The 57,671-nt window shown below is 69.6% G+C and carries 41 protein-coding genes and 2 pseudogenes (1 of these 43 running past the window's edge); 23 read left to right on the forward strand and 20 right to left on the reverse strand.

Annotated features, from left to right (window positions below; translation table 11 throughout):
* Positions 1-288: 288 nt before the first annotated feature.
* From ACFVU3_RS31630 to cas3, 8 genes are all read right to left on the reverse strand, one after another.
* The gene (locus ACFVU3_RS31630; RefSeq protein ID WP_390071635.1) at positions 289-1,230 is read right to left on the reverse strand and encodes an HNH endonuclease signature motif containing protein; all 942 of its coding nucleotides are present in this window, start codon (positions 1,228-1,230) and stop codon (positions 289-291) included.
* A gap of 92 nt (positions 1,231-1,322) precedes the next feature.
* Positions 1,323-2,918 (reverse strand): AAA family ATPase, encoded by a 1,596-nt coding sequence (locus tag ACFVU3_RS31635; protein WP_390071636.1) that lies wholly within the window; start codon positions 2,916-2,918, stop codon positions 1,323-1,325.
* Positions 2,919-3,376: 458 nt separating this feature from the next.
* On the reverse strand, positions 3,377-4,141 hold the full coding sequence (gene cas6e / locus ACFVU3_RS31640) for a type I-E CRISPR-associated protein Cas6/Cse3/CasE (protein ID WP_390071638.1): 765 nt from the start codon (positions 4,139-4,141) through the stop codon (positions 3,377-3,379).
* Positions 4,142-4,146: 5 nt separating this feature from the next.
* Positions 4,147-4,971 (reverse strand): type I-E CRISPR-associated protein Cas5/CasD, encoded by an 825-nt coding sequence (gene cas5e / locus ACFVU3_RS31645; protein ID WP_390071640.1) that lies wholly within the window; start codon positions 4,969-4,971, stop codon positions 4,147-4,149.
* Entirely contained in the window at positions 4,968-6,104 is a 1,137-nt protein-coding gene (gene cas7e / locus ACFVU3_RS31650; protein ID WP_390071642.1) for a type I-E CRISPR-associated protein Cas7/Cse4/CasC, read from the reverse strand. The genes cas5e and cas7e overlap by 4 nt, the downstream gene beginning before the upstream one ends.
* Before the next feature lie 69 nt (positions 6,105-6,173).
* Positions 6,174-6,749, reverse strand: coding sequence for a type I-E CRISPR-associated protein Cse2/CasB (gene casB / locus ACFVU3_RS31655; protein ID WP_390071644.1), 576 nt, complete (start codon positions 6,747-6,749; stop codon positions 6,174-6,176).
* Complete coding sequence (gene casA, locus ACFVU3_RS31660) at positions 6,746-8,434, reverse strand: type I-E CRISPR-associated protein Cse1/CasA (protein ID WP_390071645.1); 1,689 nt, start codon at positions 8,432-8,434, stop codon at positions 6,746-6,748. Before casA ends, casB begins: the two co-directional genes overlap by 4 nt.
* Positions 8,435-8,721: 287 nt before the next feature.
* Positions 8,722-11,532, reverse strand: a complete 2,811-nt coding sequence (gene cas3 / locus ACFVU3_RS31665; protein ID WP_390071749.1) for a CRISPR-associated helicase Cas3' — start codon at positions 11,530-11,532, stop codon at positions 8,722-8,724.
* Positions 11,533-12,460: 928 nt separating this feature from the next.
* Between cas3 and ACFVU3_RS31670 the strand changes: the two are divergent.
* From ACFVU3_RS31670 to ACFVU3_RS31685, 4 genes and pseudogenes are all read left to right on the forward strand, one after another.
* Positions 12,461-12,598, forward strand: a pseudogene (locus tag ACFVU3_RS31670) (histone-like nucleoid-structuring protein Lsr2); the annotation flags it as partial.
* 269 nt (positions 12,599-12,867) lie between these two features.
* On the forward strand, positions 12,868-13,392 hold the full coding sequence (locus tag ACFVU3_RS31675) for a hypothetical protein (RefSeq protein ID WP_390071647.1): 525 nt from the start codon (positions 12,868-12,870) through the stop codon (positions 13,390-13,392).
* A gap of 143 nt (positions 13,393-13,535) precedes the next feature.
* Positions 13,536-14,849, forward strand: a complete 1,314-nt coding sequence (locus ACFVU3_RS31680) for a NucA/NucB deoxyribonuclease domain-containing protein (RefSeq protein WP_390071648.1) — start codon at positions 13,536-13,538, stop codon at positions 14,847-14,849.
* Complete coding sequence (locus ACFVU3_RS31685) at positions 14,849-15,373, forward strand: hypothetical protein (RefSeq protein WP_390071650.1); 525 nt, start codon at positions 14,849-14,851, stop codon at positions 15,371-15,373. The genes ACFVU3_RS31680 and ACFVU3_RS31685 overlap by 1 nt, the downstream gene beginning before the upstream one ends.
* Before the next feature lie 346 nt (positions 15,374-15,719).
* Here ACFVU3_RS31685 and ACFVU3_RS31690 read toward each other — a convergent pair whose 3' ends face one another.
* The 4 genes from ACFVU3_RS31690 to ACFVU3_RS31705 form a co-directional block, all read right to left on the reverse strand.
* On the reverse strand, positions 15,720-17,321 hold the full coding sequence (locus ACFVU3_RS31690) for a DUF6119 family protein (RefSeq protein ID WP_390071651.1): 1,602 nt from the start codon (positions 17,319-17,321) through the stop codon (positions 15,720-15,722).
* A 729-nt stretch (positions 17,322-18,050) separates the two neighbouring features.
* Positions 18,051-18,506: a hypothetical protein gene (locus ACFVU3_RS31695; protein WP_390071653.1), complete on the reverse strand. Its 456-nt coding sequence runs from the start codon at positions 18,504-18,506 to the stop codon at positions 18,051-18,053.
* Positions 18,507-18,889: 383 nt separating this feature from the next.
* Positions 18,890-19,207 (reverse strand): hypothetical protein, encoded by a 318-nt coding sequence (locus ACFVU3_RS31700; RefSeq protein WP_390071655.1) that lies wholly within the window; start codon positions 19,205-19,207, stop codon positions 18,890-18,892.
* Positions 19,208-19,306: 99 nt separating this feature from the next.
* Entirely contained in the window at positions 19,307-23,281 is a 3,975-nt protein-coding gene (locus ACFVU3_RS31705) for a hypothetical protein (RefSeq protein ID WP_390071657.1), read from the reverse strand.
* Positions 23,282-24,393: 1,112 nt separating this feature from the next.
* On the opposite strand from ACFVU3_RS31705, the gene ACFVU3_RS31710 reads away from it, so the two are divergent.
* From ACFVU3_RS31710 to ACFVU3_RS31745, 8 genes are all read left to right on the forward strand, one after another.
* Positions 24,394-25,206: a hypothetical protein gene (locus ACFVU3_RS31710; protein WP_390071658.1), complete on the forward strand. Its 813-nt coding sequence runs from the start codon at positions 24,394-24,396 to the stop codon at positions 25,204-25,206.
* Between the two features lie 106 nt (positions 25,207-25,312).
* Entirely contained in the window at positions 25,313-25,540 is a 228-nt protein-coding gene (locus ACFVU3_RS31715) for a hypothetical protein (RefSeq protein ID WP_390071660.1), read from the forward strand.
* Between the two features lie 74 nt (positions 25,541-25,614).
* A complete protein-coding gene (locus tag ACFVU3_RS31720; protein ID WP_390071662.1) occupies positions 25,615-26,598 on the forward strand; it encodes a conjugal transfer protein in 984 nt (327 codons plus the stop codon).
* Entirely contained in the window at positions 26,598-26,942 is a 345-nt protein-coding gene (locus tag ACFVU3_RS31725) for a hypothetical protein (RefSeq protein ID WP_390071664.1), read from the forward strand. The genes ACFVU3_RS31720 and ACFVU3_RS31725 overlap by 1 nt, the downstream gene beginning before the upstream one ends.
* Entirely contained in the window at positions 26,939-27,595 is a 657-nt protein-coding gene (locus ACFVU3_RS31730) for a hypothetical protein (RefSeq protein WP_390071666.1), read from the forward strand. Before ACFVU3_RS31725 ends, ACFVU3_RS31730 begins: the two co-directional genes overlap by 4 nt.
* Positions 27,596-27,612: 17 nt before the next feature.
* Entirely contained in the window at positions 27,613-30,165 is a 2,553-nt protein-coding gene (locus tag ACFVU3_RS31735; protein ID WP_390071668.1) for an ATP-binding protein, read from the forward strand.
* The gene (locus ACFVU3_RS31740; protein WP_390071670.1) at positions 30,165-32,837 is read left to right on the forward strand and encodes a hypothetical protein; all 2,673 of its coding nucleotides are present in this window, start codon (positions 30,165-30,167) and stop codon (positions 32,835-32,837) included. Before ACFVU3_RS31735 ends, ACFVU3_RS31740 begins: the two co-directional genes overlap by 1 nt.
* Positions 32,834-34,015, forward strand: coding sequence for a C40 family peptidase (locus ACFVU3_RS31745; RefSeq protein ID WP_390071672.1), 1,182 nt, complete (start codon positions 32,834-32,836; stop codon positions 34,013-34,015). The genes ACFVU3_RS31740 and ACFVU3_RS31745 overlap by 4 nt, the downstream gene beginning before the upstream one ends.
* Positions 34,016-34,538: 523 nt before the next feature.
* Here ACFVU3_RS31745 and ACFVU3_RS31750 read toward each other — a convergent pair.
* Together ACFVU3_RS31750 and ACFVU3_RS31755 are read right to left on the reverse strand one after the other, a co-directional pair.
* Complete coding sequence (locus tag ACFVU3_RS31750; protein ID WP_390071673.1) at positions 34,539-34,745, reverse strand: hypothetical protein; 207 nt, start codon at positions 34,743-34,745, stop codon at positions 34,539-34,541.
* Between the two features lie 65 nt (positions 34,746-34,810).
* Positions 34,811-35,959, reverse strand: a complete 1,149-nt coding sequence (locus ACFVU3_RS31755) for a hypothetical protein (protein WP_390071675.1) — start codon at positions 35,957-35,959, stop codon at positions 34,811-34,813.
* Between the two features lie 517 nt (positions 35,960-36,476).
* Here ACFVU3_RS31755 and ACFVU3_RS31760 point away from each other — a divergent pair.
* Complete coding sequence (locus ACFVU3_RS31760) at positions 36,477-36,617, forward strand: hypothetical protein (RefSeq protein ID WP_390071676.1); 141 nt, start codon at positions 36,477-36,479, stop codon at positions 36,615-36,617.
* 715 nt (positions 36,618-37,332) lie between these two features.
* Here the strand turns inward: ACFVU3_RS31760 and ACFVU3_RS31765 are convergent.
* The 3 genes and pseudogenes from ACFVU3_RS31765 to mobF form a co-directional block, all read right to left on the reverse strand.
* The gene (locus tag ACFVU3_RS31765) at positions 37,333-37,770 is read right to left on the reverse strand and encodes a hypothetical protein (RefSeq protein WP_390071678.1); all 438 of its coding nucleotides are present in this window, start codon (positions 37,768-37,770) and stop codon (positions 37,333-37,335) included.
* On the reverse strand, positions 37,767-43,862 hold the full coding sequence (locus ACFVU3_RS31770; RefSeq protein WP_390071680.1) for a DNRLRE domain-containing protein: 6,096 nt from the start codon (positions 43,860-43,862) through the stop codon (positions 37,767-37,769). Before ACFVU3_RS31770 ends, ACFVU3_RS31765 begins: the two co-directional genes overlap by 4 nt.
* 405 nt (positions 43,863-44,267) lie before the next feature.
* Positions 44,268-45,081 (reverse strand): annotated as a pseudogene (gene mobF, locus ACFVU3_RS31775) (MobF family relaxase); the annotation flags it as partial.
* Positions 45,082-46,463: 1,382 nt separating this feature from the next.
* Here mobF and ACFVU3_RS31780 point away from each other — a divergent pair.
* Entirely contained in the window at positions 46,464-47,198 is a 735-nt protein-coding gene (locus tag ACFVU3_RS31780; RefSeq protein ID WP_390071682.1) for a hypothetical protein, read from the forward strand.
* A gap of 186 nt (positions 47,199-47,384) precedes the next feature.
* A complete protein-coding gene (locus ACFVU3_RS31785; protein WP_390071750.1) occupies positions 47,385-47,690 on the forward strand; it encodes an FG-GAP repeat domain-containing protein in 306 nt (101 codons plus the stop codon).
* On the opposite strand, the gene ACFVU3_RS31790 is transcribed toward ACFVU3_RS31785, so the two are convergent.
* Together ACFVU3_RS31790 and ACFVU3_RS31795 are read right to left on the reverse strand one after the other, a co-directional pair.
* The gene (locus ACFVU3_RS31790; RefSeq protein ID WP_390071684.1) at positions 47,644-47,976 is read right to left on the reverse strand and encodes a zeta toxin family protein; all 333 of its coding nucleotides are present in this window, start codon (positions 47,974-47,976) and stop codon (positions 47,644-47,646) included. The two genes, ACFVU3_RS31785 and ACFVU3_RS31790, sit on opposite strands and share 47 nt — an antisense overlap.
* 103 nt (positions 47,977-48,079) lie before the next feature.
* On the reverse strand, positions 48,080-48,484 hold the full coding sequence (locus tag ACFVU3_RS31795; RefSeq protein WP_390071686.1) for a DUF4357 domain-containing protein: 405 nt from the start codon (positions 48,482-48,484) through the stop codon (positions 48,080-48,082).
* Between the two features lie 440 nt (positions 48,485-48,924).
* Between ACFVU3_RS31795 and ACFVU3_RS31800 the strand changes: the two genes are divergently transcribed.
* A protein-coding gene (locus tag ACFVU3_RS31800; protein ID WP_390071752.1) for an IS5 family transposase occupies positions 48,925-49,727 on the forward strand; the annotation gives its coding sequence in 2 pieces (ribosomal slippage) (positions 48,925-49,236 and positions 49,239-49,727; 801 coding nt in all).
* A gap of 14 nt (positions 49,728-49,741) precedes the next feature.
* Here the strand turns inward: ACFVU3_RS31800 and ACFVU3_RS31805 are convergent.
* A complete protein-coding gene (locus ACFVU3_RS31805; RefSeq protein ID WP_390071687.1) occupies positions 49,742-50,188 on the reverse strand; it encodes an SRPBCC family protein in 447 nt (148 codons plus the stop codon).
* A 300-nt stretch (positions 50,189-50,488) separates the two neighbouring features.
* Here ACFVU3_RS31805 and ACFVU3_RS31810 point away from each other — a divergent pair, with 300 nt between their 5' ends.
* The 7 genes from ACFVU3_RS31810 to ACFVU3_RS31840 all read left to right on the forward strand — a co-directional run.
* The gene (locus tag ACFVU3_RS31810) at positions 50,489-50,962 is read left to right on the forward strand and encodes a hypothetical protein (RefSeq protein ID WP_390071689.1); all 474 of its coding nucleotides are present in this window, start codon (positions 50,489-50,491) and stop codon (positions 50,960-50,962) included.
* A 56-nt stretch (positions 50,963-51,018) separates the two neighbouring features.
* A protein-coding gene (locus ACFVU3_RS31815; RefSeq protein ID WP_390071690.1) for an IS5 family transposase occupies positions 51,019-51,950 on the forward strand; the annotation gives its coding sequence in 2 pieces (ribosomal slippage) (positions 51,019-51,367 and positions 51,367-51,950; 933 coding nt in all).
* A 265-nt stretch (positions 51,951-52,215) separates the two neighbouring features.
* Positions 52,216-52,704 (forward strand): hypothetical protein, encoded by a 489-nt coding sequence (locus tag ACFVU3_RS31820; protein WP_390071692.1) that lies wholly within the window; start codon positions 52,216-52,218, stop codon positions 52,702-52,704.
* Positions 52,704-54,974, forward strand: coding sequence for a hypothetical protein (locus ACFVU3_RS31825; RefSeq protein WP_390071693.1), 2,271 nt, complete (start codon positions 52,704-52,706; stop codon positions 54,972-54,974). Before ACFVU3_RS31820 ends, ACFVU3_RS31825 begins: the two co-directional genes overlap by 1 nt.
* Positions 54,974-55,924, forward strand: coding sequence for a replication-relaxation family protein (locus ACFVU3_RS31830; protein WP_390071694.1), 951 nt, complete (start codon positions 54,974-54,976; stop codon positions 55,922-55,924). Before ACFVU3_RS31825 ends, ACFVU3_RS31830 begins: the two co-directional genes overlap by 1 nt.
* 299 nt (positions 55,925-56,223) lie before the next feature.
* The gene (locus tag ACFVU3_RS31835) at positions 56,224-56,844 is read left to right on the forward strand and encodes a hypothetical protein (RefSeq protein WP_390071696.1); all 621 of its coding nucleotides are present in this window, start codon (positions 56,224-56,226) and stop codon (positions 56,842-56,844) included.
* Positions 56,845-56,879: 35 nt separating this feature from the next.
* A protein-coding gene (locus ACFVU3_RS31840; protein WP_390071697.1) for an ATP/GTP-binding protein crosses the window boundary here: on the forward strand, positions 56,880-57,671 show its 5' portion. 72 nt of this gene lie beyond the right edge of the window; the window shows 792 of its 864 coding nt (coding positions 1-792); it begins with the start codon at positions 56,880-56,882; the stop codon falls past the right edge of the window.

Here is a 57,671-nt window from a genome sequence, read left to right on the forward strand (position 1 = left end):
GCGCGAGAACCGTCCGGTCGACCATGATCGTCACACCTGGATCATGCCAGCCACCAGCAACGACGCATCAGCCGCTATCACGCACCAGCTCGTAAGTTGGAGATCAGCCGAATCTATCCCAGACCATCTGCGTAGGTGGCGCTGAAGGCGCCACGTGTGCGTTCTGCCATGGGTACCCCAACTGGTCGGCCGTCCGGAAACACCGCGGGCGGCCGGCTGATCGTCAGAAGGCTCGGCACAGGGTTCGTGGCGGCTCCCCGTCGTTCCAGGTGCTGCCGGGGTGACCTACTACTTGGCCGGGACGATCCGGACGTCGGTGACGCCTTCCTCTGCCCGTTTGAGGTCGGCGTAATCCCCGACCGCCGCCGCGCTGTAGCGGACCGCAGACGTATGGCGGCAGTTGTTCCGCACCCATGTGATCTTGTAGTTCCGCAAGCCGAGGTGCCTCCCCCTGGCCGTCGGCGTCCCCGTTCCGTTGAACGATCCGCGGCAGAAGTCGGCGTCTTCGGCCCAGGCGTCATACGCAACCCCTGCCCAGCCGTTCAGGTCGTCGGCCTGGTGGCTCCCGGCCAGCTCTTTCAGGTAGGCCATGAGTCCGGTCGCGCCACTCTTCTCCAACTGCGTGTCGAAGATCCGGCGCATGCCGCTGAGGGTCTGCTGGGCCCTGCTGCCGTAACGCGTCGCCATTTCCATGAACTCGAACTGGTTGCGGACCCGGTCGGCGAGCACGGAGTCCCAGTGGGGCGGCGGGTCCACGAAGTACCTGAGGGCTCCCTTCGTTCCGGGTATGACCTCCGCCGCCAGCCAGACGTCCGTGGAGACGTTCTCGAAGTGGGGATGCAGCAGCACTCTTCGTGCATCGTCCGAGGTAACGTCGCTCTTCTTGTAATTGCAGAACTCGCAGATCCCGACGAGGTTGTCAGGGGCGACGCACAGTGCGGGGAACGCCTTCTTGGGCAGGACGTGGTCGAGCTCGGACACCTCGCTGTGCCGGCACATGGGGCAGAGGTCCTCGTCACGGCCTTCCATGACTTCCTCATAGATCACCCGGCCTGGGCCGGCCCGCATGCCGCTCTCGTAGACGATGTCCGAGACCTTACGGTTCGGAACCCCCGCAATCTGGAAGTCTTGGGCCCTGAGGGTGTGCAGGCTGCTGGTGAGAGCAGCCGTCCGATAGGTCTCGGCAACCTCTTCCACCGCCGGGGCGGCGTCACGGAGCTTACTGCCCAACCCTTGGTTGTTCACCGTATCGCGCGAGACTCCCGTGCAGATGTCCCAGCTGGCTCTGGCACTCACCTGCGTCACGGGTTGGGATGGCCACATCAGCGACCCTCCGCCCACTTGTCCGCGAACAGGACGTGGACCAAGCCCTTGGCCTCGTCTCCCAGCTGACCACCGAAGGAATCGACGACTTCCTCGTATGTGTCGAGCCGCTCGACTGCCTTCTCGATCTCGGCGTAGAAGCCGGACTTCTTCACTTCGAGGCCGAAGATCTCGTGGGTGAGCACTCCGACGTTCTCTCCGTACGTCTCCAACCTGGGTCGCCGGGCGCGCCCTCGGGAGCGGCGGATCTTATAGGCGCAGGACCGGGGGACCTCCTGGAGTACGACGGGCGAGTGCGTCGCGGCGATGGCGACACCGTTGCGATCGGTCAGAAGCTCGGACAGGGCGCGGACGAACGAGGACAGGAGCGGGGGGTGAAGATGCGCCTCGGGTTCATCAAGGAGTACCAGTGTCCTCTCCGCGACCAGGTCCACGAGCCGGGTGAGGGTGAGCAGCACCAGCGCATGGCCGGAGCTGAGGCTCATGAAGATGTCACGCCACGGTCGGTCCGCACCGTTCGCCAGCTCGTTACCGATGCCCTTGAGGAGTCCGATCGGACTGTCCGCGAGGGGAGTGTTTCCGTGTTCGTCGCCGATGACCGCGGCACTGAAGTGGCGATCGCTTGCCAGCGCGTGCAGGGTGTCGGCCCACCGAACATAGTGCCCGGAGGTGGCAATCGATCTGAGACTGTCGATGAACTCGCCTGCCAGCTCCTCACGCTCTTTCAACCGGGACGCGCGTGTTTCGCCCGGCTTATCACCGTCTTCGTGCGCGGTGAGGCCGACGTGCTGGAACTTGACCTCGGGATCGGGGTCCACGCCGACGAAGGGGTCGAATGCGCTGAAGGTGACGAGCAGGACGTTGGCGAAGCCGACATCGTTGTTGTAGGTGATGCTTCCTGCCGTGGGCATCGGCGTGCGGTTCGGGTGTACCGCTGCTGTGGCCAGTGAGCGCAGGAGCGTGGTCTTCCCGACCCCGTTGGGGCCGATGAGCACATGGATATTGCTGGAGGGTACGGACGCGGGACGGACCTCGAACTCCAGCGGGGGGTGGGCGACCTCGCTGGCCGCTTGAGGAAAGTGGTAGCTGAACCGGTACTCGGTGCGCCGTGGGCCCCCGGCGGCAATGCGCATCCATTGCTGCAGAATCGTGCTGACGGAGACGTTGCGCAGGAGCGAGGTGCGGAACACGGTGCTCGACCTCGCCAAGGCCGCCAGTTCCCTCTCCGCGCGTGCGGGGCTCTCCATGGTGGTGACATCGCCCAGGCCCCGGAGGATCTCCTGCCCCGCCCGCCCGAAGTCATTGAGCGTCTCGTAGTAGAGGGCGTCCTGGCCGACGGAGATCCAGGGGCCTTCATCCGTCGGCAGACCGTCGGGGAAATCACCCCGCGGTACGGGGCTCGGCCCAGGCTTCTGGCCGGCCAGCGCAATCTTGACGCGGCCGACGTCGACAGGACTGGTGTTCTCGGCGGGACGGAACCACAGGTCGTAGCTGGTCCTGAAGCCGAAGTCGTCCCAGCTGTCCGGTACGAGGAGGGCGGCGCGGGGGCCGAGGTCGGAAGGAGCCCATCGGTCGGGCTGGACAATGAAACGCACTGGGGCCTCCGGGATCACGGCGCTGCTCGGCCCCGAAAGCCTAGGTCGCCCCTCCCGCGACGAGCACGGGGGCTCCACCGGGACGCCCGAGACGACGCCCGAACTGTATGACACGTACACGCCACTGCTGACACTTCGCGAATCGCCCAACTCAATAGACTTACCGATGGAGTTGCCACATCTCCCAATAAATCTAACGCACCCCAGTTCAGCAGCATGATCCATTCGAGTCTAAATGTGAATGGGCAGCTCAGAGGCACCTTCAATTCCCCTCCATCAATCTGCAGCACACCAGGTCAACGCACCTGAGATGTTGCAACTAGAGGGGTAACTGACACTCTTTGTTGACCAGGACTACGGCGTTGTCGTCGCGGTCGATGTGGCAGCGCTCGGCGTAGAGGCTGGAGACCCGGTCGTCGAGTCGATGCAGGTCCTGAGGCCCTGCTTTCCACCAGGGGTCACCCATGGGACCGGGGCTCGGGCAGTGGTGCCAGGGTGAGCAGACCGCAGCCGTAGCTCTTTGCCGGTCCGATGCCTTCCAGGAGAGCGGCGCGCAGTGCGGTGGGGTCGGTGACTCGAAGGCGGCCTTCGAAGGTAGCTGTGGACAGTGTGACCTGCCGGTCGCTGCGATTCTTGCGGAAGCGGAGCTGGCTGCGCGCCGTAAGGCGGACGTCTGCCGATGCCGGCTCCTCGTCGTGTGCGTCGCTGGCTCCGCGAACGGCTGGGATCTCGAAGCCGAGGTGAGGCGTTTTGGCCAGTAGCCAGGCGAGCTGGTGGGCGGCGGTTCGGTGGGCCAGGCGGTAACCGCGGGCGCGGCGGTCCTCGCCGGTGGTCCGGTTGGCTCGGTCGGCCTGGGAGGTGGTGAGTTTTTCCGGGTGGCGGGTGTTCTGGACGGGGTTGGCGGTGAGGCGGAAGGCGAACTCCCGCCCTCGCGCGATGCGGTCGAGCAGGGGGTTGTAGTCCCGGATGCGTGCGTGTTCGCCGTCGCCCTGAGGCCAGCCGGCCTGTTCCACGAGGTGGGACCAGTCGGGCTTGGAGTGGGTGAGGACGAGGAGGTGGGGCTGGTGGCGGTCGGTTGTCTCCAGCCGCCACAGAACGCGTTCGGTGACGGGCTGCTCGGTGATGCCGGCGAGGACGGTGGCGTGCATGGCCTGGGGGTTGCCGAGCAGCCGGATGGCGTCGCGGCGTCGAGGGTTGATGCGGATCTTGGACAGGTGCGGCATAGGGGTTACCACCCGAGCAGGGCGAAGGGGTCGTGCCCGGTCGCCTTGCGGCCGGTGGGCTTCGAACCGGTGGACGGGGCAGGGTCGGGCAGGCCGGTGGGCACGGTCAGCCAGGTGTGGCGGACGGTACGCGTCGTTCGGGCGGGGGTTCCGCTGCGCCGGAACGCGAAGGTGAGGGGGACGTCGCTGGCGGTGTGGTCGCCGGCGGGGTCCTCGATGGTCGCGGCGAGGTTCACCGTTGCGGCCCTGTGGCGGGCGCGCACGTGGTCTGCGGCCTGCCACGGGGTGTTCCGCAGGACCTGCTCGAGGTCAGTCGCGCCGTCGCCGGTGATGGTATCGAGCAGGAGCGGACCGGCGGGGACGCAGGAGCGGCGTCCGAGCGCGAGGGGGAACGCCGGGTTGCGGACGGCGTGGGCCAATGCCCCGACGAGGGACTGCGGGCCTTGCAGGGCAGCGACGAACACGGCGTCCTGGAGGTAGTACCGGTGGGTGATGTGCGTTGGTTTGGCGGGTGAGGTTCTCTTCTGCAGTCCTTTGGCGTTGACCTGGGCTGACAGCAGCGGCTCGCCGCCGGGTTCGCTGAGGGTGTGGTAGTCACGCAGCAGACTGCCGGGCTGATCGGCGCGGACGGCCAGGCGCAGGCCGGCGAGGTCGGTGATCTCCTCGCCGCGCCGCCGGCCTGCGGCGGCCGCCAGCAGTCCGACGACACCGGACTTCGTCGGCTCCGCCCGGGTCTCGCGGCGGTTGTTCTCCGAGGCGCCGCCCCAGGACTGCAAAGGGGCGGCAAGCCGCAGCAGAAGAATGGCCGGGTCCTGTTCGAGGTGGTTCATCGGATTTCCCCGTGCTCCAGCCAGCCGGCCACCGCGGTCCGGGTCTGCTCCAGCAGTTGAGGGAAGGGCTGCGAGGCACCGAAGGCGTCGTTGAGCTTGTCAGTGGCCTGCGTGTAGGTCGCCAGAGTGAGCGCCGGGGCTGTGCCCCAGGTGGAGGTGACGCTCTGCAGTTCCTCGGCCAGGCGCTGCGCGGACTCCTCGGCGAGGCCGTGAGTGGAGGCCACCGGCTTCTCGTAGGCGGAGACCAGGTTCACGGGCTGGTCGGTGCGGATGGTGACGAGGACGAGGTGGGGCAGTGTGCGGTGGGCGAAGGTGTTCTGGTGCCCGGTCGGCATGGAGCGGACGAAGGAGTCGACGAACTTGCCAGCCGTCTCGGCGGTGGACGGGGCGTCGTTGCCGAGGTTCTCGTGAAGCTGGTGTACGCCGAGGGTGGCGTAACGATAGAGGGTCGCGGAGTTGAACTCGACCGTGCCGATCATGCCGGCGCCGGAGTCGGAGGTGTTCTCGTCGTCCACAGCTGTGTAGTAGTCGAACTCCGTCTGCACCTTGTGCGTGGACAGGGCGTGCGCGACCTGGACAGAGGCGTCCACGTTCAGAGCGGCGAGGTCGGCCACCATGCGTCCGAACAAAGCGACCTCGGCGGGGTGCCCCTTGGTGAGCTCTTCCTGGACGGGCAGCTTCTTGATCTCGGCGTCGAGGTCGTCGTCGGACAGACCCGCCAGCTCCTCGGCACGGCCGCCGAGCAGGCTGACGATCCCGTCGAGCTGGGTCTTGCCGAAGAACAGCAGATAGGCGGACTCCTCCCCCTTCTTCTGCGACGCCTTGATGCCCAGCGGCTTGACCAGGGCGGCGGCCAGCCGGCCGGCCTTCTCCTCATCCAGCCCGTCGACCGGGCGCAGCCGGTCGGTAAGGAGCTCGCGGATCTTCTTCGTTCGTGTCGCCTGGTCGCTCTTCGCCACACCGGTGGCGTAGTGGGTGCGGGTGGCCCGCTTCCACGCCTGCGAAGAGACTCGGGCCCGCTTCGCGCCACCGAACGTCGCCTGCTTGGGCGTACCGGAATCGTCCCGGTTCAGGTTCGACGGCGGGACGGACTGCAGGACGTGGACATCGACGTAGAGGGGAGGGATCGTCACCAGGAACTCCTTGGATCTTCTTCGGCAAAAGGGAACGGCGGCGGCGTGCGCAGCGCGAAGGGCAGCGCCTCAGGAAGCGGCAGGGGAACCGCCGGGGCTGCTGGTCCAGGCGTAGTACTGGGCGCCCCAGCTGCGCCGCACCCGCTCCTGACCCTCGGGGAAGTGCCAGTCGCGGAGGTCGCGGTACAGGCGGGTGTAATCGAACGGCTGCCGGATGCCCCGGAGCTGGGTGACCAGTCCGCGCAGGTGATGCACGAGCTCGATGGCGTCGGTCGACGTCGCGGCGGCGTCCACCCGCCGGTTGACCGCCTCCTCGCTGAACTTCTCCGACTGCCGCAGCTCGCGCAGAGCCACCCCCACGCCGACCCCGGCCACGTGCATGGGCTGCTGCTGGTGCTGCTGGTGCACGGCGAACAGGGTCAGTGCGGCATGCTCGGCGGTGAGCCGGTAGTCCCGGCGCCCCTCCTCAGCCACGTACTCGGGCAGCACACACCGGTGGTGCGGCCACAGCTCCGGCACACTGCCGGCTTCCTGGCCCAGGCCACGGCGCAGAGCCGCCAGGTCCGCTCCCGCCCCAGGGGCCGTGGTGGAGAACTCCTCCCAGAACCACCGCCCGCGCCGGTAGGGGTTGCTGCTGTCAGTCATACGGGCGCCTCTTCCTCGAGGGACGTGCTGGAGGTCTGGTTCCGTTCGGCCTGCCGTTCCTGTTCGGCCTCGGCGGCACGGGGCAGGATCTTGTACAACGCGCCAGTGAGCGCCCGATCGGCGGTGGCCGACCGAAAGACGTCCTTCTTCTCCCCCTTCTCCGCCTTCTTCGTCCGACCGGCGAAAGCCGTCAGCGGCGCGGCGGCGAGGAGCTCCCCGGCGATGCGCCGGGTCTCCCGCCACACGACTTCCTCCCAGGCCGACATCCCCGCCTCCAGGACGTCGATGTCGTCCGGCTGCCGGCTCATTCCGGTGAGCAGCCTGCGCATCCAGGGATCGAGGGCGTGCAGAAGGACTTCGCCGGGCCGGTGGCCCTTGTCCCGGGGCAGAGGTTCACCGCCGGCGGCTCTCCGCAAGTCCGCAAGCATCCGGTCCAGCGCGAACGCGGCCCGGTCGGCCTGCGTGACAGCCTCCAGCAGCAGCTGGGACAGGTCCTGGTGGTCGGCGGCCAGTGCCGCGGCCGGCAGCGGAACCTCGTCGACCATCACGTGCTCCACGACAGCCGACTGGTTGCCGTACTCCACCCCGTACGTCGCCACCCGCAGCGGGTAGTCCGCCGGCAGACACCTCGCCGCGTACAGTTCCCCGATCTGCCGCAGCAGCAGACTCGTGGACACCCCGTCCGCATCCTCGGGCAGGGCGAGCGTCAGCAGCGCATTCAGCCCCTGCCACGCGCTGCGGCCGGGCCGATGCCGGCGGGGATAGCGCGGAGCCTGCCCGGCCTTGGGCTTGGCGACGTGACGCCACGCGGTGTGCGGCTCGATCGACGGCGTCTGCGTGAGCCGGTCACCGGCAGCCAGCACAGCACGGGTCACCCGCAGCCCATCCGGGGTGTCAGTCGCGATCAGACGGATCCGCCGGGACTGCCAAGTCCACAGATCGAGCAGATCACGGGCAGGACGAGCCTCCCAGGACGCGGTGACCCGCTCCCCCGCCCACTGCGGCACGCCCAGGGCGGCCTGGCCGTCGTAGTCGATCGGCAGGTTCAGCACAATCGTCTCGTACAGCGATCGGCCCAGCGGCACCACGACCCCGAGCTGTCCGAGGGGTCCCGTCGGATTGCCGGTCGTCTTGCCCGATTTCATCTTGTCGTCGCCGACGGCACCGGACTTGATGGCGGCGGTGTCCCAGCACTGGGCATGCAGCAGCCACAAGGCGGCCTCGGCCGGGCGCAGCTCCAGCGTCTCGCCCTCGGTCAGACAGCTGAAGACGGGCACATTGTTCCCGGACGCCATCGCGGGGATGAGCAGCGCGACGGACTTCGTCTCCCCCTTGGGCGTCTCCAGCCCCGCCACCTGTCCGAACGGAGCCTGGTCAGACAGCAGGTCGAAGCGGTCCCGATGCTCGTCCAGATACACGACGAGCTTCTCGCGCTGCTCAAGGGAGAAGCCGTCCTGCTCGAACCAGTCCTTCCACGCCCCCAGGGACCGCGGAGTACCAAGGGCATGCACCACGACGGGAAGGAGAATCTGGCGCAGCACTGCGGGCATCATCGCTGGCGACGGCAGAGCCAGACCCGTGATCAGGTGGGCGTTCAGCAAGGCATCCTGCAAGGCCAGTTCGGCAGGCTCCCCCGATCGTGGCAAGGTCCCCAGCCAAGAGGAGCTGACCAGGTCGAATGTCATCCGATGCCTCCATTTCGCGAAGAGACCAGGCTGAGGCAGCACCCAGTTCTCACCGCTGGTCGCACTTGGACCCTAGCGAGAACCAACTGTTTATGGATAAGAAACCGAGAGATTGCTGGGAGGTGCAGCAGGAGGCATTCCAGCCAGTTCCGTAAGGTGGCGCCGAGCGCCGCACCACCGCATGTCCCCGCCCACGCGGGGGTGGCCCCTGTTTGTGGATCGCGACGCGGTCGTCCCCGCCACCGCGGGGCCCAGGGCCCCGGCACACGCTGCCGGGGCCCTGGCCGTCAGCCGGACGAGCCCGCCCGCACGACAAGACCCAACTGGGGCTCGTAGGAGACCGCCCACTCCCCCAGCCGCGCCGTACCGTCCTCCTCCAGGACCAGCGCCAAGGAATGCTCCAGCCAGGGATGACCGCGCCACCCGTCCAACGGATGCAACTCGCTTTCGGCCGCCTTCGTCAGTTTCGCGGGCAGCCGGGTCGTCCCGCCAAGTACCTCGTCGAGCACATGCTCCGACGCTTCCCCATGCACCCCCAGCCCCGCTCCGTCCAGCGCGGTGTACCCACTGCCGCGGCGCCGCACGATCACGACCTCGACCGACCGCTTCCCGTCCCGCACCACGGCCTCAAGATCCTTCTCGTCCCCCACCCCAGCCGCTTGCCCGTAGTGAAGCCCCGACAGCGTCGGCCGCGACCACTCCCCCCGAGCCGCCAGCAGAAACGCCTCCGCCTTGGCAGCCCTATCCCGCTCCGACGCCTCCCACTTCACCCGGGCCTTCTCCTCCGCCTCACCCCACGACGAAGGACACACCGCCCGCTCCCCATACACCTCCCCCACCAAGCCGGGCACCTGTGAGGGAATCGACCACGTACCCCCCTCGGCCAGCGTCCGCTCGATGACCGCGGCCGTACGCAACAACCGGAACCGGCCGTACACCGCCTCCGAACCCCCGTGCAGCACAGGAACGCCCTCACCCGGCGCCACACCAGTCACCACAACCCTCGGCCTGGCCAACGTGGCCGGACGCACAGTGCCCTCATGCCGGTGAAGACGACCAACGCGCTGCAGCAGCAAGTCGATCGGCGCCAGGTCGGTCAGCAGGACGTCCACGTCGATGTCGAACGACTGCTCCGCGAGCTGCGTAGCCACCACGATCATCCGCCCAGGACGAGCCACCCCGGCCGCCGGCCCCAGCCGCTCCAGGCACACCGCCGTACGATCCGCCCGATGCGCCGCACAAAGCCGCCCATGCAGCAGATGCACCTCCCCCGGAAACCTCGCATCAAGCGCCCGGAACACCCCCTGCGCACGGTCGACAGTGTTCAGCACCACCAACGCCACACCGCCGCCCGCGACCTCACGAGCCGTACGCTCGGCCACCGCCTCACCACCATCAGAGGCATCCGGCAACCACTCCAAAGCGACCGGATACGACTCCCGCCACGACGCCGTACTCCGACACACAACCTCCGCCCGCCCGTCCTGGACATAGGCACCGGTGATGGAGGGATAACCACCCGGCTCAGGAACCTCCACAACCACCGGACCCCCCGTCCGGCCCTGCCCCGAGACGTACGCCCCCACCAGCGCACGCCGCTGTGCCGGCGCCAGCGTCGCGGACAGCAGCACCACAGGCACCCCCGCCTGGCCCAGCCAGCGCAACGCCTCGACCAGGAACTGCTGCATGTACACATCCGCCGCATGAACCTCGTCGATGATCACGACCTTCCCCGCCAGGCCGGCAAACCGCAGCATCACATGCCGGGTACGAGTCGCCGCGAACAACAGCTGGTCGACCGTCCCCACCGCGAACGAACACAGCAGACCACGCTTACGGCCGAGGAACCATTCAATGGGCCCATGACGCTCAGCCTGCCCGGAAGCGATCCCATAGAGCTCGTCGTCCTCGTCGATCCCATCGAACGACGAACCGCCCGAACAACACCCCCCCGCCACATCCGGCGCCGAAGCTTCCCGCCACTCGGGATTGAACATCCGCTTCCCGTGCAGCAGCGCAACCTGGCTCTCCAGACCGCCACCGAACTCCTTGAGCCACCGACGCACCTGGCCATACATCGGATCGGAAGTCGCCTGGGTAGGCATACCGACAAAAACACCATCACAACCGAACCGCGCCGCCAGCACCTCAGCCGCCACCAACGCGGCTTTCGTCTTCCCCTCCCCCATCGGCCCCTCAACGATATGCAGCGCCGGAACCGGCACCTCGCGGGCAAAAGCCACCAGCTGATCCTGCGAAGCCCGCCCCTTCTCCCCGAACCGGACCTCCACCAGGTCACCACCAGGAACGGGCAGAACACCCCACCCCCCACGAAGCCGCAACACCTCCCACGCGGCACACGCACGATCCCGGGACACCCCAAGACCCACCTGATCAATCCGGTCGATACCCGGGAAATACCGGCTGTCACTGGCGATCCAGTCCGCCATCACAATCAAGCCGGACAACTCCAACTGCTCCGCCCTCGAAGGCACAACCCGCGGACAGACCGCCGCCACACCCCCGAACCCCACACACCGGGTCACCACCTCCACCAGCGCCCGCTGCACCTCACCCCACTGCGCACCACGCCCCTGATGCTCCTGAGGCACCGCCCGGTCCCCCAGCACACCAGCAGACGGAAACGCACCGTGATGACCAGCGATCAACGGCCACACCCACCCGACATGCTCCGGCCGCCACTCCCGCCCCAGCACATCCATCAGCAGACGACCACCTGCCTTGTCGTGCCGCCACCGCTTCGACTTCAACGCAGCCGACCGCCAGGACAGCCCGCTCGCCCGCACCCGCGCCGCACCCGCCGCATCGAACTCCTGGAAAGCCGGCGTCGCCTTCCCGACATCATGAACAGCGCATAACCACACAAACAGCATCCGGCCTCGCCCCCCGGACACCACCTCCAGCAGCCTCTTCGTACGAGGCGCCAGAAATCGATCCCACATCAACTCAGCCACCGCAGCTGTATCCAGCAAATGCCCCAGCAGCAGATGCATCGCACCGTCGGCCTTCCCCGCCGACTTCCCCCACACCACCCCCAGCCGCTCCATCACCTCGGCAGACAGCGACAACTGCCGCATCACTTCCAAGACAGGCAACACCCCACGACCGACTGTCTCGCCACCCACCTGACCACCCCTCAACAGAGCCCACAAACTATGGCGCAGAGCCTGGGGCACAGAGACTGCCAGAGGGCTCTGACAACGACCCTAAATAGTGGCAAAAGCCAGCTCAGAAGGACTCCTCCGCGCTAGGCGAGACGCATCCCCCTGGACAGGCTCGCCACCCTCCTGGGACAGCAACTGTTCCGAACACTCCATCCCCAAGGGCGGCAGGTTCCTCGCCTCGATGCTCACGAGAAGGGCCCACAAATGGAGATGCGGCCGTTTTGCCTCCCGCGCAACTGAATGAGGGCAGCATCAGCTCTCGTAGAATCCCAGATCAGCAAGTGTCGTCCCCGCACGCGCGGGGGTTCTCCTCCTGGGCCGCCTACGCGATGGCAGGGGAGCACGTCGTCCCCGCACGCGCGGGGGTTCTTCGGACTGGTTCTCCCAGGTCTCCCGCGGCGACCGGTCGTCCCCGCACGCGCGGGCGGTGGGCCGCGCTGCAATCGTCCCCGCACGCGCGGGGGTGTTCCGGGGTGGCGCTCCGTCATGGAGCCGACCGACACGTCGTCCCCGCACGCGCGGGGGTGTTCCGGGTCCTGCCCCCCTCCCAGGGGCCGTCCCTCCCTCCACACACACGGTGTGGAGGTCGCCCGGCCACGATGGACGAGCTGGTAGTCGATACGGATGGAGCGCTGTGGGTCTCTCGTACGGGACGTGGGACGAACACGCGGGCGGCCCACGCCGCCGCCTGGATGAGGTGCTTCGGGAATCCAGCCCGCGCTAGGGTCCGGCTGGATCCTCGTCGCGCCCCTGAGCGGCGACGAGCGCCCGCCGGCCTTCCCCGCGGCCTGCTCAGCCGTGGTGCCTTCTTCACTCCAGCGCCTCCGGCCGACATCGGCACCCCACCCGCGCCCAGGCCGGGCGATTCGATCGCCAGCGCCACGCCATCCGGGAATGGGCCCGGTCCCAGGGCTACGACGTACCTGACTGCGGACGCATCCCCGCCCCCGTCATCCAGGCATGCGAGCAATCCCGCTGAACCTCAGGCATGGGCTTTGTTCACGACTTCGGGTTCTGGCTCAGCGCCTTTGATTGGTGACGATCCGTCCCGACTGCGGGCTGGGTCGACTTCGAGTCGGAGCGGCCGTCCAGTGCGCGCCCGGGTCGCACTACTGAGCCGGGGGCGGACTGGTGGTGGCGAGCTATCGCCAGTGACTCTATGTAGCGAAGTGATCACCTGGATGGTAGTAGTTGGGGTGTGACCTGCCGAAACGCGCTCCCCGCGGGCGTGAAGGAGAGGACAACCGGATGCTGACCTCACGACATGCCTGGCGCCGGAAGGCGTGGCTGGGCTTGGCCGGCGCCTGCAGCGCGCTGGTTCTGACGGGTACCGGTGCCGCGCCGGCCGGGGCGAGCGAGGTGCGCAGTGCGTGCGCTCCGTCACCGCAGTTGCGGCTTGAGGCGCTGGACCACTACGGCGAGTGGGAGCGCGCGGGCGAAGTGGCCGTGTCGGTCAACGCCTGCGCGTGGACGAAGACCGACCGGTGGACTTTCGACGTGGCGCAGGTGGCGACGACCGGCGGGTACGCCCGTTCGGGGTGGCGGGCGCGGGCGTGGGTGGTCAATGGTGACGGCACTCCGACGTACCGGACGGTGACCGTGCACATCAGGGTCGACCACTGCCCGAAGAGTGACCGGTGCGCGAATGATGTGGCGAGCTTCGAGGCGAAGATGCGCCTGGTCCGCGACGAGTACATCCGGCAGGTGATCACCGACACGACGCTGGTGGAAACCGGCTCTTCCCACCGCGGCTGGCGCCTCACGCACAGCTGAACCCGCGGGGCCAACCCGCCGCGTGCCCCCTGCCTTCTCCGCTTTCCGCGCACCGCGTCCCCCGCGGGCGGCTGAACGCTGTCTGCGGGGGACGAGCGCGCCCGTTGCTGCTGCCGTTCTCGCACCCGAGGAGCCCCTCCCCCATGGCCCCAACCCGTTCTCGGTCCCGGCGCCGACGTGCCTGGTCCGTCGTCTCCCTCGCGACCACCGCCCTGCTCACCATGGTGCCGGCGGCCTCCGCCGACACCCACAACGCCGTGGCCGAAGGAGAGCCTCGCACCTACGCCCTGCTGACGGACCGGACGGTGGAACTCACCGAGCCCGGCGAGGAGAAGCCGCTGTCGGAGCTCCTCGCCCGGGCCCGCAGCGGGCCCCGGACCGACCCGGACCCCGGTGCCGGCGCCCGGGCTGTTCCCGGAGCGGCGGCGAGCACGGGCCGGGACGACATGGCGGGCTACGAGTGCCGCGAGCAGGCAGCGGCCTTCAAGGGCCAGGGCTGGGGGAAGTCCCGGTTCGTCACCTGCCAGGCCCACGATCTGACGGTCGCCAAGATCGAGTGCTGGCTGCTGTGGTGCCGTGTCACGGGCACCGCCAAGGTCGAGGTCGCCGACATCCAGCGCACCCGCAACGGCGCCCGCCAGATCGACGTCGTCCAGGTCCTCGACAACTGGAGGCTCGACGGAGACATCGCGGCAATGCCGCTGAGCTCCGAAGTCACCTGCACCGCCGGGCAAGGGTTCGGCCCCTGCAAAGTCCGCGACGGCCACGGCGGGCCCCAGACCCAGACCGTGGGCGAGTGGGCTGCTGAAGGACTCACCAGCCGCTACTTCTCCTTCACCCTGCCCGAGGCCGGCGGCCTGGGCCAGGCCCTCATCAGCTACGCCGACCTCGCCTGGCACTTCTGGCTCCCCGTCGGCGGCGTCCCCGGCGCCGAACGCGCCGACGGCCCCAACAGCTCCGTCCGCTGCGACAGCGCCTCCTACATCATCAAGACCTGGGCCGGCGCCGGCTGCGTCTTCCCCTGGGTGACCGAAACCCTGGAGATCTCCGCCACCGACTACCCTGAATCCGCCGCCCACATCCTCAGGGCCCAGCACCAACCCGGAGAGACCTTCCCGCCCGCACCGGGCAAGAAGATCCCCGGCGCGCCGGGCACGGCCCCCCTGCACCGCGTCGCCGACGAGAACACGATCGACCAGCACCGCAACGTCTCGATCGCCGCCTGCCTCGAGTGGTTCCCGAACTACGCCCACGAGGGGCTCGACTGCGATGAGTACCCCTTCGCATCCACCCTCGAAGGCGCGGACAAATCCCACAAGAACTACTCCGTCGACCCCATCCCCGACACAGACAACCGCGGCGCCGGCGGGAAGATGAGCGCCTTCTACACCGGCCGCCGCATCCTCGGCAGCGACTTCACCCACGACCCCTTCTACGTCGACGTCACCGCCCGCTGATGCCTCCCACACCCACCCGACCGGGCCGGCCCGAGCGGCCGCATGCGCGTTCCAACGGCCGGCCCGGCCCGGGCGACCCACACCCGCGTCCCCGGGCCGAAGCCGAGGCCCGCGTCGAGAACCACCTGTTCCACCTCACCGACACCGGCACCCCCCGCACAGGCGACCCCGCCCTCCAACCACCCACCCCCACCCACCAGATCGCCACCAGCGCACCCGGCACCATCACCCTCAACAGCACGCTCGCCGACCACTACGCCCACGTCACCGTCGAAATCTGGAACGCCCCGCCCCCACCACCCGCCGACGCCCTGCCCGAGGACCACACGACGCTCACCCTCCGCCTCCACGGCAACCTCCTCCTGGCCAGCGGCGTCTCCCACCTTCCCGTCCCCCTGCCCCTCTCCCTCCACGACGCCGCCTACACCGTCACCATCACCCGCACCCCACCACCAGCACCACCCAGCGCCGCCCTGCCCCGAGGAGCCGAGCACTGGCTCCTGCGCATCGGACCCGCCACCTGAGCCCCGAGACGGCCGAAGAGCCCAAGCAGGCCGGCCCGCCGAGCGGCACCAAGAGCAAGGAGCCCCGACACCACAGGGGCCCGACGTACGAGAACGCCGAGACGACCCCCGCTGGTGCAGAGAGCAGAACCTCGGCCGACGACCACCCTGGGGGCCATCCCCGCGGGCGCGGGGAGCAACTGCTGGCGTGGACGGCCTGATCATCGTTGTTACCACGCGTGGGCAGGGCTGGGCCGTCCAGAGCCTGCCGCTGCTCTGGGCGGCCCGGGTTGCTTCGGTCCGGCTCTCTGTGGCGTCAGGCGGCCTGCCTGAAGGACAGCGGCCCCGCCAACAACGGCCGCGCAGGTCAGCGCCGGATGGCAATGACCTCGACGTGGGCGTTCATGGCGCGCAGCCGTCGTGCGGCCTGGATGAGGGAGACCTGAGCGAAAGCGAAGAGGGAGGTGACGGAGATGTCCTGGCCGTCCTTCAGCAGGATGCCGAAGACGACACGGAGGGTGCCGAAGTCTTCGAGGAGGCGGTGGTCCGGTGTGTGGGTGGCCACCTGCCTAAGGAACTTGGCTCTGACCTGCTCGTCGTTGCGAAGTGTCTCGACGGCAGCGACCCCCTGGGCGAAGAGGTGGTTGAGGGGGGCCGTGCTGGCCGGTGCCTTCTTAATGCAAATGAGCTGGTTCTCGGGGCCGAGGACGTCGCAGATCTCCAGCCCTCCTCCTCTGAATTTCTGGGTGACGATGTCCTTCTTGTCGAAGAGAAGGTACCGGTCCTGTTTCGCCGCCTCGCGGTTGAACCAGTCTTCGTCGTGAGAGTCGTGTCCCTTGGAGTTGGGCGGGCCCTTGGTCCAGCGTGGCAGGGTGACGGTCTGTGTCTGGGTGAAGAGGCTGGTGAGTTCCTCTTCCAGTGTTTCGATGAAGCCCGCTCCGACCTCGAACCACTTGCCGTTGCCGTAGAACAGCCGGTCGGTCCCGACCGGGATGTCGGCGATGAGCCATTCCTTGCCGTTGGTGGTGGCGCTGGCCGGGGTCTGGCAGTCGGCGTCGCTGAACATGGTGACACGTACTTCGCCGAGGGCCTTGAGGCGCTCTCCGTGCGGGTTGTCCTTCACCAGCGCCAGGAGGTCGTGGAGGGCGACGTCGTCCGTCTCGATGGACAGCGCGCCGCGCCGGAGCCGGAATGCCTGCGCGGTGCTGAAGCTTTCCTGGCACGCATCGGGCACTCCGATGGTCATACGGGGGCTGTCCGGGTCGCCAAGGAGCGTCTCCAGGACGTCTTGGGCGTCCGCGGCTTTCCGGCTGGCGTTGTTGAGGGTGTGGACCCTGCTGACGAAACGCAGCTGGGGCAGTGGGTCGGGCAGCGCACACACCTCTTCGATCGCCTTGAGATCGCTGAGGAACTGCTCCAGGTCCGTGGCCAGAGGAAGCTTGATTGTGGCCTGTGAGCACTCGACTCGTGTCTGGCGGTTTCTGCCTGACTGCAGGGAGGTCAGCGGCAGTCCGCTGACGGTGCCGCAGATGCGGCGGACGACGGCGCCGAAGCGGTCCAGACCGAAGTCGTCGATGCGCTCACCGCGGGCGACGGAGTACTCGTCGACCCGGCCGCGGCCGTCCATGATCTGGTTGCGGACCTTGATAACTCCGTCTTCGTCGAGGCATCGGGTTGCGAACTCCAGACCGAACTCGTCGTCGCGGTGGTAGAGGTCCAGCATGTGCTGGCCCACTCCGTAGGTGAGTGCGTAGGTGCTGCGCGCGGTACGCATGAGGACGAGGCCACCGGCCGCGCGGTTGCTTTCGCTGACATCGAGCCCGGTGATCGATTCCACAGCGTCGCACCAGTCGGCGCGTTCGCGGGGGACGCCTCCGGTGATCAGCAGGCCGTCGATGCCCTGGCGGGTGAAGTCCCTGGTGCGGTAGTTGTCGCTGTCGAGGTACCGGTCGCGAACGAAGCTGCGCAATTCTGGGGTGCCTCCGTCGGGCTCCTTCAGCCGGTGAAGGGTGGACCTACGGGTGGCGGGTCTACGGGTTTTACCCAAGGCGACCTCCACGCTTGAGGAGCTGGAAGTACTACGAAAGCAGACAGTGCTGTCTCTCTGCCCCTCAACAGAAGAAATTGGGAGGGGTGGGGTGCTAAAAAGCCGGTGGTCCTCGCAGCGTTGGCATCAGCTGGCGCAGGTGATGCGGGGGTAGGTCACAGCCAGGGGCGGGTCCCCAACGGACCTGCCTTGGCCGACTGCAGAAGCTCGAGCGCCGGAAGGTCTCGACCTCGTCAGACCACGACCCTGAGTACGCCGTTGTGCATCGTCAGGCCGGGGCTTCGCGCAGGCCGGGCATGAACTGGCGCCTACAGGGGCGGGATGGGCGGCGGGCCGGGCGCGGCGCAGTCGGGTCGGCGGGTCCGGGGGTGGGCGCGGCGACCCATTCACCTGCGGCGGCGGTGCGGGCTCGGGTCGTGGACGGGGACGTCGGGGCCGGGGCCGAGGGGGCGGCGTGGTGCGGTGCCCACCGCCCCAGTGTCCACCCCCTGAAACGCCAAACGCCCCGTCACCATCGAAGTTGGCTGAGGTGTGGTCCGGTGCGGCGGGCGTGGTGGTGGGCATAGCGTTCCCTTCGGTTGGTGGTGGGAGAAACGCGAGCGGGCCCGTCCCCCTGGGGGGCGGGCCCGCTCGCGGTGCTGCGGTGGTCGGCTACATGTCGGAGGGCAGTCGAGCGCCGGAAGCGCCGTCATTAGGCGACGTTGGAGAGAGACGGACAGTCATGGATGGTGGCCGGGCCCCCTTCTTCCAGGCCCTCCCGCCCACTGCGACCCGTACGGTGACGTCCGCGAGCGGGTCCGTCACCACCACCGAGACCTCCGGCGATCCGGGGTACCAGCCGTTCTTCGACTCGGTGCTGACGGTCTGCTCTCCGGCGTCGATGCGGAGGTACCGCGCGTTCCGATCGAAGTAGCTCCGGAGCTGGACGACTACCTTGGTGCGGTCGCTGGACCAGTAGGCGACTACCTCGGTCTCGACTCCGTCGAGCGTGATCTTTGCACCGGAGCGGCCCCGGAAGTCGGCAGTGGCGGCTTTGCGATCCTCGCGCTGCTGAGCCTCAGTACTCGCCTGCACGATACTCGCGGCGGTGTTCGCGAGGACGAGCACGGCCACAAGATACGGCCAGCGCCGGCGGCGGGCAGCCGGTGCTGCTGGGGGCGGGGGCGGCCCGCCGCCGACGGTGCCGACGGGCGGCGTGGCGCCGTACGCCGCGGCCCTCACGATCGGCCTGGAGGGCGAGGGTGTGGCGGGTGTCCACCACTGTGGGCGGCATCCACTCCGCCTACGGGTCGTGCTCCTGGTGGTCCTCTCCCACGACCCCGACGCCCGAACCGTCACCGTGCGCGCCCTGGAGCACCTGGGTAGGCGGGACGGGTGGGCTCGCCTAGGCGGTGGTGGGCGCGCCGGGGACAGGGCCGCGCAGGGCGGCGATGCCGCGCCCTGGTGGGGCGGGGTTCTCACCCGCACCACCAGGGTTGGAGTCAGTTGCTTCAGGCTCCCTTGATCTGCATGAGGAAGAGCTGGAAGTCGGGTCCCTCGGGGTTCTTGGCTCGCAGGAGGGCACCGTAAAGGCGGTACATCTCCGGAGTGGTGAGGGGCCGGAGGCTGTGCTTGGCGAGGAAGGGGAAGATCTCTTCCACCGCTTCGTCGGCGTACTGGTAGGGGGTGGTCAGGCCGTGGATGTCGGTGGGCTCGCCGCTCTTCCAGAGCTGGACAGAGAAGGTGCGCAGCCGCGGGTCAAAGATCGGGCGGAGTTCGGCGCCGTCGATGTTGAGGGGGCCGAACTGGGTGGCTTCAGTGCTGGTCACAGGGGTGCCTTTCGTGAGGTGCGGGTGGGTGGGCGGCCGGTCGTGAGGGGCCGGCCGCATCTTGCCGAGCTGTCAGACGCCGATCGGTACATGTACCGATCAGTGCGCGTGAAGAGCGGATTCCTGAGCGAGTGATGCGGAGTGGCTGCGGAGTTCAGCCATGGCGGCGCTCGCCCGTTCGGTCCGGGCGACCGCGGCGCCGCTGCCGGTGGGGGCGCTCTGGTAACGCACCCGCCACACCGCCCCCGTCAGGGCCGGTCGCCAGGTGAGTTCGTAGCGGTGGCCCTCAGCGCTGACGACTTCCCACCATCCCCGTGCGACGGGGGTGATGCGCTCCCCAGGGGCAGCCGCCGGGGCCTGGGGCGCAGGCCCGTGCGAGGCGGCCTGCCATTCGAGGTAGGCGGGGGTCGGGGTGATCGGCGCGCGCAGGGTGTCGCCGCGGGTTCCGTGTGGCGTCCACGGGCCGGAGACGTTCCATCCTCGCTTGGTCAGCAGAGCGGCAAGGGCGTCCGGGTCGGCGGACTGCGGGGTGGTGTAGCCCGCACCAAGACTCTGCGGCCGCCCCTCCCGGTCGTCGTGAGCACTCCGGCACGTCCCACAGACCAAGGCCACGCTCGCGGTCCCCGTGATCGGGGAGACGTACAGTTCCGCTGCCGCGGGCCGGTGGTCCTGCGCCGCCCGGCGCGCCACGGTGCGCCGTTCCTCCGCCGTCGGGCAGACGGTGGCCTGTCGACGCTCCCCTTGCATTCGGTGGGCCGCGTGGCGCTGCTGCCGTTCGATGTGCAGCCGGTGTGCTTCCAGGGCTGCGGTGCGGCGGCAGTCGGCGCGGACGATCGCGCACACGTCGTCGACGTCCGCCCATCCCCCCAGGTCGATGTCTGCGTGGTTGTACATCCGTCGCAGGGTGTAGGGCAGGGCCGCGGTCGGGGCGTGGTAGATGCGGTACTGCACACCGGCGCAGTCCAGGGTTCCGGTCCGACGGTCGGTTCCGGGGGCGGGGGTCCACTCGATTGCGGACGGGCGGACGTCGTAGGAGTCCGTTCCGCTCCGGTCCAAGGCGGGGTGGACGGTGGGGGGTTCGATGCTGGGGACGGCACCGCCCTCTCCGTCCCAGGTGCCGGCGGTTCCGAGGTCGCTCACGGTGTCGGCGGGAACGGTCACATCGACCTGACCGGTACATGTACCGATTTCCTTCGAAGGGGAATCGGTCGCGGTCGGCCGGTGAGCGGAGGGCATGGTGGGCCGGGCGGCGGGGTGGCAACCGCCGTCCGTCTCCCATGTGTCGGCGCCGCTCGGGTCGGACACTCCGTGCGGAGCCGGTGCGCTGGTTTGCGCCGGGGCGGGCGCTGTCGTGATGGTGCCGGGCTCCGCAGGGTGGTTGATCGTGGTCAGCACTCGCTCAAGCTGCGCGTCCAGTCGACGGGCGCCTACCTGCGCGTGCGACCGGGCCGCGTCATACATTCCTGATGTCCAAATTGCGACGATTTTGCCTTCGATGTAGCCTGACTCCCGCACGATTGTGCCTGCCACCCGAACGGTGACGTTCCCTCGCGTGTCGCGCTCCATGGAGACCGTCCAGCCGTTCGCCACGGCCGTGTCCGCCACATGGACCGCCGCCTGCGGCACCCACACCCCGGGGGCAGCCTCTGTCTCGGCGCACACCCCATCGGCATCCAGAGCGGCAAGGCTGACACCGTCCAGCGGCTTTCCCTCCGCCGGGACGCGCGGCGCCTTCCAGGGTTGGACAAGCGGGCGCACGGACCGAGCCACAGCCTGCCGAAACTCCGTTGTGCCGCCCCTCCCATGCTTGGGCTTGGTGGGGACGTCCGTCGACTTGAGCATGCGGCTGGCATCCTTGGCCGCTACCGCCCCCGCCAGCAGTGCGGCGAACCGCTCTGCCGTACCGTCACCACTCCACTCCGGGGACGGCGCGGACACCATGACCGTTCGTCCGTCGCTCGACACCCAACGGGGCCGGTCGTCCCCCTCGCCGGCGAACAGGCGCGCCGTCCGCTCCCGCATCTGCACCATGTCCACAGCCGAATCCACTCGGCTGCGCTCCAACGCGTCCGCAGCCGCCCGCGCCCGGAATGCCGTCGATTCCGCGTCGGAAGCGGCCGCGGCCGCACCGGTTTGCATCCCTCGAAGCCTCTGCTCCTGGTCGACCGACAGACCGAGACTCACCGCTTCCTTGCACGCATCGTCAAGGTCCTTCACAGACGTCTGCGCGTCCCATGCGCGAGCGCTCGCCGCATGCTGCTCGTCCCGCGCGCGGCGTACCGACTCGACCAACGGCACCACCCGCGGCCCGGGCGCAGCCGGAGCCGGAGCCGGAGCCGTTTCAGCGGCAACGATCTTGATGGGCTCGGCAGTCTCCGCAGCCGGTACCGCCGCCACGGTCTGTGCGGCAATCGGAGCCGGCACGGGCGCGGCATCCGTCGCGGTTTCCGCCTTCGCTGGACGGCCCACGCGCATGCTCTTTTCGTAGTCGGCAAGGGTCTCGATACCGGAGAGGACACGGTCGCCGATCTCCGCGGCGGAGCGCTCGCGGTCGAACGTCCAGCGGCCGCCCTCACGTTTCTGAATCCACATCACGGACAGAACGGCGTCGCGCTGTCCGCCGAACACGTTGTCGTGGCAGCGTCCGGTCGCTTCCACCTCCCACACGCCGATCGTCGTTTCGTCGTCGATGTTGTCGATACCGGCGCGGAGAGCAACCGTCCAGCCGACGCTTTCAGCTGCGCGTGCGAACTTCAGCACCGCCCGGGGGGTGCCTCGGGTGCTCAGCGTCCTGGTCGTCCACTGGCCGTAGCTACCGATCCACCACGCCCGGTCCGTCACCGTGAGAGCGGGCAGGCTGATGTTCGCAATCCACGTAGGCACTTCCTGCGGAGCGTCGGCAGGGGTGTCCTGCGGAGCATCGCCGACCGCATCGACGTCCTGCTGGTGGGCCCCTTCCGGGAATTCCAGCTGCCCGTCGCACTCCCAGGGGGCGGGGATGGTACCGGGGTCGGTCACATCCGCCACGCTGCCGGCGTACAGGGCGGAGCACGCGCACGGAACGAGGGGAGCCTCGCCCGAACACGTCGGCTGACGGAAGAACGTCCCGCACTTCAGGCAACGGTGCCCGTACTCCTCCTGCGCCGCCATTGCTGCCGCGGTCGCCGTGCGCTCGGCGTCCTCGACAGCGCCGCAGTACTCCCATGCGGAGTCGACGTCCCCCTTCGCTTCCTCGTACAGGCGGTCGGCGTCCGCGGCGTAGCCTTCCACGCCGATGCTCTCCGCGAGCGCGCGGAACGCGTCGCGCAGCTTGTCCAGTGCCTCACAGCGGCGAACGGCGAGCTTGACCAGTAGCGCAATCTCGCGGGCCGCGGCTACCGCAGCCATCAATGCCGTGTACGCCTGCGCGACGTTGCGGGATTCGAGTGCGGCATCCTTGGCCACGTCCGCGGCCGCGGCGTGCGTCTCCGCATCTCCGGCGAGCGACTTGATGCTCTCCGTTTCGTGGCGGATCGTCTCCAGTTCCACCTGCAGTGCGGCGATCGCCTTTTCCCCTTCCGGGGACGTCACCCGCTTCTGTGCTCCCTCGCCAAAGCTGCGTGCGTGGCTCTTGTCGAGTGCGTAGGACAGGGTGTGCGTCCCGCGTCCGTCCCGGACGATGGTGAATCCCTCGCGCCACATCGAGTCGATGGTCAGGAGCGCGCGGCAGGAACCGCACTCGTAGCCGACCCCTCCGGACTGCACTTGTCCCATGCACAGTCCTTTGCGGCGCGCGCCGTACCGACCGACCTGGGGACGGGCCGTGTGGCGGATCGGCTCGTATACGCGCAGCCCTTCCGGGCGCAGTTCCGCGGCGTGCTTGCGTGCGTAGGTGGTGGCCGGCCCTCGGGTCTTGTATCCCTCGGCGGAGGGGATGACCCAGCGCCCGTCGAGCGTCATGAGGCTGTAGCGGCCGGTAGCCGGCGAGAGAACGGCGTACGCAATGGCCGTGCGTTGCGCGTCGACAATGATCGTGGGGTTTGTGAGGCCATGTCCTTCCATGGCGGTTCGGGCGGGAGTGGTGAGCATGGTCATGCGTATTCCTCCGTCACAAGTGGTTGCGTTCTTCGGTGTTGGGGTCGTGCCACCGACCGGCAACAAGAAAAATGTACCGCAGTTTCATCACGTACGGGAGGGGTGCTCTGCACTTTCATCAACGTTTCCGCAGGTCAGAACCGCCCGCGCCGGCGGTCAGCGGGTCGCCGAGGAGACGCGGGCGGGCGGCAGGCCGCCGCTTTCAGCGGCCTGGCGGGCCGCCGGGTACGGCGGACCGCCAGAGGAGGGCGAAGCCCTCCGGTGAAATCAGGTCGCTGGTCCGCAGGGCCGCCGCCCCGAGAAGGAACAACACCTCTTCCTCCGGCAAGCGGATAAAGAGGTGTCGGCGGCGAGAAAGGATGACCCATAGGCGCTGACCTGGGGCAACGCGCGGTCATGCAGAACAGGCGCGCAACCGGTGGCGCAACCAGTGGCGCAACCCTCCGCGCAACCGGTGATGCAACCGGTGATGCAACCGGTGGCGCAACCTCCGCCGGGCGGTCACCAGGCGGCCGGCCCTCAAGTGTTCCCGCCACATCGGCATCCAGTCCGGAGGCGATCCATGCATGAGGCCGGCACGGGAGCGGCGGGCCTCATGCCCAGGCCGCCGAGGCGGATCTCATCGCTCGAAGAGCGAACCGACCTCGCCTGCCGTGCCGATCCCGCCTGACCGCCCCAGACGTTCCACAGGCGCGGCGCACCGGACGGGGATCGCGTGCGCTGCGCACGGGTCCCGGGCGGTCCGCGCTTCCTGGAGCAGCCGGCGAACGATGCCGGGTCAGGGGGCCTGGGGACCCCGGAGCGTCGCCTCCTGCACGGCGAGGTGCAGACCGGCGCCGCGGGCGAGAGCTCTGCAACGGCCGCCGGGGCGCACTTGCCGAGGGCCGTGCCCGTGAAAGGTGCGACAGGTGGGAGCGGTGCCGGCCGTTCCTCGGTCACACGAACCGGCCCGAAGGGTGACCCCGGCGGCGGTCGGAGTGACCCAGGCAGAGGCAGGGGGCGGGTTGCTCTTTGGGCAACCTTCTGACCTGCGGGTTTGTGATTCTGGGTCAGTTTCTGGGTCAGGGGTGCTGAGGACAGTCGACGACACGTGATCGAGAAAGGGCTGTGTCGTGGACATCCGTGTCTTCAAGGGACTGAACGCCGAGTGGGCGCTGGTGTGTGCCGAGCCGGGCGCCGGGGCGCGGGTGCGTGGCTGGCTGGAGGAGGCCGGTGTCCTGGCCGCGGGTGAGGGGCCGGTGGAGCTGGAGGAGTTGCTGGGCTGGCTCGGGGTTCGGGACCGGCGGGTGGGCCGGGAGCACAGCGACCGGTGGATGGGCGCGCTGCTGGCGGTGGCGGCTGGTGAGGGTGCGGGGGCGCGGCTGGCGGCCCGGGTGGTGGTGCAGGCGATGGTGGACGGGGCGGTGCGCACCACGCGGTCGCTGCTGCGGCCGGGGCGGGAGTTCGACGAGGTGGGGCAGGTCGTGGTGGCGGCCCTGTACGGGGTGGTGCGCGCCTATCCGCTGCACCGGTCTCGGAAGGTCGCGGCGAACCTGCTGCTGGAGACGCTGCACCGGGCGAGCCGGGAGCTGCGGGACGACGACCCCCAGGCGATCGAGTGGAGCGCCGAGTGGGCGGAGCGGGCGAGCGGTGAGGACGTGGCGGAGGCCGCGTGCCGGGCTGGGGTGGTGGAACAGGCTGTGGCCGGCGGGCTGGTGGAGGGGGCGCGGGAGTGGGAGCCGGCGCGGGCGGAGCTGGCTGAGCTGCTGCTGTGGGGGGTGCAGGCGGGTCTGCTGAGTGTGGTGCGGGCGCGGCAGATCGCGGACGAGGTGTGGGCGGAGTCGCAGGGGCAGGCCGGGGTGTCGGCGGCGGCCCGGCGTCAGCGGCGCAGCCGGGCCGTGGCGCGGTTGCGGCCGGTTGCACGGCAGTGGGTGCGGGCGGCGTGAGGCTCTCCGGTTTTCTCGGGCTGCGGCTGTCACGTTCGGGCGCGGCCTGCTCCTTGCGGGGGTGGACCGGCGGAAGGGCCGCCGGCCGGGATGTGAGGTGTCGGCCGTGGCGGAACAGCCGTCGGACGAAGCGGTGCTCATGCGGGCCCGTCGCCGGCTCGGGGAGCTGGCCGTGCTGCTGGAGGTGGCGCCGTTCTCCGTCGAGACGGAGGAGGTGATGCGGATGTATCTGCGCGAGGCCCCGGTGGCCCGGCAGGCGTTCGGCCGCTGGTGCGAGCTTCCCGCGCAGACGCGCCTGACGCGGGCCGCCCTGCTGCGCGAGGCCCAGTCGTGAGGCGCCGCAGCACGGGCCCGGTCCCCGAGCAGACGCGGGCGGCTCGTGAGCACGGACGGGGTGAGGAGGCGGGTTTGCCCGCGGAGGCGGGCGGGTGGGAGCTGGGTTCGCTGGGGGCCTCGGCGAACGCGGTGACGGTGCTGCGCCGGTCGGCGTGGGTGCTGCTGCTGGCCGGTCCGGTGCTGGGGGCGTGGGCGCTGCTCGCGGGCCCCGAGGTGGTGCGCGCGGAGGTCGCCTCGGAGCGGCCTGCGGCGGTGGCGGTGGATTCGTCGGGACCGGGCGGGTTCGCCGAGCTGTTCGTGACGGCGTACCTGGAGGCCGAGGAGGGACAAACGGGTGACGCGGTCGCGGCGTTCATGCCGGGGGCGGGGCCGGCCACGCTGTCGGGCGGTGGGGGTGGTCAGGTGGTGGAGCAGGCCGCGGCGGTGCGGGTGCGGGCCGTCTCGGCCGGTTACTGGGCCGTGACGGTCGCCGCCCGGGTCCGCCCCACCGAGCCGGCGGCGAAGCCGGACCGGGACGAGGCCGAGCCGGCGTCAGGGCTGCGGTACTTCCGGGTGCCGGTGCGCTCCGGGACCGCGGGGGAACTCGCCGCGGTGGCTCTGCCCGCGGAGGTCGGTGCGCTGCCGGCCGGGCAGGCGCCTGAACTCGGCTACGGGCAGGCGGCGGGGCCCAGTGCGGCGGATCCGGGAGTGCGGACGCTCCAGGGGTTCTTCACCTCCTACCTGTCGGGCGGTGGCGAGGTCGACCGGTACATGCCTCCGGGCAGCAGGCTCACGCCGATCGTGCCGGCTCCATACACCTCGGCGCGCGTGGAGCGGGTCGCGGAGTACGGCACGAACGCGCCGGGCGCGGCCTTCCCCGAGGGGGCGCAGATCCCGGACGGGACGCGGCGCCGGCTGCTGGTGGACGTGACGGCGGCCGACCGGGCCGGTGTGGAGCGGCCTTTGACGTATGCGGTCGCGCTGAAGGCGCGCGACGGGCGGTGGGAGGTGGAGGCCGTCGAGGCGGCCCCGCTCCTGGCTGCCGCTTCTGGTTCGACGGACAAGAGGAGCAAGTGATGGCGGACATGGTGCTGCTGGCGGACACGATCAACGACGTCGACATGCTGGGCATCCGGATCAATGGCCTGCTGACCACCACGGTGATGCTGGTCATGGTGACGCTCTCCACGATCGCCGCCTGGCGCAGGACGAAGTCAGTGCTGGCCGCGGGCGGAGCTCTGCTGGGCGGATTGGCGCTGTGGTACGCGGTGATGAACGCCTCCGCGTTTCGCGACTCCGTCGGGGAGACGATCAAGCCGGGTGGGGTGGCGCCGCCGGTGACCGAGGGGCGCGGGCCTGCGGTCGTGCGTGTGGAGCCGGTCGCCGGGACTGCGGTGGAGCACGGCGGTGAGGGTCTGTGAGCACGCCCGCGGAATCGTCTTCCGTCGACGGGGTGCTGGTGGGCCGGTGCTACACCAAGGCCCGGCGGCATCCGCTGATGATCGGGAAGTGGCCGGGCGGGCAGATGGCGATCCCGGGTGGGCCGTACACGGTGCCGCAGGTGGCCGTGATCGCGGTGACCTTCGCGGTGCTGATGCTGACCCGCTCGGTGTGGGCGCACTTCGGTCTGGCGAATTTCGTGATCGCCCTCGTAGTGCCGTACGGCCTGTCCCTGGTGGTGCGGCACGTCCACGTCGATGGGCGCAATCCGCTCCTGGTCGCGGTGAGCGCGGGCGGTGCGCTGGCGGCGCCTGCTGCGGGGCGTCTGGGTGGCCGGCCGGTGAAGCCGGTGGGCCGGTATCGGCCGCTGGTGGGGGTGTGCAGCGTGACGTGGACGGAACAGCCCCCGGACTTCGCCGGCGTGACCGAGGAGCCGGTCGTGGCTGCGGCGGATCCCGCGGCAGCGGGCGGTCCGTCGGCTCTACCGGCGACGACAGGGCGGCCGGCAGCTGCTGCGGCGCGGGCGGGGACTCGGGCCGGGAGTCCGGTGGTGGCGGCCGCGGCTCTGCTGGCACTGCGTCAGGAGCAGATGAAGGTGCGGGACGTGGATGTCGAGCGGGGGTGTGAGCAGTGAGGATTCCGATCCGGCACGTGGCCGGGAACATCGTGTGGACGACGCAAGGGACGGTCTGGGCAGTCTTCCGGGTGCAGGGCGCGCAGACGGCGCACGGCTCGCGGCGGGCCCGGCAGCAGCGGCTGGGACATCTGGAGGCGCTGGTCAAGCAGCTGCAGGGGGAGTCGATGCTGCTAAGCCTGTGCCCGGCTGTCGACCCGCAGACCGTGGTGGCCCGGATGTGCGCGGACATCGACATGACCGCCTCGCCCCGGTACGCGGCCAGCGTGGAGGTGCTGCACGGGCAGCTGGAGCAGCTGGAGCTGACCGGCCGCTCGGACTGGCTCGCGCTCCCGCTGCCTCTGCCGCGGAAGGAGGCACTGCGTGAGGTGGTCGCGGCCGCGCGGGCCGAAGTGTCGCTGGCGCTCGGTCTGCTGCCCCGTCCGGTCTCTGCGCGGGAGGAGGAGCTGCGCCTGGTCCAGGCGCAGCGGCTGGCGTCGATGTGGCCGTCCGGGATCGGCCTGCGGCCGGCGTCCGCGGCCGAGGTGCTGTGGATCTACGGGCACAGCGCGCGGCGCGGTCTGGCCGAGCCGGTGCTCCCCGCCGCAGACGGGGGCCAGCAGGTGCGGGGGCGGGGCCGGGGAGCGGCCTCGCTGGGGCAGGTGGTGCTCGCCGAGGGCGGGATGCTAGGCGCGGGCCCGGAGCAGGACGGGCAGGAGACAGCCGGCCGCAGGGGCGGGGGCGGGGGGCGGGGGAATCCGTTCTCTCGGCGGTGGGTGGAGGCGACGACCGAGTGGGGCTCGTCGTACCAGGCGATGCTCGCGCTGGCGGAGATGCCCGAGGCGTTCACGTTCCCCGGGTCGGAGTACCTGGGGCAGCTGGACGATTTCTCGTTCCCGGTGGACTGGGTGGTGCGGCTTCAGGTGGAGAGCGGCGCCGCGGCGGAGGCGAAGAGCCGGCGCCAGGCGCGGGAGCTGGCCCACCAGTACGAGCAGTACGACGGGGAGACGGCCGGGGTGCCTGCCGGCGTCGACAAGGCGGCGTCCGGGCTGGACGAATTCCGCGAGCGGCTGACGTCGTCGAAGACGGAAGTCGAGGTGCGGGCGATGACCGCGCTGTGCGTGTGGGGCGGCACGCCGGAGGAGGCGGAGCGGCGGGCGGGCGAGCTGTCCGGCCACTTCGCCGCCGGGGAGTACACCTTCGTCCGGCCGCGCGGTGAGCAGGAGGCGCTCTGGTACGGGATGCTGCCCGGGACGCGGACGCCGTCGGTGATGGCGCAGTACTCGCAGTACCTCCTGGCCCGCGACTTCGCGATGGCCGCGCCGTTCACCGGCAGTGCGCTGGGGGACGAGACGGGCCCGCTGTACGGGCTGCAGCTGGCCAATGGCGGGGTGCGGCCGGTGTTGTGCGACTGGTCGCGCGGGCCGCGGGAGAACACTTCGGCCGCGGCAGCGTGGGTGGGTGAGCTGGGCAGCGGCAAGAGCGTGGGGATGAAGTCGGCCATGTACTCGGTGCTCGCGGCCGGAGCGCGCCGGCACGGAGTCCGCCGGGGTCGGGCGGTGGTCGTCGACCGGACCGAGCAGCAGGAATGGGTCCGCTTCGCCCAGGTGTGCCCCGGCGAGACGGAGATCATCACGATCGACGACCAGGCCCGGATCTCCCTGGACCCGCTGCGGATCTTCACCGAGCCGGCGGAGGCGCAGCGGTTCACCGAGTCGTACCTGACGCTCCTGCTGGGGCTGTCGCCGATGAGCGACGAGGGCATCGCCCTGTCGGAGGCGATCGAGGCTGTCCTGAAGGAGACGCACCCCTCAATGCGGGTGCTGGTCGAGGAGCTGGCCAACCGGGGCGCGGGCGGGGACACGTTCGCGGCGCTCGCCGCGCGGCGTCTGGCCGCAGTCCGCCGCAAGGACCTGGCCCGCGCGGTGTTCGACGAGACGCTGCCGGTGGTGCGCAACTCCACCGCGGACAGTGTGGTGTTCGCGGTGCATTCGCTGGGGCTGCCGACGAAGGGTGAGCTGGAGGCGGGGCGGCTGGAGAAGCTGCAGTTCGAGAAGACGTTCGGGCGGGCGGTGATGTACCTGATCGCCGCCCTGTGCCGGAAGATCGCCTATGCCGCTCCGGACGAGTTCGCGGTGGCGATCTGGGACGAGTGCTGGTGGCTGACGTCCTCGCCCGAGGGGCTGGAGCTGGCGATCGAGCTGGTCAAAGACGGTCGCAAGCACAACGCCGGGGCGTGGTTCGGCGGGCACGACGAGGACGACATCGGCCCCGCCGACAGCGAGAAGGGTCAGATCCTGCGCGGTCTCATCCCGCGCAAGTGCCTGTTCCGGCACACGAACCGCAACCTCGCCGCCCGCGGCCTGGCGTTCCTGGGGTGCAGCGACCAGGACGAGGACCTCCTGACGCTGGTCACCTCCGGCCTGTCGCCCAACCGGCCGGAGATGAGCGACGAGGAGCGGGCCGCGCGGGCCGGCGAGTGCCTCCACCGTGATCTGACCGGCCGGATCGGCGCCATGCAGATCACCATCCCCGCCGACGAGGAGATCGCGGCCGCCATCCACTCCCAGCCCGTCCGGCAGGCCGTCTGATGGCCCGCCGGCGCCTCGCGCGCAGCACGCCGTCCCCCTCGGCGGCCGGATTCGGGAGCCGGGCCGCCGCGCTGGTGCGGTGGGCGCGGCCGGGCCGGGCGCTGCTGGGCGCGGTGGTGCTGCTGATGCTCGCCGGCCTCTCCTCGCTGCTGCTGGCCGCGGTCGCGACCGCCGCCCCCGAGCCGACCCCGTCGCCGACCGTGCCGAACCGTCTCGTGCCGTCGGCCGACCCGGACAACCCGCTCGCCCCCGCTCCGGTCTTCACTCCGCCCGCGGACGGCACCACGCTCGACGAGATCGGGCAGGAAGCCGACCGCACTGCGGCCGCGGAGCAGGAGCGCCGGGCGAAGGAAGCCTGGGACAAGAAGTTGGAGGACTACCTCAACAACGAGGCGTCCCGGAGCGGAGTGCTGTCCGCGTTCGAGGTGACCGACCGCAACAACATCCCCGTCTCCGCCTACCGGGTCTACGCCGACACAGGCGGCTGGAGCGACTGGGACCTGAAGATCGAGCACTTCCTCGTCGAAATGATGTTCCTCGGCAACAAGTGGCTGGTCTCCTTCGCCTGCTTCCTGATCTCCTGGGCGCTGTCGTTCTCCCTGGCCGGTCTCCTCCTCAAGCCCGCACTGACGGTCTCGACGTCGCTGTACGGCGGGGTCATCGTCCAGCTCGGGCTGCCCACCCTGTTCCTCACGTTCGCGATGGTGGTCGCGGCCTGGCACCTGCTGTTCGGCAACCGGGCGCGCGGATGGGGCGAGATGGCGGCGGCGCTGGTCATCTCCGCGCTCGCACTCGGCGCGCTGGCCTCGCCGCCGGAAATGCTGCTGTCCAAGGACCAGGGCGTCGTCGCCTCCGTGCGTGATCTCGCGGTGGAGACCGCTGCGCTCGTCCTGGACGAGGAGTCCATCGACAGCCCCGACCGGACGACGGCGAGCGGAAAGTGGGAGAAGCCGGCGGAGGGAAACACCGTGGGGACGCGGGTGCGCACCTCGCCCTCCTCGATCGCCCGGCCCATCACCGACGCCCTGGTGGACGCCTTCGTGGCCCGGCCGGCGATGATGCTCTCCTACGGCCGGACCTTCTCCGACCCCGACGACGGCGGCCCCAAGTGCGGCACGCTTTTTCGCGAATCCCGGATCTCCCAAGCCGTCTTCGACAAAGAGGTCGACGAGTTCCTCGCGTCCGGCGAACGGCAGGCGGGCCAGATCCCCTACATCGGGGGCCTGCTGAAGGACATCACGGAAGCCGTCACCGCGACGCCCGACGCGGTCATCCGCGAGAAGCTCGCCGCCAAGGGCCCGCTGAAGACGTTCGAGGCCGAGTGCGTGAAGGACGGTGCCGCGTCGGCGAAGAAAGCCAGCATGGAGAAGGTCGGCGGCGCCTTCTTCATGGTCATCGCCGCCTTCCTCACCTGCATCTTCATGATCACGCTGACGTTCGCGTTCCTCTTCGCCCAGCTGCAGATCGCCATCGAGGCGATGACCGCCAAGGTTGGGCTGGCCGTCGGCGTCCTGCCCGGACCCGGGCGCGGCTGGCTGTGGGACCGGGCCACCGCCATCGCCCGCGCCCTGGCCCTCATGCTCGTCTCCGTCGCAGCGGTCGCCGTGTTCGTCGTCGTCGTCAACGCCGTCCTGAACGCCACCGACCGCGATCTGCCCGGCGGGATCACCATCCGGTTCGTCATCCTCGACTGCGTCGTGCTCGGCGCCTTCGCCTACCGCAAGCGCCTGACCCGGGCGACCCGCAGCCTCGCTCTCCGCGCGCGCGCCCGGGTCGGCACCAGCGTGGTCGGCGGCAGCGCAGCGCCCGCGCTCCCCTCCCCCAAGCGGGGCGGGGCGGGCCGCAAGCTGGCGCTGGGCGGCCTCACGCTCGGCGCCATGGCCCTGACCGGCGGCACCGGCGTGGCCGGCCTCGGCCGGGCCGGTACGGCCCGCACGGCCCACAGCCTCGGCGGCACGGCCCTGCGCGGCACCGGCCGGGCCATCGCCGGAACAGCACGCCTCGCCGGCCAGACCGCCACGGCAAGCGTCCGCGGCGCGGCCAGGACGACACGCTTCGGCCTCCAGGCCACCGTCGGACTGCCCGTCTACGGACCGAGAGCGGCACGCCGTGTCGGCGCCGCGGCCACGACGCTGCCCGGCCGGATCTCCGCCGCCCGCACCAGCACGATCCACGGAGTGCAGCAGGCCGTCCAGGCGGTACACCAGAACGGGATCACGCCCGCGGCGAACCTCGTCGGCGAAGGAGTCCACAACCTACGCTCGCTCGGCCGGATCGTGACCGGCCGCAGCGGACTCGGCCTCTACAACCCGCCGACCCGTCCCGGACCGTTCCCGCCTCCTCCGCCCGCTCGTCGGCGCCGCGCGGTGCCACCACCCCGCCCGGTCCAGCCGCCGACGCCCACCCCTGTACCGGTGCCGGTGCGGCGGGGGCGTCCCGTGCCGTCGATCGCACAGCCGCCCGCCGGAACACAGCAGGCCCGCCTCCGGCAGCGCCTGCACCGCATCCAGGCCCAGCAGGCACTGACCGCCACTCCCCCGCAGCCGTCCCCGCCGGCAGTACAACCCGTTCCCGCCCCCCAGCCCCCGCCCACGCCGCCGCGGACACGGCGCACCCCCCGCCCGACCCCGCCGCTCAACCCTGCGCCGCAGCGGCGCCGGAGGCGGCCGTGAAGACCCCCGCGAAGACGGCGCTGGCCGGCGCGGTGCTGCTCTTACCTCTGGCGCTCGTCCTGGGGCTCGTGGTCCTGTTCGTCGCGGCCGTCGCCAACGGCGCCGCCAGTCACGACGAAGAGCCCGGCGGCGCAGCCTCCGGGCCGCCTGCCGCAGCGCCGGCCGGCGTCTCCGGGATCGGGCCGGTGGTCCTCGACGCCTACGTCCGGGCCGCAGCCGCGATGACCACGCTGCGCCCGAAGTGCAAGGGGATGCGCTGGTCGGTCGTCGCCGGTATCGGCCGGGTCGAGTCGTACCACGCCGCCGGACGCGATGTCGCCGCGAGCGGCGCGGTGACGCCCCGTATCTACGGGGTCCGGCTCAACGGATCGGGCGTCGGCGGGAACACCAGCGTCCACAGCGACACCGACCACGGCGCCCTGGACGGCGACACCGTCTATGACCGGGCGGTCGGGCCCATGCAGTTCATCCCCTCCACCTGGAACGGACCCTCCGGGCAGGACGGCAACAGCGACGGCATCAAGGACCCCCACAACATCTACGACGCCGCACAGGCCACCGCCATCTACCTCTGCGGCACTGGCCCGAACGACCTCGGCGACGACGCCCAGCTGCGCAAAGCGGTGCTGCGCTACAACCAGTCGGGAGCGTACGCCGACGAGGTCCTCGGACACGTCCACGCCTACGACCGGCTCGGCACCGCCGGTACCGGGGCCCTCCAGATCTCCGGGACCGGACGCGGGGCCGACGCCCTGCGCCGCGCGGCCGTTCACCTCGGCGTCCCCTACTCCTGGGGCGGCGGTACCCCCGGCGGCCCCTCGACCGGTTTCTGCGACGGCACGAACGGCTATCGCGACGGCCGCTGTTCCGCGTCGGTCACCGCCGGTTTCGACTGCTCTAGCCTCGTCCAGAACGCCTACTGGCCCACCCTGCAACTCCCTCGCGTCGCCTCCGCCCAGTACAGCGCCACCTCACAACGCCCCGTCCCACGAGACAGCCTCCAGCCCGGAGACCTGCTCTTCTGGTCCCACGGCGGAACAGGCGGCATCTACCACGTCGCCCTCTACGCCGGCGACGGCAACGTCCTGCACGCCCCCCGCACCGGAAAAACGGTCGAGATCGTCCCGCTGACGACCGCAATGCCCGAGCGCGACTACTACGGCGCCACCCGCCCCTGACCGGGTGTAGGTTCTCAAATGGCGCGAGGTCGGAAAAATCTCATCGCTCGGACGCATTCTCGCCAAGAGAGGCGGAGCCCCCGGAATTCTGGAAGCAAGAAATATTCGTATGGATGGTGCCGTATACTGAGGGGCTTGCCACTTCTCACTGCCACACTTGAGGCCGTAACGCGAATTCAGACCGATGCGTCCCTCGCTGGGGCGTAATCAACGATCAGACGACCCGGTGATGATGATCTCCCGAACAAATCCGCCGCCTGGACTGTGGAAGCGGGAGATCTGGGCGGCGAGATCACTGTCCGGGAGGATGGCAGTTCGGAGCTTGACTTGGTCGATTTCGCGACAAATGATGCGCATTCTGAGCATCGACAGCTAGACGACCTGGGGAGCGTTCAAGTCGCGGTAGAGGCCGTTCGCGACTGGGTGGTGGGGCACCGCACCAGTGACCTCACCGACGACGCCCAGCTGCGCCCGGCGGTGGCGATGCCTGCCGGCTCCGGGACATCTACTTCGGCAGGAAGGGTCAGTCGATCTTCTGCCAGGGCTTGCAGTCTGAGGTCTGGAAGGCTTTGTCGCTCTTGCTGACCTTAACGATGACCTGGCCTTTCGCGTTGCCGCTGGCGATGATGTCCTCAACCTCGCCGGTGGTGTCGTTCAGCCGCGCCCAGTAGCAAAGGGTGCCGTCCTTACCATCGCTGCGGTACGTGCCGGGCTGGACTTCCTTGTTCACCAGGAAAGTGCCATCTCCGGGCATCTCTGTAGTGGGCCCGGCGCTCTTTTTCGGTGTACTGCTGGCTAAGGGCTCTGAAGCCTCAGCATTCTCGGTGGCCTGCTGGTCGGTACTCTCAGACGGCTGCCGCGGGGTGGTGGCCTGGGCGCCGGGAGGGGAATTCTCGGCACCGCCACCCGACCCCACAATGCCGATGAGCACACCGACCAGCAGGCCACCCAGCGCTGCCGCAGCGTGGGTGAGGACCTTTCTGCGAGGCCCAGATCCTGCCGGTGATCTCCCGCAGAGGCGCCCCGAACATCGAGGGTCTGGGCAGGCTCCGCTACGTCGTGGAGCAGACCTTCGCCCTGCTCCACCAGTTCAAACGCCTCGCCGTCCGCTGGGAACGCCGCACCGAACTCCACGACGCCTTCGTCTCCCTCGCCTGCAGTCTCATCTGCTGGCGACGACTCAAGAAGCATGGAGTGGTCACCCGGGTCCCAGCCCAGCCCCAGGATCTGACATCCATCGATCTCAATCTGTCCGGCGAGCAGGGGGTGCGTCAGACCGGCCCGCTCCAGCAGGTGGAAGTGGGTGTGCGCATCCACGGAGACTACGAGCCCGATGCCGGGCCCTTCCGAAAGCCAGCTCTGAAGCCGACCGGCGAACTCGTGAGCTTCGGCCAGCGGGAGGTCGAACCGCCCGTAAGGGCCCTGCCCACCGAACTGTGGTGCCCGTTCGCCGCCGAAGCGGGCATGGGCGTCCTCCTCATACTTCCCCCAGTACCTGACGTCGGCCAGTCCGTTGATCGACTCACCCGCCAGCCCGACGAAGGAGTCGAGGGCACGGGCATCCCCGAGGACCATGCCGCACCGGTCAACCGGCAGGTCACCGAGCCGGATCGGCTCTCCGTCGGGGTCCCCTGGCCAGGGCAGGCCGAGGTCGACTTCCAGGATTGTGATCACCGGCCCGTCGTACGACTCCCCGGTTTCGGCGCGCACCTTCAGCGGCCGGTCGGCCGCGGCCGGCACCGCGACCGCCTCGCAATACCAGTCCCGGCTCGGGCCGTCCGCGGGCTCGTGCAGATGGCCGCCACCGTGGGCGGCGGTGGCCAGCGCCCGTACGGACAGCGGGTCGCCGAGCTCGAACCAGTGATCGATCCAGCCGGCCATACCCAGGACGAGCACACCGGACGGCGCGGTTACAACTCCAAGGTCGACAGGGGTCTCACTCATCCGCTGATTCAACCAGGGCGGACTGTCACTGACAGCGACGGGCACCGCGCTCGCCAACTATCGCTGCCATCCGCCAACTATCGCTAACGGTCACGTCAACTCAAGGGGGAGGGTCCTCCCTCGTCAGCGGCCGGACTCTGTCCACAGGGCAGCAATCCGAGGGTGTTCTCAAGGTCTCCCCGATCAGCGGGGCGGCCCGATGATGAGGAGTACCCATGCCCGAGAACACCGTCACCATGCCGCTCGCTCCGATGGAGCCGCAGGACGTCGCCGACGCCTTCGCCTACATCCGGGCGTGGCAGGCCGGGGACATCGACACCGCTTGCACGGTCGCCGACGAGGCGGGCCCGGAGCTGGACCGGATGCTCCTGGACGTCGCGGCCCGCGTCTTCATCCCCCTCACCGCCGCGGACGACCACGACGGGGAGCCCTGCGAGCACTCCTCCTGGCCGCCGCGCTCGGACGGCTCCTGCTGGAGCTCCTGTGCCACAGCGTGTGCCTGTCCGGCCCGCGGGGCATGGCCGACACCATCGTCCGGTTCGCCGAGAACATCCTCACCGAGGAGCACAGCGACGTCGGCGAGGTCCTGCGCCGGCTGGAGGCCGCAGGAATGAAGCAGGCGATGGAAGCGCACCCGGCGCACCACGCCACCGCGTAACCGCACCTCCGGGACGGTGGCGGTGCGGTGCGGCGCGCATCCCCGGCGCACCGCACCGCACCACAGTGGTGCGCACCGCCGCATCGCACCGCACCAGTGCGCACCACCGCACCGCACCACCGGGCGCCGATGGCGTGGTCTACGGACGTCGCCGCACCGCGCCGGGACCGCCGCGGCCGGACGCGCTCCTCCATCACACACCCCCTTGTCCGCGACCTGATCGCGAGCCGAAACCGGCGATGTCCAGGAGAAACGTCGCGGTAGCAGAGGTGGACAAGGGGGTGTAGCGGAGCCGGACAAGGGGGGCGCCCGCGTTCGGCCGCACCCGGACAAGGGGGCTGCGGCGAGCGTACCGGTGCGGTGCGGAGCGTCGGGCGTCGTCGGAGTGGTGCGGTGCCGGGCGCGGTGGCGCACCATCGCGGTGCGCACCACGGTGGAGCCCATCGTCGTCCGGCGCACCGAGGTGGAGTCCACCCGGTGGAGCCACTCGGTGGAGCCCACCCGGTGGCGATGCGCGGTGTCGGGTGGACTCCACTCGGTGGACTCCTCTCGGCGTCCGCAGGGTCAGTGTGCGTGGCGTCCCTTGACCGGACGATTAATGCCGCCAGGGGAGCGTCCGACTTCTCAGCGGCCCAACCGCGAAAACGAGAAGTCCGGCTGCCTTGCTTATCGGGCAGGGCAGCCGGACGGTGATGTAACCGCGGCCTATACGGTTCTAGCTCTCAGGAGTGAGAAGGAGACGGGTCTCCCACACAGCGGCTCGCTCCTTCGAGAACGACTCGCTGGAGCCGTAGTACGTGCCTGTGCGGGTTGCCACCTCGAGCACGTGGTCGGGGCGGCGGAAGAACGTGCGTCTGGGCTTGATCACCGCTTCACCCGACAGGATCTTGGTGATGACCTGCCGGAGATCCGACGCGGCGACCTGCTCGAACTGCCATCCCTCGAGGGTGAGGCGAGCGGACGGGGCGACGCGTGCGTAATGCATGACGTCCAGTTCCACATCCTCGTCGTCCACCCGGATGACGAAGTCGGTCATCCAGCCGCCGCCGTCGAGTTCCCGCTCCTCGATCTCCGGATCCGTGTCGCCGAGACTGCGCGCCGCTGCGGAGATCTCGGCTGCGATGTTCAGCCTCTCGGACTTCACGCGCGTCACCCCAACCACCTGCCCATGAACAGGTCGATCTTACGGCCCTTGCCGTACTTGATCCTGAAGACGGTCCTGGCGACGGGGAAGGACAGCTTCGCCTTCTTGCTGTACCCCCAGTCCTTCTTGAAGCCGCGCGCGCTCCAGCCCACGCCCCAGTTCTTGCGGTTGAGCCAGCCCTGGCGTCCGCGGGCGTAGTCGCCGAAGAGTCGGCTCGTCTCGCCGAAGTAGCGGTTGTGGTTCCAGGAGACACCCTTGGCCTTCCACTGCTTCCAGGTCTTGAGGTACTTCTTTGCGTACCGGGCCTTCTTGTAGGCACGGTATCCCGTCCGCACCGCTCGGTATGCCTTGCCGCAGTGCCGCCAGCAGGCGACTCCCACTCGGATGGCGCCGAGGACCAGGGGCACCCAGCGGCCGCTGACGTCGGGGCGGTTGACCGGGTCGGCGAAGGAGAACTCGTAGGCGTTCGCCGAGCCGCCCCGGACCGGGTCGATCGAGAGGAATCGTCCGGTCGTGGGGTTGTAGAGCCGGGCGCCCATGAGAACGAGACCGGTGAGCGTCTGGGACGAGCGCTGCTTGCCGCCGAGCCAGTTGTAGCGGACTGCCGCCTGGCCGGGGCGCGGGTTGCCGTACTCGTCGTTGTCCAGAGCCACCGGCGCGTCACCGGCCGTGAGGGGCAGTTGCAGAGCGATGTCGCCGTGGATGTTGGACAGCTGGAGGACGACGTCGCCGCTTGCGCTGGAGGTGGCGGTGAGGTCACCGGAAGCGGAGTCGATGTTCCGGGTGAGCTCGCCGGTGGTGGTGTTCTCGACGATCCAGCGGGGGTTGTCCCCCTCGCCGTCGTAGTGGTTGACCTTGGAGGCGGTCTGGGTCCACGTGGTTCCCCCGCCGCTCTCGTTCTTCCAGCCCCTCAGGCGCAGCGCCGCGTCGAGTGTCCAGGTCTGGCGCTGGGTGGCGGTGGTCTGCTGGTGGACGAGGTCGTTCGAGTAGTAGCTGATGGTGCTGCCCGGCAGCGCGGTAGTCCGGCCGAAGGCGTCGTAGGTGTATCCGGCGTCGACGAGACGGTCGGCGGTGTCGTAGGTGTGGGACTTGGTGGTTCCGCCGGATGTCGGGCATGCGAGTCCGGGGGCGCTGGCGGCGCTGGTGAGGGACTTGCGGTTGGCGCTGCTGTCGAAGATGTAGGTTCGCCGGGTGCACACCGTGTCGGCTGTGTCCTCGACGGAGGTCATCCGGCCGGTCTTGTCGTAGCCGTAGGTCTGCGCGGACCAGCCGGCGTGTGTGGTGACCTGGCCGTGCGTGGATTCGGTGACGGAGTCGGTGTAGACCGTCGTCGCGTCGCTGTCACGGGTGTAGGTGCGGTTCGCCGGGACACCGGTGGTGTCTTCGGTGATGGAGAGGGTGTAGCCGCCGGGCAACTTCTCGGTGGCCAAGGAACCGTCGGGGTCGTAGGTGGCTTGGAAGACGCCGGCGACGGAGTCGGTGGTTCGGGTCGTCAGTCCGCGGGGCTCGGTGGCGTGGTCGTAGGTGTAGGTCGTGGTGGACGGGGTGTTGTCGGTGACCTTCACGGGCCGGTCGAGCAGGTCGTACTGAGTGGTGGTAGTTCCGCCGTCGGCGTCCGTGTAGGAGATCTGCCGGCCGAGCTTGTCGTGAGCGATGGTGATGGTGCCGCCGGTCGGCGAGACGGTCCTGACTTCCCGGCCTGTTGCCGGGTCGTACTCGGTGGTGGTTTCCGGCACGAGGGGTCCCGGCCCGCCGGTCGTGCTGACCTTGGATTCGCGTCCTGCGGCGTCGTAGGTGGTCGTGGCGGTGAGGGTGCTGCCGTTGGCGGTCTTGATGACCTTGGCCGCGTTGCCCCACCAGTCGTACTCGGTGGTGATCGTCGGCAGCTGGGCGGGGTTGGAACCGCCGCCTGTGATCGCTCCGGCCGGGCCGGTGGAACAGACTTGGTCGGCCCATTCAGGGCGGCCTTGGCAGGGCCCGGTGCCGGTAGCAGACCAGTAGGTGGTCGTATGAGTGGTCGCCGAAGTCTCGGTGCCACCGGGCATGATGACCTTGGTCTCCCTGCCCTGGCTGTCGTACTGCTTGGTCGTTGTCAGGGCGAGGCCGGCGGGGTCGGCGATCGTCTTGACGGGCAGGCCCTTGGCCCAGTCGTAGACGGTGTCGCTGGTACGTGTTTCGGCGTGGACGGACGGGTGCTCACGCACTTGAGCGCCCAGCACGACACGCGTGATCTGATCCTTGACCTTGGCCGTGCCGTCGGTGGGACGGCCGGAGTCGTACTGGTTCGCCGTCCAGGAACGGGCCGTGACCGAGGCTCCCGCAGGGACGAGAACGGTAGTGCCGGACTTCAGGTCCTCCGTCAGATCGATCCTGCGAAGGGGTCCGAACTCCTCGACCTCGCGGGTGCCGGACGCGTCGAACACCGACCGGGTGGAGAGCAGGTCCGCACGCTCGGCGGCAGTGAGCTGGGCGATTCCCAGTTCCGACTGCATGGCGCGGTCGGATGCGGTCAGCCCGAGGGCCACGGCCCGGTTGGCTGCGGTGAGCTCACGGACGTTGTTGCCGAAGGCGTCGTGCTCGGTGGTGACGATGTGCCCGCCGGGGCTGGCCTCGTTGACCTCGCGGCCGGAAACTCCGAGGTACTTGATCTGGGCGCGCCGGTAGTCCGCGGCCCCCAGAGTGGCTCCTGAGTGCCCGGCCGGTACGGCGTCGGCGGGAAAGATGGCGGTCGCGTCCGTCGGGGCGTCGGTCTGGCCCCACGCCTTGACGTCAGAGGCGCCAAGTCGGTAGAGAGCCGTGGTGCCGGTCAGGGGAACGTCGTAGACGACGCTGGTGGTGGCTTCGCCTTCCACCGTGTCGACGGTGCCTTGCTTCAGAGCGGGCCGGGACGCCTTGAGCAGCATGCCGTCGCCGGCCGTCGGGCTGGCTCCGGCCTTGCCATAGACGAAGGTCCAGGGCAGCTCTCCCGGCGGGGTGTAGCCGGTCACGCGGCCCGCGCTGTCGTAGGTGTAGGTGGTCTTCAGCGTGGGTGTGATCAGCGGGTTCCACACCTCGCGCAGTCGTCCGCCATCGTCGTAGCGGTAGGTCTGCACCGCCTTGGAGGTGGCGGTCGCGGCGCCGGGTTCCGTGGCCCACAGGCGGATCTCCTTCACCTGACCGGTGAAGTCGCCGAAGGCCGTGGTGGTTGCGGTGGTGGAGGTGGCGTAGACGAACTCCAGCACTCGGCAGCCCTTGGTGGAAGGCGTGACGGTGCAGGTGGCGGCTGTGACGGCCGAGGTGGGCGCGATGACCCGCTTGGGGCGGGCGAGCTTCTTGCCGTCGACAGTGACCGTCTCGGAGACCACCGTTGTTGCGGAGTTGGCCAGTCCGTCCAGGAGCGTGCTGGACACCTGCCAGGTCGTTGCTGCGGGGTCGGGCTTGGTGAACTCCGTGACGGTGCCTTCGGCGTCGCTGAGCGTGAACGAAGTCGCGACGCTGCCTCGGAGAACGAAGTCTTCGGCTCCAGGCTCCGGAATCCATGCGTTCTTGGCCGCGTTGGAGGTGAAACTCATCGGCTCGCCGTCAACCGTCACCACGTCGACGGCTGTGTCCGAGATCCGGCGGACGTGGCTGTAGTCGGACTCCGTCATCTCCGCAGCGGTGCCGGAGATCCACTCCTTGCCGAAGATCGCGGCTTGGCCCTCCTGCCGGGCGGCCTTGTCCGGGGTCCGGGAGGAGGTGGTGCGCGACACGGTGAGGTCGAATGCCGAGGCGTCGGAGCCGGAGAGGGTGAAGTCGCCTGTCAGCAGGTTCAAAGAGCCCGGGCCGATTTCTTCGTCGGCCGCGCCCGTGGCGTTGCGGTCGACAACGATGCTGAGAGGAACCGTGCTGCCCGAGCCGCCAGGGCCGGTGAAGTCGGCCTTGATCTGGATGGTGCCGTCGGGATCGACCGTGTCGGTGGTGTTCCAGACGAGGGCGGCGTTCTTGCCGCCTGTCATCGGAGCGGGCCAGGCACTCAGCGGTGTACCGCTCGCGGAGACGTCACTTGCCGGGATGGTCGCCCAGGGGTCGGCTTCGGAGCGGCGCCAGGAGAAGGAGACCTTGTCGTACTTGGTGCCGTCGGCCTCGGCCACCAGCGGCAGGCGACGGGCGGTGCGCTCGCCCTCGCTCGGCTGGACGAACCCGCCAGGACCGGCGTGGAAGGTGTACTCGATCGCTTCGGACTTATTGTCCGCCTTGTCGACCTGACGCACGTGCAGGGTGTGCGTGCCGTTTTTCGGAGGGGTGACGGAGATGGCCTTGGTTGCGGTGGAGCCTGCGGTGGCGACCTTGGTCCAGTTCACGCCGTCGAGTGACCACTCGAGCCAGTTGTGGTCGGTTCCACTGGGGGTGACGGTGAAGGTGCCGGCCTGTCCGGCGCCCTTGACCCAGCCGGCGGAGGGGTAGTCCGTCGAAGTGATGCCTGTGGGGGCGGTGGGGGCGGAGGTGTCGACCGTGAAGGTCTTCCACTCCGACCAGCCCAGGTTGTAGTGCGCCCCGTCATAGGGGGAGGTGCGGAACTTGTACGTCTTGCCGTTGGCGAGCACGCCGGCGGGGACGGTCACGGAGGCGACCTGGCCGGAGTTCACCCACGGGGAGACGATGACGTTGCCTACCTGGGCGTTGGTGGCGTTGTCGAAGATCTGGAAGGTGCCGTTGACCTTGTCGCCGTTGGCGTCGACGAAGGTGTCCCGCAGCGTCGGGGTGAGCGTGTTGACGACGTAGGCGCCGCCGTAGGAGAAGTACGGCGGGCCCGCCTCCTGCTTCGTGCCAGTGCGCGGTCGGTAGTTGTAGGTGACGGTCAGCTTGGGGACGTTCGAGGCGGCGTTGGCGGAGTTGACCCGCTTCCACTCCTTGACGTCGTTCTCGTCCGTGGCTCGTAGGCCCATGCCGGCGTGGGACCACTTGTTGTTCGCCCAGTGCTGGACCAGGTCGGTGACGTCGGCGTTGATCCACCCGTCGGGCTGTGTGGAGCAGGCCGTGTTTCCTCTGGTCTGGGTGGAGGTGGCCATCTTGGTCACCATGGCGGGCTGGTTGGTCCAGCGAGAGGCGGTGGTGGCGTTGTTCGCGGTCCACACCTCCCACGGCTGCGCACTGCAGTCGGTGTTGCCGGAGTGGAAGTTCCACAGGGAGAGCGAGGCGTTCGAGATCAGCGCGTCGGCCACCGGGGCGGTGTTCCAGGTGATGAAGGAACGCGCGGTGCGGAAGGTTCCGTCGCCGTTCTTGGTCCCCGGGTTACCGAGGTCGAGTTCAGTGTCAGCCGACCAGTCGACAGTCTCGCCCTGCTGAACGTAGGTGTCGAACAGGTTTCCCAGAACCGAGGTGGACGGATCGATGGTCACCGGATACTCGGTGGCCGGGTCGGCAAGGAACGCCGGGTCCGGAGTGATGACCAGGTCGACACCGCCGTTGGACTTGACGACCTTCATCGCGACCTTGGCGCGGTGGGTGTGCTCACCAGAGACCTTGTCGACGGTCGCGTCCCACATCACCGGGGCCGGCATCGCCGCGGTCTTCTTCGACTTCTTGTCTGTGAAGAGCACGCTGCCGTCGGCCTGCTGCTCGACCTTCAGCCCCTTGGTCCGAAGCGGCAGCGTGTAGGAGAAGCCGTCGCTGGCGGGCCTCTGCTTGAGCTCCACGAACTGCTCAAAGCCGGTGCGGGTGGCCTCCACCACCACATCCGCGCCGGGCACGGCGTTCACATAAGTGGCGCGAGTACCGTCCAGCCGGGGTGCGGGCAGACCGCCCCGCCACTGCAGGGTGATCTGGTCCTCGCCCTGCCCCAGGGTGACCAGATCGGTGGCAGGGGCGGCCTGAGCCGCACGCAGGGAAGACGCCTTGGCGCCCTTCTTGCCCGACAACTTCAGCCCGGCAGGGTGCGCCTTGGAAGCGACCGAACCATCGGCCTGAGCAGCCAGGTCGACATCGACGTCACGCCAGGCACCCGTGGCGGCATCCTGGAAGCGCAGCGGCCCGGCCGCCAGTTCGGTGGTGAGAGATCCGTCCTTGTTGGCCCAGGTGGTCGACGTCTCGGTCCGCTCGGAGAGCGCCTCGACCCTCGTACCGGACAGTTTCGCGGCCACGCGTGCCGACGCGATGTCAGCCGCTTGCGTGACCGTCGGCTTTTCCGGCGCCGCTGGCAGGTCTTCTTCCGCCGCCACAGCCGACGCGCTGCTGAGCAGACCCACGGTCAAGGCCAGAGCGACGCTTCCCGCTATGTAGCGGAGACTTCCCCCGGTCCAGACTCGCCCGCGCTCCTCTGGCGCAGGTATCTGACTAGTCATCATTCCTCGGTGCGTTGAGTCCAGTTACGCCACAGCTGTGACGCACTTGTGAACTTACCGAGTAAGGCAACGGTAAAAAGACCCCCAAGGGGAGGCAAAGTTAAAACTTGCACCCCGATTCGAACAGTGAGGTGCGACACAGCAGATCCATCGACCTAGACTCCACCACCCCCGCCCGCTCACCCCACCAACTGACGCGTGGCCGCGCTTGGCCAGCCAGCCGATCAGCTCGTGCGGTACCCCGGCTATCTCCATCACCGGCCGGCGGCCCGGGGTCACCTCGCGTGGCTCCCAGGCCCACCCGAGCCGCGCCGTCACCTCCTCCATGAAGTGGAGGGTGTAGAGGGTGTCGGCCGCGACGATGTGCGCCATCAGTGAGTCCGCCGACAGGTTGCCCCCACTCCCCGTCGTGCGGCCGCCGGGCGCGGATCGACACGACCGCGTGGTCGTGGAGCAGCGGCTTCGACTCGGCAGCGCGGGACTCGTAGTGCCGGAACACCGCGACGATCAACCCGTCCTTCACGGGCCAGCGGTGTTTGCCGCCGCTCCCCCACCGGATCTGCGCGACTGACTCCTCCAGCCACGCCAGCGTCTTGTCCCGGGCGACGTCCTGGCACGACTCCAGTACGAGACGGGTCTCGTCGTCGGTGAGCGCCCACGCGATGTGGGCCGTCGACGGGGTCCGGAAGACCAGGTCCATCGCCAGCCACGGCGTGCGCTCCTTCGCCTTCTCCGTCTTCGGTGAGCGGTTGTGCTCGATGGGCCTGCCCAGCACGGTCACCCACCGTGCGCGGGCCGGGCTCTTGCCCTGTGCCAGGAGCTCGCGCTCGATCCGGTCGGCGTCCGGGTGCCGCCCCTCCCCCAGGAGCAGCTCGGCCTGCCGCTCGCTCACCACGTCCCCGGCCACCAGGCCGAACGCGGCCAGGCCCCGGCCCTTCCAGATGCCGGGCGGGACACCGGCTTCGTCCTGGGCGGCGCGCAGCGTCGTGCCCACGGCCCGGTGGCCGTCGCCGACCATCACGCCACGGAACAGGTAGCGCACCCCGGCCCCCGGGCGCACAGGCGACATGCTGATCACCAGCCCATGGAACCTGGGCGCTGAGCTGCGTAGAAGCGTGATCCAGGGTCGGTCCCGCCGGGCGGGATGGCATCACCAGATCTTTACCGGGGCGCCCGCCAGGCGGGCCGTCCAATAAGGATCTTCAGAGTGGTCACCGATCGGGTGAGGGCCGTCTGCGGATGGCAGGCGAGGCATTCGGGCGGTGGTTCGAGATGTCTGACCTCTCGAACCACCGGGACAGGAGGCTCGTACAACCTCTGCTTCTGGTCGATGGCCATACAGGTCGGTCCGCGGATCTTTGTGGGCCGCCCCGTCTTCGTCTGGAGAGCCCGTGCTTGCTGTGCGTGTAGCTCGGCGTCGTACCGCCGCCGCCATCGCCACCGTCCTCGCTGTCACCCTCGGCGCCGGGGCCCTGACCGTCCCCGCCGCCGTCGCGGACTCCGCACCCAGCGCGGCCACGGAGACGCGGGAGGCCGTCGCGCAGATGCCCGTGAACCACGCCATCGAGGCGGGTGGCGGCGCCGGGTTCTTCAGCACCTACTTCGGCGACCCGGCGAAAGTCACCTGGACAAGCTACAAGGACGGCACGACCAGCTCCTTGGGGGCATACCTGATGGCGGCCGGCGGCGACCTGTACGTCGACGAGCTCTCCAGGAGCGTGGTCGACATGGCGACCGGGGCCCGCTACCGACTGCCCGAGCACGACGCCCAGGCGGTGGGCGTCGCCGGACCGTACGTCTTCACCACCCTCACCCTCGACACCACCGACGGCACCGGGTCCGGCCCCTTCCTCTCGGCCCACACCTCCCAGGGCACGCGCCGGATCACCGGACTGCCTGCCGGCGCCGAGGACTTCACGGTCCGGCCCGGCACCGACGAGCACGGCGTCGTTACCTTCACGGGCGCCGACGGCGCCCGGTACCACGGTCTCGTGAACCTCGAAGCGGGGAAGGTCACCGAGACCTACCGGACCCCGGGCACCGGGGCGTTCGCCGTCTCGGACACCCGGGTCGCCTGGGTGGAGAACGACGCGGCCGGCACGGCCCAGGCGGTCGTGGTCACCCGGGGCACGACCGACCGGAGGACCGTCGCGCTCGGCCCGGCGAAGTCCCAGCCCGTGATCGGCCTGGTCGGCGACTGGCTCCTCGACGGCGTGGTCCCCCTGGCTCGCGAAGGAGGCGACGCCCTACCCCGGCCTGCGCGCCCGGAGCCTCACCGCCGCCACCGCCGCGCCGGTCACCCTGCTCAACCGCTTCGAGGAGCTGGTCCCGGACACCAGCGGCGGCATACTGGCCGGCGGCGGCCGGCTCGGGACGGACGACGGCGCCTACCGCGTCACCGTGGGGGCGGACGGCAAGCCCGTCGCCACCTTCGTCGCGGCCAGCGGCTCGCCGACGGAGACTGCCGAGATGAAGCCCGCCCGGGTGCCCACCGGCACGGTGAACCTGGACGACGCTTCGACCGTCTCGTTCGACTGGTACCTGAACCACTGGGACACGAAGGTCACGGTGCAGCTGCGGCACGTCCGCACCGGCAGGACCTACGACTGGGTCATGGACGGCTACGACGAGCCCGGCGGCTGGGACAGCGACTACAGCGCGGGTTTCCCTTTCGGCCCGGCGTGGTCGGGAACGCTCGGCGACGGGAACAGGTTCGGCGAGCCCAATACCCGCATGGCCTCCAACGGCGCGTACACCTGGGAGATGACCGCCGAGCCGTGGACCGGCGTCGGCCCGGCCTTGAAGAGGTCAGGTTCCTTCACCGTGACCCGCTCGGCGAAGCCCCACGACTTCGACGACGACGGCGCCCCCGACCTGCTGGCCCGGGACGCCTCCGGCGTCCTCTGGTCGGACACCGGCTTCCGCGACAGCCGGTACAGCAACGAGGTCGACGTTCCGAAGACCCGGATCGGCGGCGGCTGGCAGAGCTACGACCGCGTCGAGGCCACGGGCGACCTCGCCGGCTCCGCCCACGCGGACATCGTCGCCCGCGACAAGGTCGGCGTCCTCTGGCTCTACCAGGGCAACGGGCTCGGCGGGTTCGCCAGCCGCGTCCAGGTCGGCGGCGGCTGGTAGACCTACGACAAGCTCACCGGCGGTTCCGACTTCACCGGCGACGGCCGCCCCGACCTCCTCGCCGCCGACAAGACGGGCGCCCTGTGGCTCTACAAGGCCACCGGCAGCACCACCAAGCCCTTCGAGACCCGCAAGCGGATCGGCTCCGGCTGGGGCGTCTACAACCAGATCACCGCCCCCGGCAACATCGCGGGCGCGGGCGCGGGAGACCTCCTCGCCCGCGACAAGGACGGCGTCCTGTGGATGTACCTCGGCAAGGGCGACGGCACCTTCACCAAGCGCAGCCTCATCGACGGCGGCTTCGGCCGCTACGGCGAGCTCGTCGGCTCCGGGGACTACGACGGCGACGGCAAGAACGACCTCCTCGCCTACGAGTCCGCCACCAAGAGGACGTACTACTTCTCCGGCACGGGCGGGCGCGACGTCCCGTTCCGCCTGGCCCGCGTCAGCACGACGCTCTACGCGTCGGGCTCACACAACCTGTTCGGCTGATAGCGGTCCCTCCCACGCCTCGTCGCTGCCGTCGTAGGCAGATCAAAGGCTGGTCAACCTCACAGGGCCATCCCCCTCCGATCTGAAGATCCTTGTAGCCGTCCCGGTCCACCCGCACCGCGCCGCCCCGCTGACCGAGGGCGGCGTGCACGAGGTCCATCACCAGCGTTTTGCCGCTGCCGGCCTGTCCGGCCACGAACACCACCACCGGGTTCTCCTGTGCCACCGCGACTGCGGTCAGCTGCGGCACGATCACCTCGGCGAGCAATTCGCCGTACTTCTCCACCAACGTCTCCCGGCCGCGTTCGAACTTTTCTGACTCCCTCGTGCCCTTCGTGCCCGTCCGGCCCGCCGCAGGGTCCTGCGGCGGGCCGGACGGGCACAGCCTCCTACTGGGCGTCCAGTTCCCGGCGCAGCTCGTCCAGCGTCCGGCCGTCACCCTGGACGTGCCACAGGGTCCAGCCGTTGATGACGTTGCCCGTGACGGCTTCGGCCGCCTTCGACGGGGAGGGGAAGGGCGAGGGGTGGCCGTCGACGATGAGCTGGCCGTCGGCGGTGACGACCGCGCGGCCCGACCGGTTGGCGCGGCGCTGGTGGAAGGTGAGGACGGTGTCCGGCTTCAGCAGGTCGGCCTGCATCAGCGCGGCGAGCGGCCCGTGCGGGACGACGGGCGTGGCCGTTGCGCTGTCGGATCCGCCGCCGAGGGACAGGGTGACGTGGATGGTGTCGTCGCCGCTCGCGCTCGTGAGCCGGGCGATGACGGCGGGGTCGAAGTGGATGCTGAGAGTGGCCATGCGTTCTCCTGCCATCGACGGCCCCAAGGGCCTTTTTAGCTGACTTCCGCTTCGATCTTAAGTGGCGCGAGCAGCTTAAGTCAACTCTAGTTCTCAGTTATTCAGCAGAACTGTGTGAAGATGTGGCTCGGAGTGGCGGCACCCCGCCCTCGGCCACCGGCCGCCCCGGCGCGGTCGCGGTTCCAGCCGGGCCGGTGAAGACGCGGGAAACCGCATCAGTCGGCTATCACCTGGCCCTCGAAGCGCACCTCGCCGCCGTCGACCCTTCCTACCAGTGAGCTCTTTGCAACCTCACGCTGATGCGTGGTGAAGGACGAGGACGGCCTTCACGATGTTGGTGATGCGGTTGGTGCTGCAACGAGCTCGTAACACGATCTTGTTGAACGGCCCTGGTCGGCCGTGTCCGGTATGGCGATTCGGCCGTTCGGGATGGTGTGACTATCCGGCCGTGGATCGTGGACGATGACCTGTGGGCGCTGATCGAGCCTCTGCTGCCGCCCTGGCCCAAGAAGGCTCCCGGCCCACGGCCGGTGCCGGACCGGCAGTGCCTGCAGGGCATCCTGTACGTGCTGCACAACGACATCGCCTGGCAACTGCTGCCGATGGAGCTGGGATTCGGCTCGGCCCAGACCTGCTGGCGGCGACTTGACCGGTGGCAGGAGGCCGGAGTCTTCGACCAGCTGCACCAGATCCTGCTCGCCAAACTGAACGCGGCCGACGAGCTGGACTGGTCCAGAGCATGCGTCGACGGCTCCCATGTCCGCGCGAAAAAGGGGGAGCCGACACCGGCCCGTCGCCGGTCGACCGGCGGAAAACCGGCAGCAAGCACCACCTGATCTGCGACGGACGCGGCACCCCGCTCAAGGTCATCACCACCGCTGCCAACGTCAACGACGTCACCCAGACCCTCGCCCTGGTCGACGGCATCCCGCCCGTCGCCGGACGCCCCGGCCGGCCACGCCGACGCCCCCAGGCTCTGCTCGGTGACAAGGGCTACGACTCCGACCCCCACCGCCGCGAACTCCGCAAGCGCCGGATCCTGCCGGTGATCTCCCGCAGAGGCGCCCCGAACATCGAGGGTCTGGGCAGGCTCCGCTACGTCGTGGAGCAGACCTTCGCCCTGCTCCACCAGTTCAAACGCCTCGCCGTCCGCTGGGAACGCCGCACCGAACTCCACGACGCCTTCGTCTCCCTCGCCTGCAGTCTCATCTGCTGGAGGCGTCTCAAGAAGATCGAATCGTGACTTGTGCTGCAATTCTAGGAGTTACGAATCACGATTGAGTTGGCGTATGACGCGAGATCGTGGACCCAAACCTGCAGACGCCGTCTCCTGAGCATGTCCAAGAGAGGAAGGGTGTGTCGGTAGGTTGCTGACCAGGTGATGTTGGTGCCGCCATGGGGGGCTCGGGCCAGGTCCACAGACCCTTGATGAGACGTGAACAGCCCTGCGGACTGTTCGTAGCTGAACCGCTGGTCGGGAACCATCTCGACGACGCGCTCGCGGCAGCACGTGCGTCCAGTGGAGGAGCGGATGGTGCGCAGGTCGCCCATGCGTGCCGGTCGGTCGACTCCCGCAGGCACATCCCACTCGACGTCGGCATAGGGGGACCACAACGGCCAGGAATCTGCGTCCAGGAGCGCCGCGTAGACGATGGCGGCAGACGCCGATGAGTGCGAAGAAGCAGTAACAGCGAGGGACGTCATCCCAGTAAGGGTAGACAGTGCCTCACCATGATCGTGTTACGAGCTCTTACGAAGATCAGCCCAGGCCGAGCAACCCCCTGGGTCCGCAGGCGACGTCCGGTGAGCGGAGGCACCTCAACCACCCCAACGCGCTGCCAGCCAGTCCGTGCAGAACAGACCGCCGAGCGGCTGTTCACCGATCCCTTGACTCCATCGAGTCGTCCTAGCTAGGACTTGTCCGGGCGATCTCTGAGAGCAGCAGCGCCCAGCACCCGTGAATCTCGATATCGAAGATCTTGCTGAGTGAGGTAGAAGGGCGGCATGGATACCGCCGTACTTGAGCAGATGCTGGACGAGACCTTCGATCACGCTGTCGTGCACCACGGATACACCAACTACATGCGCGACTACGAGGTCATCGTCTACGCGACGGCTGATCCCCGTACGGGCATCGCGCCGTCCCACCTGCGGTATCTCTTCCGCTACTGCGTCGAGGCCCGGTGCGACACGTCAGTGCCGGCAGAGATCTGGCGGGTCTCCTTGGACGAACGGCTCATCGACCACGAACCCGGTGTCGATCTCGACGGATACGTCTGGGGTGTGAAGTGGCACGCCCTGTACCCAGGAGCCAAACTCCTTCCTGAGTCCGAGGCGACCCGCCGCTGGTCGACGGCCCTTGGGATCGACTTTCACGAGGTGCGCATCGAAACCAACGCGCACAACCTGACCTTGCTCTTCTCGGACCTCCAGGTGAGCGAGGTCCCGGTCGGATACGCACCCTTCGTCACGGAGTAGAGATCAGGGTTCGTGTGATCTTGTGACTGCCGTCTGCCCAGGTCGTTCTTCCTGCCATGGGACGGGGTGATCTGAGTGATGCCGAGTGGGAACGGCTGCGGCCGTTCCTGCCAGTCAGCAACGGGCGTTGTGGCAGGTGCCGGAACCACCGGCAGGTGATCGACGGGATTCTGCACCGGGTGCGGACCGGGGTGCAGTGGCGTGACCTGCCCGAGAGGTTCGGGCCGTGGAAGACCGTCTATGAACGTCACCGCCTGTGGTCGGCCGACGGAACCTGGGAACGTCTGCTCCAGCAGGTCCAGGCTGCAGCCGACGCCGCAGGTGAGATCGACTGGGACATCTCGGTCGACTCCACCATCGTCCGCGCGCATCAGCATGCGGCCGGCGCCCGCACCGACTCGCCTCCGCCCCCGGGATCAAAAGGGGCCGGAAGGATGGAACACCAGGACGAGACACCGTGGCAGAGTCTCGTCGCCCGCCTGGTGGAGGTGGTGCTGGAGGCGAGGGCCTGGGCCGCTCGCGCGGCGGGTTCACCAGCAAGCTCCACCTGAGCGCGGACGGCCGCTGCTGCCCACTGTCCCTGATCGTCACTCCAGGACAGCGGGCAGACTGCACCCAGTTCAAGCCGGTCCTGGAAAAGATCCGAGTGCCCAGATCCGGCCTGGGCAGGCCGCGCAAGAAGCCCGACAGCCTCGCAGCCGACAAGGCCTACAGCAACGGCCCCATCCGCGAGTACCTGCGACGGCGGGGAATCCACCACACCATCCCGGAGAAGACCGACAGCCAGGCCGCCCGCCTGCGCAAAGGCTCACGAGGTGGACGGCCCCCCGGCTTCGACGAGGACCGCTACAAGAAGCGCAACACCATCGAGCGGGCAATCAACCGCCTGAAACAGTCCCGAGCCGTCGCCACCCGCTACGACAAGCGCGGTTACGTCTACCTGGGCACCGCGACCGCCGCGGCCCTCACCATCTGGCTCCGCACGTGATCGCCCGAACAAGTCCTAGAAGCCGGTGATCTGGCGTCCGGTGAGGGCGCTCCTCCCCGTACCGCTGCCGGCGAAAGCCGGCCCGCCCAAAATGCCCGGGCCAGTCCTGTCACGTTCCGGCTCCTGGTGCTCCTTGCGGGGGTGAACGGCGGCGCAAGGGCCGTCTCGGACCTTCGGGGGAGGGGCTTGTGGCAGAGGGAAACCTGACCGGGTGCCGGAAGGCCGCGGTGGGAGCGCCGGGCGGCGGGCCGGGGGTGCCGGCGTGATGGCAGATGCCCTGCCCGGCACGCTCCCGTCCCTGGTGACGGGGGTGGTGGAGGGCGTGCGGCCGTATGCGGGGTGGCTCGTCCTGCTGGGGGCGGTCGGCGGTGTGGGGTGGGTGGCCGGGTGGGTGTGGTGGCTGCGCCGGGCCCGGACCGCGCTCGGGTCCCGGGCGGTCGTCGACCTGGTGCCGTCGCGGGACTTCGATCCGTCGGCCGAGGAGATCGGGCGGCACGCGGCGCGGCTGGCGCGGGTGCCTGCGGCGGCCGGGTGGCTGCCGCGGCGGGCGTCGGGGGTGCGGATGCGGCACTGGAGCGACGGCGGGCGGCTGGCGACCCGGCTGGAGGGCCCGGCGCAGTCGGCGGGTCTGCTGCGGCTGCCGTCGTTCCCGGACGTGGAGGTGCTGGAGACCGGCCGGGCGGGCGGCGTCGTGCGGCCGGTCCGGTTCGCGGGCGTCGCTCCGCTCCCGAAGAACCGCAAGGAGAAGCCCTGATGCCGGAGAAACAGCCGAAGGACGCCCCTGGGAGGACGTATGTGGCGCGGGCGGAACTGGTGCTGGCGCGGGCGGATCACCGCCGTCTCGCCGCCGCCAGTCTCACTCCCGACCCGTTGCAGATGATGGCGGCCGCCTGCGCCCACGTGGACCGCGAGCGGGGGGAGCGGGCCGACCTGGTCGTGGACCTGGTGCCGGTGTCGGGGCGGAGGGTGGCGAGGTGGCGGCGGCTGCTGATGCGGCGTGCGGCGCGGCGCGGCCCGTCGGCGTACGGGGAGCAGATCGCCGGCGGCGGGGGCGGCAGTGGCGGTGAGGGTGGGGCGTGGTTCGGGCAGGTGGCGGCGGGGCTGACCGGCGGCACGGGCGGTGCGAAGGCGTCCGGGGCGCGGAGGGCTTCCTCGCCGCGGCAGACGGATCTCGCGGACGGGGTGGGCAAGTTCCTGCCGTCGGCGGACACGCAGGTGTTCGCGGTGCAGGTCCTGGTCCGGGTCGAGGCGCGGCACCCGGCGCGGGCCCGGACGCTGCTGCACCAGGTGATGGCTGTGATGGACGCGTGGCGCGGGGAGAACTGGTGGCGGCCGGTGGGGCCGCGGCGGACGGGATGGCGCCCGTACAGCAGTGTGTGGTGGAGGCGAGGATCGTTCGACCGGAGGTATCGGACGGGCGAGTTCGTGCCGTCGAAGCGGCAGTGGGTGACGGCCCGGGAGATCACCGCGCTGCTAAAGCCGGCGTCCGTGCACTGCGTGGCGGCGAACGTCGTGCGGACCGGAGGGGTGGTGCCGCCGGCGCCGTCACAGCTGCCGGAGTGGACCGGGCAGCCGGGCGTCGTGCCGCTGGGCCGGGTCCTGGGCACCGACGGCCGCATCCGGCTGGCCGCGGCCCCGCAGGCGGACGTCCTGTTCGGCGCCTCGTTCGGGAAGTCCGGGTTCGGCAAGAGCGAGCTGGCGCTGGTGCAGGCCGTGGCGCTCGCGTACGGGGGAACCGGGATCTGGTTCCTCGACCCGCACGGCGCGGCGGTGAAGCGGGCACTGCCGTATCTGACGCATCCGGCGCTGCGTGATCGGGTGTGGCTGATCGACCTGAGCGCGAAGGATCCGTCCGCGCGGGTCGGGTCGTGGAACCCGCTGTCGATGGAAGGGCGTACCGCGGCCGAGGTCCAGGACGTGATCGGGGCGGTGGTCGGCGGGCTGGCGTCCGCGCAGGGCTGGGGGGACGGGGCGCCGCGTGCGCGGGCGATCCTGTCGCACGCCGTGCAGGTCCTCGCCTACCTGGCACTGGAGATGTGCCGGCGCGGCCGCCCCGACCTCCAGCCCACCCTGTTCTCGATCACCCGGCTGCTCACGGACGAGGAGTGGCGTGCGGAGGTCTTGGAGTACCTGCCCGCCCGGCTGCGGCGGTTTTGGCAGACAACGTTCCCCCGGTACGAGGGCGGCGCGGTGCCGGTGGTGACCCAGACCCTGGAGCAGCTGGAGACCTCCGACTCGCTGAAGGCGTTCCTGGGCCAGCCGCGCTCCACATACGACATGCGGGCCGCGATGGACACCTCGCGGATCGTGCTGCTGCGCTGCTCGGGCACCGGCTCGGCGGACCAGGTCATCACCTCGCTGCTGCTGTTCGACCTGTTCAGGGCCGGCTGCTCACGCGAAGGCATCGACCAGGACCAGCTCGCGGCGATGTTCGCGTTCTGCGACGAGCTGACCGCGATCGACGGCGCCTCGCGCGGCTACGTCGCCGCGATCCTGGAGCAGCTGCGCAAGTACGAGCTGCGGCTGATGGGCATGACGCAGATGGCGATGCGGCTGAGCGCTGAGACCCGGATGGCGCTCATGCAGAACCAGTCCCTGCTGTCGGCGTCGGCGGCCGACAGCGACGAAGCCGCGTTCGTGACCAAGCGGATGGAGCCGGTGGCCCCGCAGACGCTGATGTCGCTGCCGAAGTGGACCTACGTGATGTCCACGATGCTTCACGGGGAGCGGACCACGCCGTTCCGGGTCTCCGGTGTGCCGCTGCACCAGGTCTTCGCCGACTACCACCACCCCGAGCTGCTGCCCGAGCTGGAGAAGGCCGTGGACGCGAGTCTGCGGCGACGTACGGTCCGCGAGATCCTGCGCGACCTCGACGGCGACGACACCGGCCGTCTGCCCGGCCTGGACGACCGGATCCTCGCCGAACTCTCCGCCCTGCGCCCCGCCCCTGCGGCGCCCGCCCCGGCCCCGGTGCCGGTCCAGCCCATTGCCCTGACCCCGACCAGCGGAAGCGAGATCGGCTGATGACCACCGTCCCTGCCCTGCCCCTCACCATGGCCGGCCTGCCCCGCCTCGGGCAGCGGCTGCTGCCCGTGCTCTACCAGCACCGCCTGGTCGCCACCGAGCAGCTCCGCCGGATGCTGACCCCGCACACCCGCCAGTCCGTCTACCTGCGGCGCATCCTGCAACAACTGCGTACCCTGGGCCTGGTGGAGCGCACCGTCCGGCGTGCGGGCACGCTCGGCGGACCGGAGATGCTCTGGTACGTCACCGCGCGGGGCGCGGAGATCGTCGAGGCCAGCCGCGAGGTCACCTCCCGGGCGTACCGCATCAACCCCGAGACGGCCGCTTCCCAGCTCCAGGAGCACACCCTGGCCGTCGTGGAGTCCGGCCTCGCCCTCTCCGCCTGGGCCCAGTTGCTGGGTGACGAGTGCGGGCCCCTGGACTGGGAGCCGGAGCTGGTCCACCGCGTCCGTGACGGAGAGAACCGGGTGGGGGACGACGCGCTGCTGATCCCCGACGCCGTCCTGCGCTACACCCGCACCACGCCCACCGGGCGCCGGCTGCTGACGTACTTCCTGGAGATCGACCGGGCCACCATGCAGGTCGGCCGCCTCGGGCGGAAACTCACCTCCTACGCCCGCTACGCCACCTACGTGCCCACACCCCCGCCCGGCTTCCGGCCCACCACGACGGTCACCGGCCGCGAGGCGTGGCGCGACCGCTACCCGGCCGTCCCCCGCCTCCTCATCGTCCTGACCGGCGCCGGCGACGCGATCCTGCGACGCCGCACGGAGGACCTGCGGGCCCTGGCCGAGGCCGACCCCCGCATCCGACGCACCCCCCAGCTCGCCGCCGGGGTCACCACCCTCGACGACCTCCGCGACCGCGGCCCGTTCGCGCCGATCGTCACCCCGCTGCTCGGCGCCCCCACCCCCACCGACATCCTCTTCACCGCGCCGGCCGCCCCGTGAGCATCCACGCCCCGGGCAGGGGGCCTTCGACGGCGGACAGGACATACGCGGACCGTCCCGGCGACCTGACACAGGAACCGCCCCAGAACCTGACACACTCTGGTCTTTTCCCGGCCCCAAATTGGCCGATTACATCGCATCCCGGAGCCTCAACAACAGTTACTCCCAGTGCGGTTGATGTGGTCTTGCGTAATCTTGACCTTCGCGCAACGGAAGCGGTCCCGCAGCACGCGGCAGACCCCTCGCGGGACGACAAGCGCAGGTGGCGCCAGGTGACTGCATATGCATCGGGAGACATCATGACGACCCATACGCACATGCGACGCGTGCGCTTCAGCACCGCTCCACGCCGGGGAGGCGCTCTTGCGCTCCTCCTCGCCGGCCTCGCGGCGGTCAGCGGCTGCTCGTCCACCGAACCGACCTCGCCGAAGCCGGCCACGCCCGCCTCCCCGACGTCTTCGGCCCCGGCCTCCGCGACCCCTTCGCCGGACTCCCCCGAAGAGGCCGCGAAGAAGCAGGCCGTCGCGGCCTACCGGGCGTACTGGGCCGAGATGACCAAGGCGTTCGCGGTGCCGGCGTTCGAGGGCACAGACCTGAAGCGTTACGCCGTGGCCGATGCTCTGGCCAACGCGCAGGAGACGATCGCCAACCTGAACAACAACAAGCGGACCATGGCCGGGAAACCAGTGCTCAGCAACACCACCGTGACCGGGGGCCAGCTGGAGAAGAAGACCCCCAGCGTCTCCGTATCGGCCTGCCTGGACGTCTCCGCATGGAAGATCGTCGACAAGAAGACCGGGAAGCCGGCCCCCGTGCCCACGAACGCCGCCCGCAAGTACGTCATCACCAGTTCGCTGGAGCGCTGGGACGGCTCCTGGAAGGTTCTCAAGGACGAGCTGCACCCGGACCAGCCGTGTTAGCCCGCCGGTACCTCGCCCTCGCTCTCCCTCTTGCCTTGGCGCTCCCCGCCCCGGCCGAGGCAGCGGACGGGCAGGAGTGCGAAAACGGCTTCGTCTGCTCGATCGTGGAAGTACCAGGATCTCCCGGCCACACCCAGCCCGGCGGCGGAAGCAGCGGCAGCACTGGAGAAGGGAACTCCAGCGGAGGCGGCGGCGGAGACGAGAACGGTGGTGAAGAGAACAGCCGCTACACCTGCACCTACACCCTGGCCGACCCCCAGCCCCCGGACGACAGTCCCTTGTGGGGGGCGGACGGGAAAAAGCCCGGCGTCTCCATGTACATCGAGGACTGCCTGGACAACGAGACCGGCATCCACGACGTCAAGAACATTTTCACCGACGCCCCGCCCGATGCCGGCGGCGGTGGCGCTCCCGTGATCGATCCTGCGGACGTCGCGCGGCAGGCGGTGGACAAGATGCTGCTGCGCGGGCCGGAGATCGGTCTCACGCCGAAGCCCGGCGGCCGGGGCGTCGTCGGTCTGCCCGTGTACATGTGGACGGCGACGGGTCCCGAGACCTACGGGCCCAACGTGACCTCGGCGGCGATCGGGCCGGTCAGCGTCACGGCGACCGCGCGGGTCAGCAAGATCGTGTGGAACATGGGCGACGGCACGACGGTGACGTGCACGACGCCCGGCACCCCGTACCGGGCGGAGTACGGCAAGCAGCCGTCGCCGGACTGCGGGCACCGCTACACCGCGCCGTCCTCGACCACCCCGACGGGCAAGTACCACGTGACGGCGACCTCGACCTGGTCAATCGACTGGCAGGTCACCGGCGGAGCGCAG

The sequence above is a fragment of the Streptomyces sp. NPDC058052 genome, assembly GCF_042885515.1.
Lineage (GTDB): Bacteria > Actinomycetota > Actinomycetes > Streptomycetales > Streptomycetaceae > Streptomyces.

Bases quoted from the DNA above. Each gene is read 5' to 3' on its own strand.
- ACFVU3_RS31725 (WP_390071664.1), top strand. From the start codon at position 26,598: ATGGCGGACATGGTGCTGCTGGCGGACACGATCAACGACGTCGACATG.
- ACFVU3_RS31755 (WP_390071675.1), bottom strand. From the start codon at position 35,959: ATGAGTGAGACCCCTGTCGACCTTGGAGTTGTAACCGCGCCGTCCGGT.
- ACFVU3_RS31805 (WP_390071687.1), bottom strand. From the start codon at position 50,188: ATGACGTCCCTCGCTGTTACTGCTTCTTCGCACTCATCGGCGTCTGCC.
- ACFVU3_RS31795 (WP_390071686.1), bottom strand. From the start codon at position 48,484: ATGGCCACTCTCAGCATCCACTTCGACCCCGCCGTCATCGCCCGGCTC.
- ACFVU3_RS31685 (WP_390071650.1), top strand. From the start codon at position 14,849: ATGCCTCCCACACCCACCCGACCGGGCCGGCCCGAGCGGCCGCATGCG.
- ACFVU3_RS31705 (WP_390071657.1), bottom strand. From the start codon at position 23,281: ATGACCATGCTCACCACTCCCGCCCGAACCGCCATGGAAGGACATGGC.
- cas5e (WP_390071640.1), bottom strand. From the start codon at position 4,971: ATGAACCACCTCGAACAGGACCCGGCCATTCTTCTGCTGCGGCTTGCC.
- cas6e (WP_390071638.1), bottom strand. From the start codon at position 4,141: ATGCCGCACCTGTCCAAGATCCGCATCAACCCTCGACGCCGCGACGCC.
- casB (WP_390071644.1), bottom strand. From the start codon at position 6,749: ATGACTGACAGCAGCAACCCCTACCGGCGCGGGCGGTGGTTCTGGGAG.
- ACFVU3_RS31825 (WP_390071693.1), top strand. From the start codon at position 52,704: ATGCCGGAGAAACAGCCGAAGGACGCCCCTGGGAGGACGTATGTGGCG.
- ACFVU3_RS31835 (WP_390071696.1), top strand. From the start codon at position 56,224: ATGACGACCCATACGCACATGCGACGCGTGCGCTTCAGCACCGCTCCA.
- ACFVU3_RS31740 (WP_390071670.1), top strand. From the start codon at position 30,165: ATGGCCCGCCGGCGCCTCGCGCGCAGCACGCCGTCCCCCTCGGCGGCC.
- ACFVU3_RS31810 (WP_390071689.1), top strand. From the start codon at position 50,489: ATGGATACCGCCGTACTTGAGCAGATGCTGGACGAGACCTTCGATCAC.
- casA (WP_390071645.1), bottom strand. From the start codon at position 8,434: ATGACATTCGACCTGGTCAGCTCCTCTTGGCTGGGGACCTTGCCACGA.
- ACFVU3_RS31830 (WP_390071694.1), top strand. From the start codon at position 54,974: ATGACCACCGTCCCTGCCCTGCCCCTCACCATGGCCGGCCTGCCCCGC.
- ACFVU3_RS31820 (WP_390071692.1), top strand. From the start codon at position 52,216: ATGGCAGATGCCCTGCCCGGCACGCTCCCGTCCCTGGTGACGGGGGTG.
- ACFVU3_RS31680 (WP_390071648.1), top strand. From the start codon at position 13,536: ATGGCCCCAACCCGTTCTCGGTCCCGGCGCCGACGTGCCTGGTCCGTC.
- ACFVU3_RS31760 (WP_390071676.1), top strand. From the start codon at position 36,477: ATGGCCGACACCATCGTCCGGTTCGCCGAGAACATCCTCACCGAGGAG.
- cas3 (WP_390071749.1), bottom strand. From the start codon at position 11,532: ATGCGGCAGTTGTCGCTGTCTGCCGAGGTGATGGAGCGGCTGGGGGTG.
- ACFVU3_RS31675 (WP_390071647.1), top strand. From the start codon at position 12,868: ATGCTGACCTCACGACATGCCTGGCGCCGGAAGGCGTGGCTGGGCTTG.